The following is a 44,798-nucleotide window of genomic DNA, read 5'->3' as shown; positions in this document are numbered from 1 at the left end:
TGCTGGTCAGGAAGCCGCCTGATGTCCCGCCACCGGTGAACTGGCCAAGATCCAGGGGGCCGCTGGATGCAGACTGAGCCACGCTCGCCGTGGAACTGCCACCAAGCCACGTCGCGTTGTTCGCCGGTTTGCCGATCAAGCCCACCGCTTCGCTGACGGTGCTATTCATGTTGCCCAGCGAGCCCGTCGTCTTCTCCAGCGCAGAGTTGAAGTTGGTCACATACTGGGAGCCGGAAGTCCCGAGCGCATCCACAGCGCTGGAACCAGTGGCCATGGGCCGGCCGGTGAACCAAACACTCGCCGCGTCGTTGGCGTTGCCGTAGCGGGCAAGCGAATTCCCGAACTGCTGATTGAACACGGCATCCTGAGCCCATGGCGAATTCAGGAACTGCTGCGGCGTCATCTGGTAGCCGACGGCGCTCTGCGTCCAAGGGCCGATGTTGTTGCCCATGACCTGATACTTGCCATAGGCGCGATCGCCGCTGGAGAGAACCTGACCAAGGGCGGAATAATTGCCGCTGCTCTCAATCGAGCCGATAGCCTCGCGATAGGCCGCCAGATTGGCAACGCTGCTCGCTGCCGCCGTCGACACGTTGTCGTTCGCCACCGAACCGGCGAGCGTCTTTGACACCGTCGCGGCAACGGACTCGGTGGTGGCGGTGGTCTGGTTGGCGACGCCAAGCGCCGATGCGATCTTAGGACCGATCCACTTGGCCGCCAGATCGACTAGCAGCATGATCACTTCGGAGAGCACGGACTGCCAATCCTTGGTCCGCGCCAAGGCAGAGCCGATCGACGAGGCAACGCGCTCGAATCCTTCCTGCGCCGACTTGGCGAAATCGTCCGTCTTCATCTTCGCCCGGTCGATCTCATCGGCGAGAATGGCCTGATCCGAGGCGAGCTTGATTATGGCCTGGCGCTGCTGCGGCGTGACCTCGCCGTTCTGTGACTGCACCTGATTGAGCAGTTCGAAGGCGCGGCGTAGCGCATCCGCTTCGACCGTCGTGAGCCGTAGTGCCTGGCGCTCCATTTCGAGCTGAGCAGACGCCTCGCGAGCCTTTTTCATCACCTCGTCATAGGCGGAGACATAGCCGAGGCTTTTGCGGGGATCGGGAACTGGAGTTGGCGGCGTGACGGCAACTGCGCTGGTCGATGGAACGAGGATCGGCTCAAGTGCTGCGCTGGCGGGCGTGCTCGTCGTGTTCCGGCGCTTTTCGAGCACACCGAGGATGCGAGACTCCTCCTCGGCAAGGGCTTTCATCTGGTCTTCCAGCGTCGAAATGATCGCGCTGTTATCCGCCCCCCACGCGCCGCCAATGCCTTCCCGGTCCTCCGCCTTCAAGGCGAGGATCTTGTTCTCGATATCGACCCGCTCAGCACCGATGCCGGCGAGGCGATCTTGAAGACGGTTCGTGCCCTGTTCGTCGACGCTTTTGAGGCTCTCAATCAGATCATCAACCGCGCTGACGGCTTCGACGATCGCGCCTTTCATGCCCATTCCGATGGTGGTGGTGATCGCTGTAAATTTCCGGTCGATCTCATCGGCCTTGGCAAGCACCTCGTCGGAGAGAACCGCGCCGACCGCATGCGCTTCGGCCACCGTACGCCGGAGGCCATCGGCGCCTTGGGAGATGAGCTGAACGAACCGTTCGCCGCCTTGGCCGCCGAACAACTCGTCGAAGATGCGGATCTGCGCCGCTTTGTCGAGCTGCTGGACGCGGCCGGTGATTTCTATCAGGAGCGCCGATGGGTCTTTGAGGCGTTCAGCCAAGTCGGACGCGGTGAAGCCAAGGCGCTGAAATGACTCGGCTGCCGAGCCGCCACCGGTCTTGATCCACTCATCGGCGCGGAGCGATAGCTCTTTCATGCCGTCGGCGAGCGCGTCGACCTCGATGCGGTTGACCTTGGCGACGTAGGCGAGTTCCTGAAACGCACGGTTTGACAGGCCTGACATCTTCGCCTTGTCGCCGACTTCAGCCAGCGAGCGCGCAAAGGCCTGAGCGGCGGCAGCGGCGCCGGCAAGGCCGGCTGTTACAGCGGGAACGCCAAACGCGGCGATCCGAGCCGCCGCCATGCTAGCCGATGCAGCGATACGGCCGAACGAAGCAGTCCACGCAACATCGGACGTGGTCGCCGCCCGCTTCATTTTCTGCTCGTACGCAGCGATCTTCATATCAACCGCGCCTAAGCCTGCGGCGAGACCACTAGCATCGGCGTTTAGTTCGAGGAACAGCCCTCCGACGCGTGCAGCCATGATGCGAAATCCTTCTTCGTGAGCGGCGCGCGGCGCCGCCTCAGTGGCCCTGCGGGCCGTTGAGCGGGTTCGCTCGACGTTCCGCGTCGAGATCCTTTCGGGACCGGATTTGTGATTTGATGATTGAAAGAGCCTATAGGCTCTCAAGTGCTTAGCTGGAAAGGCGTTTCAGCCTTGGAACACCGTGAGACAAGTGTGTCCACTCCCATATATTATATACTGAGCGCGGACATACTTGTCTCACGGTGTTCCGCAACAGTCGGTTCAGGCTTGCCAGCCCGATACCAAGACGCCCGTGACATGCCGAGTGCTTCCCATGGTTTTGCCCGGCTGATGCTTCCAGCCTCATAAATGGTCCGTTGCTTCTTGACCGTACCGGCCCGCTCCCGTCGTTTGCGCTCCCGGTCGCGCTGGCGTCGGTCTTCCGCGACGGCCGCAAGTCGTTCCGCCTTGGTCTCGTCGATCGCCATCATGGTGGTAATCGAGCAAGCCCAGCGCTCTTCCGCTGTTAGATGGAGCAGCTTTCCAGCGTTGGGGCCGGTCAGCGGCTGATATCGCCCGCCGACCCGCTCTAGAAACTCTTCCAGCCGGTGGCAGGAGCTAAGTGCGGTCCTCTCGCCGACGATGCCTACGATTCCGGATTGCTGCATCATAGGGAGGTCTGGCGCCATTCCTATCGCTACGAACAGGCTGTTGCACCAAACGTCGGACAAGCCCTGCAAATCGGGCCAAGGCAACCCAAACTCAGCACGGAAGGCTATCAGGCGCTCGATTTCTCCGCGGCGCCGTAGAGCACGCCCCCGGCGCGGCGACAAAACATGAGCACGTTTGACTTTCTGAACACCATGAGGCATATTCTGCACATCCTCGGTGATGTGGGGATGGGTTCATGTCTTCAGGCCGTTCCGGTTGGCGCCGGAGCGGCCTTTTTCTTATCAGTTTGCCGGCCGGGCCGGATCGGCTGTGTTGGCGGCGATGATGGTCGCTTCGTCGACAAACGCACGCCACGCAATATTGGTGAGCTTTGCTACGAACTTACGACCGGCGCCGTCGTCCATCGCGGGCGAACCGACGAGGACGCGAAGGAATCGTCGCAGGCTCTCCCGGTTCGTTTTCAGATGCTCGACGAGATAGACGGGACCGTGTTTCGCGGCGATAGACCGCGCGTGATGGCGCCCGGCTTCCTCGGCCTCGTGTTCGTGATACACAACGCCCGTGAAGGGGAGGTCATCATCCATGATGCATCTCCTCCATCAACTCAACGAACACGGAAAGGTCGATCGTCCGCGCTGTGCCGATCCGCGACGAAATCGGCACTGCACGCATGGATGCGACCACCGCCGATTTGATATCCGGATGGAGCCGTGCCGGCTCAACCTGATAGTGCGCCCTCAGCCCGATGAACGGCGCGACGGCCTCGGCAAGCGTTCCGCCGGCCTCGAGCACCTGCCGCGCTTCGTCGGTCACGGAAAGATTAATCGCTATCGCTGGCGTCGAGAAGCTCAGCACGATGTGGCGCAGCCAAGCCGCACCGGCATCGAACCGGTTGTGCATGGCGTCATCAGCGATGGCGCTGAGCAGATCAAGCGCACTATGGCCGACCGGCAGGGCCGCCATGGAGCGCCACCACATCGGCACGCCGGTAACCGTCGCCAGCCCGTCCGAACCGGCAGAAACCACCCACGGCGATACGCACCGCAAGCCGGCAGCCAAGGGCGCAAGGCGGCGGACGTCGGGCCGGCTGTCGCTGACGAGGCGACCAAGAACAAAGGCGCCAAACTCGCGGGCAGTAAGGGGGGATTGGTTCTTGCCCTTCGCCCGGATGCTCCGCAGACCGGCGCGGCCGATCTCGACCCACGCGACAGTCTGTGTGTGCTTGTCGCATGGCAGCACAGAGGCCGCGGCACGAATAAGATTCGCGGGCGTCATGGGCAATATCTCAGGATGAGAGCATGAAAAAAGCCGCGTGCGTCTGAACGCTGCGGCCCGTCGGTCACATTTATGACCATTAGTCATTTCATGCCTGACGTTTGAGTCTATGTCAAGCGCACGCCCATTTGAGCGTACAAATCTCCGCTCGCGAAGCATTACCATCGCGGTCATGGCGAATCATCCCTTATAATTTGTGACTGTCTTTAGTCTCTTGTCAGCTCACGCAGCAGCTTCGTCGCCTCGATTTGAAATCTTGAAGGCTCTTTCTTTTCGTTTCCAGAATATATGGCATGCGCCGCTTCGGCCGCTCGGAACACGGCCGCAGAAATAGCCGCCGTTGAGCCCCATCCGCGCTTGTGCATCTCGGAGAAACTGACGCCGTGAACCGCCCAGAGAACGAAATACTCAAAATCCTCTTCATGGCACTGGCGCTCAATGAACTCGACAGCCAGTATGGCCGCCGCGTCGTCCTCACGAGCTGCGCGCCAGTCCTCGCCGAAGCGCTGGCTGGCCAGAGCAAACTCCTCTGGCCAGCCATTGCGACGATGGATAGTACTGAACCGCCCGCGGAGCTTCACCGACGTCACCCCTTCCGGCCACCGAGAGCCAGGCGGGCGTCTTCAGCGGCGGACTTGGCGGCCCAAACCTGCCGCTCCAGCCGGTCAATCGCGCTTCGCGAATACCGACCGCTGGCGATGGCAGTGCGGAACCTCTCTTCCACGTCGGCGGCAATCGAGGCGAGGCGCATCGCCTCTGAGGTGCGGGGATCGATCTTCACGCCGTGCCTCCCTGATGCAACTTCGCAATCGCTGTCGTTCGAATAGACGTCCAAAAAGCAAGGCGGAAGTATTTTATCTCCTCGTCATCAGTGATTTCGGGGAACCATTCCATCAATCCATCACCGGCCGCAGCCGACAGATTCTCGACGAAAAGATCAGTCGTTGCCTCAAGATTGACTAAACCCGACTCCATCACGGTTTTGGCTATCAATTCTGCCGTTTTGTTCACGCATTTTTCAAGACCAAACGCGCGGACTACTTCAAACGAAACCGCGACGAGCGAATTATCGATCATGACGCCGCCCTCCCATCCAGAAGAGTGATGAGCAATTCAGCAGCTTCGATCAGATCACGAGGATCAGCCATAGATCCGTGCCGATCCGCAGCGAGTATCGCATTGCCCTCGTCATCGCTCGCGTCGTCCTTCAGCAAAAGCGCCAAGTGCAAGACTGCCTTGAGGTCGGCAAAGGTGAGAACCTTGTCGTTCATTGCACCACCCTCCCCGCCCGAGCGCGTTCCCAAGCTTGTACCTCTGAAGCGTAGAAGTACCTCCGGCGGCGCAAGACAACCGGGCGTGGGAAATCCATGTTGGCATCCTTGAGCCAGCGGTAGAGCGTCATGTCGACGATGCCATAGCGGCGGCACACGTCTTGAGCGCTGATCAATTCGCCTTCAGTTTGCATGAAAGTCACCTCATGTTTTCCTATGAGGTGATGCTGCCCAACAAATATGGACCTGAGAAAATGGGGAATATGTTTTACGTTCGGCCGAATATTTGCCCATTCGTCGCGCGGTACTTCCTGACGAAATCACTCGCCGCCTGAAGCGTCGGCGGATCAGCCGGACACGCCGGGGCCAATGCCGCAACCAAAAAGTTTTCAAGCCGGCCGGTCACGGCGCCCGTGATCGGATCAATCGACCGCGTAACTGGCAAGCCAAGATCATCGCGCCAGAATTCAATCAGCTGGCTCCAGATCATCCGCCGGGCGACCCGAACCGGGCGACCGCGTTTGCGCACGATCGCGGCATTCTTCGCCGCGACATCTGCAAGCTGCTCCAGCCCCTCAATGAGACGATCCGAGGCGCCTTCCTCGGCAGTTCTGATCTCCATAGCAATGCGCCAGAATTCTGGCTGTGCCTTAATCAGATCCAGTAGATAAGCGGACGCCGTTGCGACATCTCTATAATTTTTCTCCTCGGCTGATCGGTCGCGTTGCTCGTTGATTACCTCATATACCAGGACCGAGAAACACGCGGCCTGCATCCAAACGCGAACAGCCTCCACGTCGGGCGGCATTCGGTCCCCGATGATTGCGGCGATCACCGACCATTCATTGTCAGTATAGCCTTCACTCAGGCGACGGCTGAACGCGGCTTGGTCTGTCATGGTGAGGCCCGGAGCTCGACGACGTTCGACGTCTCCCCTTCCTTTGTGAGCGCCAGCACAAAGCGCCCCCAAGCCGCAAGCGCCGACCGCTTTTCTTCCTCGTATTCGAAACGGTTGTAAACGCTAGCGATGCCGGAAATCCGGCCGCTCTTGTGGTTGAGAACCGCCTCGATAACGTGGGGCGCGACACGAAGGCGAGCCATCCCGGTTGCTGCCGTTCGGCGAAGGTCGTGAATGCGCCATTCCGGCAACTTCACCTCCTCAGCATCGTCATCAGCGGTTTCCTTCCTCGCCCGGGCGAGCATGAGCGCGTCTAGGCGCGCCTTCACGCGGCTGAAGCCGCTGATCGGTGTCCGGCCGGTGGTCGTGAAGAGATAGCCGGCGGAACCTGCGATCCGGGGGACCACATCCAGGACAGCCTGCGTTTCCGAGCTGATCGGGACGAGGTTAGCGCGGGCGTTCTTCGTGCGATCGCCAGGGACCATCCACGCCGCGCCATCAACCTCGCTTGCCCTCATGCCGGCAACCTCATCCCGCCTCTGACCAGTGAGCAAAAGAACCCGAAAGAAGCCCCGAAACGGCTCCTCAAGCTCTTCACTCGCAAGCCAGAAAAGCCTGATCTCGGCATCCGATAGCACCCGATCGCGCGCTTGCTCGGCACCGGGAAGCTTCATCCCAGCGCATGGAGAGGCGTTCACGATGCCGCGACTGATCGCCCAGTTGAACAAGCGCCGCACGTGGGCAAAGGTGCGGTTGGCCGCGTATGGTTGCCCCTTGTCCACGAGGCCATCAGTCACTTCGATGACGTCGCGCCGCGTGATCGACTGGATCTTTCGGTCGCCCCACTTCGGCGTGACGTGGTTTTTAAAGATGGCTTCCACCAGATCGTGCGATCGATTCTTCGGCCTGATCTCGCGCTTCAGGAACTCGCCGACGACGGTAGCGAACTGGTCGCGGTCGACGACTGGCTCACCTGCCCTCACGGCGGCCCGCTGAGCGGCCTTCTCGCCAGCCGGGTCGCTTCCCTCAGAAGCCGCCCGAAGCGCCTCGGTGGCCTTCTGGCGCGCTTCGGCGAGCCCTAGCAGCGGATACGGACCCAGAGTGAGCTTGCGCGGCTTGCCGGCATGACGGTAGCGGGCGGCCCATGACATCGCGCCGGACGGTTGTCGGACAAGATAGAGGCCCTTCACGCCTGCGTCGGCGAACTCCTCGCGCGCGTCGGGCGGCTCTTTGCGTTCGAGCCCCAGAAGCCACTTCGCCGTCATCATAACAGAGGTCATGGGGTCGCCCTGTGGAGATCATGTGGTCGAGCGGGGTAACGCAGGGGTAACAGAATCGGTCTGTCTTAGGCCGTTACCCCGCGTTAGCAACACGCTCCAACATACTCCTATATGGCTACATTTTTCAATTGGTTATGTGTTGTTCGGTGATATGATCTGTTTGCCCATGAAATGGCCCTTGGCAAAACTTTTAATCATGGGGTCATGGGTTCGAGTCCCATCGCGCTCACCAATCTCTTCGGCAGGCTTCGGCGATCCAATAAAAAAGGAGGGACGCGCCCTCCTTAGAAGTCGTAAGTGTGACGGACAGTAATCCGTCGGCGCTCCCTGCGAAGCAGGAAGCAGCTCGAAGCGCATCCCTCGCTCCAGGCGCGCGGTACCGGGTGACGGCACCGGATGAACGGACACTTGACGGTGTCCTGTGACAAATCGCTCATGATCCCTTCTTGCCTCTGTCGTCGTTTATCTTGGGCGAGATTATAGCATACGACTTTAGTATTAGTCACCCTCGGGGCGATCACGAAGTCGCGTTCGCTTCCAGGCGGGTGAACGGCAATCACCGGTGCGGCAAAAGCTGAGAATCCGGCGCGGTTTTCTCGCTTGCGACTTTGGTCTAAGAAAGAGCGCATCAGTCTCCGACTCGAGGTGCCTTCATGCCGGTCGCCATTGACACTGCCCTCGACCATGCCGGCATCGGCCCGTTTCAGCGGCGGCTTCTCGGCATATTCGGCCTGGTCTGGGCGGCGGATGCCATGCAGGTACTGGCCGTCGGCTTCACGGCCCCGTCGATCGCCGCAAGCTTCGGTCTGACGGTGCCGGAAGCGCTGCAGACCGGCACCCTGTTCTTCTTCGGCATGATGATCGGTGCGGCGCTGTTCGGCCGGATCGCCGATCGCATCGGCCGCCGGCGGGTGCTGCTGGTCACCGTGGCGTGCGACGGCGTGTTCGGCCTCGCCTCGGTGTTCGCGCCGAACTTCGGGCTGCTGCTCGTCGCCCGCTTTTTCACCGGCGTCGCCGTCGGCGGCACGCTGCCGGTCGACTATGCCATGATGGCCGAGTTTCTGCCGTCGGACCGGCGCGGACGCTGGCTGGTCATGCTGGAAGCCTTCTGGGCGGTCGGCACGGTCGTCGTGGCGCTCGCCGCCTGGGCGGCGGCTTCTGCCGGGATTGCCGATGCCTGGCGCGTCATATTCCTGGTCACCGCCATTCCGGCGCTGATCGGCTTCTGGCTGCGCCTGATGGTGCCGGAGTCGCCGCTCTATCTGTTGCGCAAGGGCCAAGGCGACGAGGCGCGCGCCGTCATCGATCGCGTGCTGGTGGCCAACGGCAAGGCGCCGCTTTCCGAGCCGCTCGCGGCGGGCGCGGCGCCGCAGGCCGTCCGCCTGCTGTCGCCGGCATTGAGAAGCCGGACGCTGCTGATGCTGGCCGTCTGGTTCCTGGTATCGCTTAGTTACTATGGCATCTTCACCTGGATGCCGGCCCGCCTCGCCGGCGAGGGATTCGGCTTCGTGCGCGGCTATGGCTTCCTGGTCATCGTGGCGCTGGCCCAGCTTCCCGGCTACGCGCTGGCCGCCTGGGGCGTCGAGCGGATCGGCCGCAGGCCGACGCTGATCGGCTTCCTGCTGCTGTCGGCGGCCGGCTGCGCGCTGTTCGTTGTTGCCGGCAACGCGGCGCTGGTGGCGACGGCCATCCTGCTGATGAGCTTTGCCTTGCTCGGCACCTGGGGCGCGCTTTACGCCTACACGCCGGAACTCTATCCGACGGCGGCGCGGGCGAGCGGCATGGGCGCCGCCGGCGCCATGGCCCGGCTCGGCGGTCTTCTGGCGCCGTCGCTGCTGTCGCTGTTGATCGCCTGGAGCTTCGGGGCGGCGGTGGCGCTGTTCGCCGTGCTGCTGGTCCTCGCCGCGGCGGCGGCGTCGCGGATCGACGCGGAAACCCGCCGCCAGGCGCTCGACTGAAAAAGACCTGCCGGCCGGGACCTATTCGCAAGACTTTACAACGCAGGCCTGGCCGGGCTTCGTAGGCCTTCTGCTGACGGTCAGCTTTCCTGCAAAATTGTCAAAATCGATCATCTTCAGTCAAAAAATAGGGGTTCGTGCGAGGTTGTGAGCGACCTTGCGAGCCAATAATTTTCAATATGGTTCAGCCCTCGGGCGGCTTTTCGTGTCGGGAAACGATTTCCGCGATGATCGCGCGCACTCCGTGCGTCGGGTCCCGATCCCGGCAAGGTGCCCGGCCGCGTGCGCCGCGACCATCGACATGCCGGGAGAAACCGGCCTCAGGAGGAACAGAGCATGTCCCATCGCATGATTCTCAACGAGACGTCCTATTTCGGCGCCGGCGCCCGTGCCGAGCTGGTGGGCGAGGTGCAGCGCCGCGGCTACAAGAAGGCGCTGGTGGTGACCGACGCCGTGCTGGTCAAAGCCGGCACGGTCGCCAAGGTGACGAGCCTGCTCGACGCCGCCGGCCTGCCTTACGAGCTGTTCGACAAGGTGATGCCCAACCCGACCATCGGCGTCGTCAAGGACGGCGTCGCCGCCTTCGCCGCCGCCAAGGCCGACTATCTCGTGGCCATCGGCGGCGGCTCGCCGCAGGACACCGCCAAGGCGATCGGCATCATCACCAGCAATCCGGAATTTTCCGACGTGCGCAGCCTCGAGGGCGTCGCGCCGACCAAGAAGCCGTCGGTGCCGATCATCGCGCTGGCCACCACCGCCGGCACCGCCGCCGAGGTGACCATCAACTACGTGATCACCGACGAGGAGAAGCGCCGCAAGTTCGTCTGCGTCGACCCGCACGACATTCCGCTGGTCGCCATCATCGACAGCGAGTTGATGGCCACCATGCCGACGCCGCTCAAGGCGGCCACCGGCATGGACGCGCTGACCCACGCCATCGAGGGCTACATCACCAAGGGCGCCTGGGAGCTGACCGACGCGCTGCACATCAAGGCGATCGAGATCATCGGCCGCTCGCTGCGCGCCTCCTGCGCCGGCGATGCCAAGGGCGTCGAGGAGATGGCGCTCGGCCAGTATGTGGCCGGCATGGGCTTCTCCAACGTCGGCCTCGGCCTGGTGCACGGCATGGCCCACCCGCTCGGCGCCTTCTACAACACGCCGCACGGCGTCGCCAACGCGGTGCTGCTGCCGACGCTGATGGCCTACAACGCCGACTTCACCGGCGAGAAGTACCGGCACATCGCCGCGGCGCTGGGCGTTCCGGGCACCGAGGCCATGCCGATCGCCGAGGCGCGCAAGGCGGCGGTGACGGCCGTGCAGAAGCTCTCCACCGATGTCGGCATTCCCGCCAAGCTGTCGGAAGTCGGCGTCAAGGCCGAGGACATTCCGGCGCTCGCCCAGGCGGCGTTCGCCGACGTCTGCACCGGCGGCAACCCGCGCGACACCAACATTCCGGAAATCGAGACGCTCTACCGCTCGATCCTCTGAGGCGGCGGTTCTCCGCCTGGCGTTCGAGAATGAGACTGGCGGCGCCCTTCGGGGCGCCGCCGGCGTTTCCATTACCGGAGTTTGCGGCACAACAACGAGAGCGCGAAGCGGGACGGATAGGTTTCGCCTATCGAATAACGGAGAGCCCACCGATGCCCCTTGATACGACCGCCCCCCTGAGCGTACTCGATGTGCGCCGCCTGCCGTGCGAGCTGCGTCGCGCCACCATCATCGAGAGCTTCGACGCCCTGGAGCCCGGCCAGGCGCTGGAAATCGTCAACAGTTTCGACCCGGTGCCGCTGCGCCAGCATTTCGAGGAACGGACCCTGGTCGGCTTCGGCTGGGACTATCTCGAACAGGGGCCGGACATCTGGCGCATCCGGCTGACCCGGAGATGAGGCCATGAGACAGCAGATCCTTGCCGCCCTCGCCACCGTCGACGATCCCGAACTCGGCATCGACATCGTCTCGCTGGGCCTCGTCCGCCGCCTCGACATCGAGGACCGGACGGTCCATGTCGAGCTGATGATGACGACGCCGACCTGCCCGCTCGGCGGCCTGATCGGCGAGAACGCCCGCGCCGCGGTGGAGAGTGCCGCCGGAGCGGGGTGGACGGTGACCGTCGCCATCGACAAATCGGCCGTCTGGTCGCCGGAGCTCGCCGATCCCGCCGTCCGCTCGCGTTTCGAGCGGCAGCCGTCGCGCTTCGAGGCGGCCGTTTCGAAGTTCGCCGCCGGCCTGTTCGGACGCTGAGGACAGTCGCGTTCAGAATCCATTCGCCTGGCCGCCGTCTCCACCCTTCCGGATTGCACCATGAAGCTCACCCCGTTTCTCCGCATCGCCCTTGCCGTGACCGCGGCGGCATCGCTGGTGGCCGGCCTCACCGGCGGCCTCGCCCGCCTGGGCGTGGTCGCGCCGGTCGGCGACACGGCGGACATGCACGGGGCGATCATGGCCTCGGGCTTTTTCGGCACGCTGATCTCGCTCGAACGGGCGGTGGCGGATGGCCGCCTCGTAGCGCTTCTGGTGCCGGCGGTGTCGGCGGCGGGCGCCGTTCTCCTGCTTTGCGGCTATGCCGAGGCGACCGCGCCGCTGTTCCTCGTCGCCGGTCTCGGACTTACGGCGCTCACGGCTCTGGCCGCCTGGAAGCTGCCGACATTGTTCACCGGATTGATGACGATCGCCGCCGCGCTGTGGCCGCTCGGCACAATTTTCTGGATATCCGGCCAAAGCTTGCCGGAGGTCGGCTATGTCTGGCTCGGCTTCCTGATCCTGACCGTCGTCGCCGAACGGATCGAGCTATCGCGGCTGCTGAGGCCGACGTTGGCCGCCCGCGTCCTGCTGGTCGTTCTGGTCGGCCTTTTCGCTCTGGCGCTCGGGCTCGGGCAGCCATGGCAGGGCTCGGCGCTGTTGTCCCTGTCGCTCGCCGGCATCGCGCTGTGGCTGCTCAGGGAAGACATCGCGCTGCGCACCGTCCGCACGCGCGGGTTTGCCCGCTTCTCCGCCCTGCTGCTGATCTGCGGCTACGGCTGGCTGATCGTCGCCGCCGCAAGCCTCGCGCTGCTGCCGCCGGGCGAAACCGTCTACGGCCACGACGCGGCCATTCACGCCATCGCCGTCGGCTTCATCCTGTCGATGGTCTTCGCCCACGCGCCGATCATCCTGCCGGCCGTCACCGGAGCGCCGGTCCGCTACGTGGCCGTGCTTTATCTGCCGGCGGCGCTGTTGCAGGCGGCGATCGGTCTGCGCATCGCCTTCGACGCCATGGAGGCGACCGAGAAGCTGTACTTCCCGGCATGGCTGACCATCGCCGCCATCGCGATTTACGTCGCGTTGCTGCTCGGCACGATGGCGGTCCGGCCGAAAGCGACCGCCGCCGCCTGAAAACGGAAATGTTTCAGCCGGTCTTGAGCCAATCGTCCACCAACCGGTCGTGCAGCTTCGACGCGACGCGATAGGCGCGGCAGCGGTTGCGGCCGATGCGCTTGGCCTCGGCCAGCGCCGCGCCGGCGGCGGCCATCAGCGCCCCGATGTCGGGGCCGACATCGGCGACGGCCGCCACGCCGGCGCTGGTGGTGAGCGGAATACGCTCGCCGCCGTCGGTCATGAGCTTCAACTCCTCGGTCCGGCGGCAAAGATATTCGGCAATCGACAGGCCGACGTCGAGCCGGATCGACGGCATGAACAGCGCGAACTCCTCGTCGCCGACCCGCGCGACGATGTCGGGCGGCCGCACCTCGCGATGCAGCACCTGGGCGAAGGCTCGTAGCGCCCGGTCACCCTCCTCGCGGCCGAACCGGTCGTTGACGAAGTGGAAATGGTCGAGGTCGAATACCATCAGCACGCCGCGCCCGCCGCCGCCCTGCAGCAGCGCCTCGGCGGCGCGAAAGAAGGCCGCCCGGTTGGGCAGGCTGGTCAGCGCGTCGATATTGGCGGCCTTGCGATGAAAGTGAGCGTCGCGCTGGGCGATCAGCGTCAGCATGGCGACGACCAGGAACAGCGTGAACAGCAGCGCCTCGAACACGCCGGCAATGAACAGCGGCGACTGGTCGAAGGTGGCGCCTAAGCCGAGATCGGGCAGGAGCAGCAGCAACGGCACGCGGAACGCATAGAGCGTGCCGTGGGCGGCGAACAGCACGGCGGTCGGCAACCGAGCCGGCAGCGGCTCGATCCGGCGGCGTTGGACCAGTCTCCAGGCGATGGCCAGCGAATAAAGCGACATCACCAGCGCCGCCAGTGCCGCGTGCAAGGCCGGCTCGTCGCGCAGCAGGGGAATGGCGACGAACGGCAGCCAGGCGACCGCGCCGATCGCCGCCTTCCAAACAACCGGCCGGCAGCCCTCAAAAAGCCGGAAGCCGAGCCAGATCAGGCCATAGGCGAAAGCCAGCACGGCGTTGCCGAACAGCACCGACGTCCAGTCCGGCACCACGGGACGCAACATGTAGAAAGCGCAGGCGGCGGCGCCGAGCCACAACGAGGCGGCCCATACGCCCAAGGCGGGGTTGCGTCGCTCGGTCAGCCAGATAAAGCCGAAGGCCGTGCCGGCCGTCATCCCGCCGAGCACGCCCACCAGCAACAACGTTGAAACGTTGATCAATTCGCTCATGACGACCTCCACGCTTTCCAACCGCGGGGTCACCTCTCCTCAAGAATAGCTACTTCAATACTCGATTGTGTCAGAAACGTGTAGAATTCAGGGCACGAAGCCAAGAATTCCGGCCTTCGGCCGATTCAGCGCCGGCTTTTTCCCTTGAGCGACGTCAGCGACGGGTAGCGTCCCTTGGGCACCGGTGCCGGCGGCGGAGGCGGCGGCGTCGGCTTGAGCTTCAGTTTCTGCGGTTCGATGGGCGCGAGCGCCGTCGAGGCGCCGGATTTGGCGTCCTCGACCATACGGACCAGCTTCAGGAGCACCGCCGCCGTGCCCTTCAGGCGCTGTTCGGCCTCCGGCCAGTCGCGCGTCAGCACGATCTTCTGGTCCGGCCGGATCTTGGCGAGCGATCCCTGCTCGCCGATGTAACGGACCAGCGCGGCCGGGTTTTCGAACTTGCCGTCGCGGAAGGACAGGACGAGCCCCTTCGGCCCGGCGTCGATCTTCTCGATATTGGCCTTGCGGCACAGGCTCTTGATGGTGATGGTCTTCAGGAGATGCTCGACCTCCTCCGGCAGCGGGCCGAAGCGATCGATCATCTCGGCGCCGAAGGCGTCGATCGAGCCGCCGTCTTCGAGTTCGGCGAGACGCCGGTAGAGGCCGAGGCGCAGTTGCAGGTCCGGCACGTAGTGGTCGGGGATCATCACCGGCGTGCCCAGCGTGATCTGCGGCGACCACTGGTCCTCGGCGACCTCGTCGACGATGCCGGCCTTGAGCTGGGCGACCGCCTCTTCCAGCATCTGCTGATAGAGCTCGTAGCCGACCTCGCGGATATGGCCGGACTGCTCCTCGCCGAGGAGGTTGCCGGCGCCGCGCAGGTCGAGGTCGTGGCTCGCCAGCTGGAAGCCGGCGCCGAGCGTGTCGAGCGACTGCAACACCTTGAGCCGGCGCTCGGCCACCACGTTGATCCGGTTCTCCGGCGGTGTCGTGAAGATGGCGTAGGCGCGCGTCTTGGAACGGCCGACGCGGCCCTTGAGCTGGTAGAGCTGGGCGAGGCCGAACATGTCGGCACGGTAGATGATCAGCGTATTGGCTGTGGGTATGTCGAGGCCGGATTCGACGATGGTGGTCGACAGCAGCACGTCGTACTGGCCTTCGTAGAAGGCGTTCATGATGTCCTCGAGCTGCGTCGCCGCCATCTGGCCGTGGGCGACGGCCACCTTCACTTCCGGCACGTGCTTTTCCAGGAACTCCCGCTGGCTGGCGAGATCGGCGACGCGCGGGCAGACGTAGAACACCTGCCCTCCCCGGTATTTCTCCCTGAGGATCGCCTCGCGGACGATCAGCGGGTCGAAGGGGGTGACGAAGGTGCGGACGGCGAGGCGATCGACCGGCGGCGTGGCGATCAGCGACAGCTCGCGGACGCCGGTCAGCGCCAGTTGCAGCGTGCGCGGGATCGGCGTGGCGCTGAGCGTCAGCACGTGCACGTCGGACTTCAGCTCCTTCAGCCGCTCCTTGTGCTTGACGCCGAAGTGCTGCTCCTCGTCGATGATCAACAGGCCGAGGTCCTTGAACTCGATACCCTTGGCGAGCAGCGCGTGCGTGCCGACCACGACGTCGACGGTGCCGTCGGCTATGCCCGCCCTGGTGGCGGCGAGATCCTTCGACGGCACGAGGCGCGAGGCCTGGCGCACCTTGATCGGCAGGCCCTTGAAGCGCTCGTGGAAGGTGCGGAAATGCTGGCGCGACAGCAGCGTCGTCGGCACGACGACCGCCACCTGCTTGCCGCTCATGGCGGCGAGGAAGGCGGCGCGCAGCGCCACTTCCGTCTTGCCGAAGCCGACGTCGCCGCAGACCAGGCGGTCCATCGGCCGGCCGGAGGCGAGATCGCCGGCCACCGCCTCGATGGCGTTGAGCTGGTCCTCGGTCTCGTCATAGGGAAAGCGGGCGGCGAAATCGTCATAGAGGCCTTCGGGCGGCGACAGCACCGGCGCCGTCCTGAGCAGGCGGGCGGCGGCCGTCTTGATCAGCTCGTCGGCGATCTCGCGGATGCGCTTCTTCAGCCTCGCCTTGCGCGCCTGCCAGGCGCCGCCGCCCAGCTTGTCGAGCTGCGCCTCGGCATCGTCGGAGCCGTAGCGGCTCAGGAGCTCGATATTCTCGACCGGCAGGAACAGCTTGTCGCCGCCGGCGTAGACGATCTCCAGGCAGTCGTGCGGCGCGCCGGCCGCCTCGATGGTCTTCAGGCCGACGAAGCGGCCGATGCCGTGATCGACATGGACCACGAGGTCGCCTTCGGCGAGGCTGGTCGCCTCCTTGATGAAGTTCTCGGCCTTCTTGCGGCTCTTGGCGCCGCGCACCAGCCGGTCGCCCAGGACGTCCTGCTCGGCGATCACCACGAAACCGGGCACTTCGAAGCCGGTCTCGATGCCCAGGATGGCGAGCGGCAGCACGCCGGGCGGCGCCTTCAGCGCATGGTCGAGGTGAGGCGCGAGTTCGGTCGCCTGGCCGCCGTGGTCGCGGATCACCTGGGCGAGACGATCGCGCGAGCCTTCCGACCAGCAGGCGAGGATCACCTTGCGCTTTTCCGCGCCGAGCGACGCAATGTATTTGACCAGCGCGTCGAAGATATTGATATCGCCGGCCGCCCGCTCGGCGGCGAAGGAGCGGCCGGTCTTGCCGCCGAAATCGACCACTTTCACCGACGACTGTTCAGGCCGGTTGAACGGTGTCAGGCGGGCGACGGCGCGGCGGCCGAGGAGGCCCTGCAATTCGCTCTCGGCAAGGTAGAGCGTCGTCGGCGGCATCGGCTTGTAGGGCGCGCCGGAACCGCCGGTCTTCAACGCGTCGAGTCGGGCCTCGTAATGGTCGACGATGGTGGTGAGGCGCTCGTTCACCGCCTCGTCGACCAGCGGATCGGCCATGACCGGCGCATCGCCCGTGTAATCGAACAGCGTGCCGAGCTGCTCGTGGAACAGCGGCAGCCAATGCTCGATGCCGGCGTAGCGGCGCCCCTCGCTCACCGCCTCGTACATCGGATCGCCCGAGGTGGCGGCGCCGAAGGCGGCGACATAGCCCTGCCGGAAGCGCTTGATCGAGGCCGGCGTGATCTGCACCTCGCTCATCGGCACGAGGTCCAGGCGTTTCAGTTGCCCGGTCGAGCGCTGGCTCTCCGGGTCGAAGGTGCGGATCGATTCGAGCTGGTCGCCGAAGAAGTCGAGGCGGACCGGTGCGTCCGTGCCCGGCGCGTAGAGATCGAGGATGCCGCCGCGCACGGCATATTCGCCGGTATCGCGCACCGTCGACGAGCGGGAGAATCCAGCGTCCTCCAGCCAGGCCGTCAGCTTGCCCATGTCGGCGACGTTGCCGGGCGCCAGCGCCATCACCTGCCCGGACACCAGGGACGGCGGCACGACGCGCTGCACCAGCGCGTTGACGGTGGTGACGAGCACGAAGGGCCTGCTGTCGCCGGCGTGGGCGGCCAGCTCCGACAGCGTCGTCATGCGCCGGGCGACCACGGCCGGCGTCGGCGACACGCGATCGTAGGGAAGACAGTCCCAGCCGGGGAATTCCAGCACGCCGATCTCCGGCGCGAAGAAGGCGAGCGCCCGCTGGAGCTGTTGCAGCCGCTGGCCGTCGCGGGCGACGTAGACGGCGTCGAGCCCCCGGCGTTTTTCCGAACGCACCAGTTCGGCGAGCGCCAGCGCCTCGGCGCCGTCGGGAACGGCGGCGACCGTGACGGCGGAAAAATCGGACAGCAGGCTGGACCAGGGCGTGGGCATGGCGAATGGATATCTGCTCAGGGAGGAAACGTGACCTTCTAAAACATCCCGGGTGAAAAGGAAACCCCGCGCAAAAACAAAAAATCAAAAAATTCCAATGGCTTAGCAATTTTCCGGCAGGGCCGATCCGGGCGGCGGCCGAGTACGGCCACCCCGGCGGCGCCCTCGCGGAGGCTATGCGAAGCGGCGTGGCGACATGAAGGCTCGGCTGCCGTTCACGCATTCTTCAACAAGGATATTGTTTCTCGTATCCAATCAGTAATCTATTTAGCGATGATTCTATAAAAGGTTGTCGCGAGGCGCCCTCTTCTGCCGGCAGGCGATTTATCGTCGGGCGATACCGAAAAGGATCCCGTCGTGAGCGCGTTTCTGGATGTTCCGTCTCTGCTGATCGCAGCGGCCGTGACCGGCGCCTGCGTTTCGGCCAGCCATCTGCTGATCTGGCGGGCGGTGAGGAACGAGGTCTGCGTCCTTCTCTGGGGTATCGCCTACGGACTCGCCACGCTTTCCATGGTGATGGTCGGGCTGCGCGGCCACATTTCGGCGTTTCTGTCCATCATCGTCGGCAACGTTTTCCTGCTGCTGGCGGTCGGCCTGGTCTGGCTCGGCTATCGGCACTTCATAGGCAAGACCGGCCGGCATGACCTCCTGCTCGCCCTGCTCGGCGGGTTTTGCTGGCTGGTTTTCGCCAGCGATCGGCAACTCTTCGCCGACATCAACCTCAGGGTGCAGGTGGTCTCGGCCGGCCAGTTCATCTACCTCCTGGCCGTCGGCATCGATCTCGTCGAGCATTGGCGGAAGGAGCCTTTGCCCGCCCTGCTGCTGACGGTGGGGGTCATCGTCGTCCAGCAGGTCCTGCTGGTGGCCCGCATCGTCTATCTGATGGTCTCGCCGGTCGATCCGACCACCATCACTATTCCGGACGGCATGCCGATAGCGCTGACGCTGATCGGGTCGACCGGCTTCATCGTCTTCTTCGGGCTGCTGCAACTGGCCCTGGTCGGTCAGCGCTCGGAACGGCGGTTTCGCATCGCAGCGGAAACCGACGGGCTGACGGGGCTCGCCAACCGCCGCCGCCTTCTCGACGACATTCTGCCGCGGCTTGCCACGTCCCCCGGCCGCGGCGCGCTGGTGCTGTTCGACCTCGACCACTTCAAGCACATCAACGATACCCACGGCCATCTGATGGGTGACCGGGCGCTCGTTGAATTTGCCGGCATTCTCGCCAAGGCGGCGCCCCAGCGTGCCATCGCTGCGCGGATCGGTGGCGAAGAGTTCGCGCTGTTCCTGCCGGACGCCGACGCCGAGACGGCGGCGGCCGTTGCCGAGCGTATCCGCCAGTTGACGCAGGCCTTTCACTTGGCTACCGCCCGCGGCGACCTTCGCATCACGGTGAGCGGCGGGGTCGCCGGCGTCGCGGAGGCCGGTTCGGACTACGAGGCGCTGCACGGCGCGGCCGACACCGCGCTCTACAAGGCCAAGAGCGACGGCCGTGACCGTGTCGCCGTCCACCGCCAGTCCGCGCAGGCTTCCCAGCCGGCAGGGCGCGCGACGGCCGCTCCGCCGCTGTCCGAGGGCGGCTTATCCGGCGACTGGATGCTCGCGGGCGAAGGCGAGCACCTTTGAGAACACCGCCTTCGGGGCAGTCTCCGGCACCGGCAACCTGCCGAGAATCCAGCCGAACAATTCCCGGTCGTCGACCTCCAGCAACGCCTCGAACTCGTCGAGCTCGGCGTCCGTCAGCTCGCCGATGGCGCTGTCGGCGAAGCGGCCGAGCAGGAGATCCAGCTCGCGCGTGCCGCGGTGCCAGGCGTGGTAGAGAATTTTCCGGCGTCGCGGCGACAGGTCGTCGGACGATCGGCTGAGCCCGGACATCGGCAGTTCTCCCGAAAATCGGTGAGGGAATTCGGCTCCGTCTGTTAGCCGATTTTCCCGATGAAAGTAAACGATCGCCGGTTGTCCACCATATCGGCGACCGCCGAAGGCTGCTATAGGGAGCACCCTTTTCAAGCATTGCTTCGGCCTTTTCATCATGAGTTCCACTTCCTCCGGCCGCTGGTCCGAGCTCGTCTCGCCGTCCTATCTGGCGGCCTCCCTGACGCTGATGCTCGCCGCCGCGATCTTCGCCTTCAACGCCTTCCTGGTATCGACCGCGATGCCGACGGCGGTGGGCGAATTGCATGGCGAGGCCTACATCTCCTGGACGCTCACCGTCTATATCGTCGCCTCGATCACCGCCGGCGCCTCGGCGCCGCTCCTCAAGGCGCGCTTCGGCGCGCGGCGCTGTCTGTTCGCGGCGAGCGGCGTGTTCGCCGTCGGCACGCTCTTCGCCGCGCTGTCCCCCAATATGGAGCTGGTACTGGTCGGACGCACCGTTCAGGGCGCCGGCGAAGGGCTGGTTGCCGCCGTTGCCTTCGCGCTGATTCCGCAGCTCTTTCCGTCGCGGCTGGTCGCCAAGCTGTTCGGCGCCGAGGCGATCGTCTGGGCCATCGCCGCCTTCGGCGGACCGGTGCTGGCCGGCGTCATCACCGAAATGGTGAGCTGGCGCGCCGCCTTCCTGATCAACCTGCCGATCGTCGCCGTATTCCTGACGCTGGTCCACCTGGCGGTGCCGCAGGAAGCGCGCAACCACGACGCCGGCATCTTCCCCGGCCTGCGGCTCGGTCTCGTGGCGCTGGCCATGATGGCGATCTCGGTTGCCGGTGTCGCGCTCGAACAAACCTGGCAGGCGGCCATCGTGGTGGCGGGGGCGGCTCTCTGCCTCACCGCGGCCGTGCGCATCGACCTTTCCGCCCGCGTGTCGATCCTGCCGCGGAGCGCCTTCGGCCTTTCCAGCGTGCCGGGGCTCGGTCTCTGGGCGGTCTTCTTCCTGCCGCTCGCCCAAGCGGTGACCGGCGTGTTCCTAGTCTACGCCGTGCAGCATCTCTGGGGATACGGGCCGGCGGTGGCCGGCGGCATCGGCGCCATTCTGGCCGTCGCCTGGAGCGGCGGCGCGGTGACGGTCGCCAATTACGACGGCATGGCAAGACGGCTGGCATTCGTGGCGCTGGGCGCGTCGGTGGTGGTGGCCGGGCTCATTGTCGGCCTCGTCGCCATGGCCCAGCATCTGCTGGCATTGGTCATGCTCAGCCAGTTGGTGATCGGCCTCGGCATGGGTATCGCCTGGGGCAGCCTCTGCCAGGTGGTGATGGAAAGCCATCCCGAGCGCGAGCGCGACAAGGCGTCGGCGCTGCTGCCGACGCTGCAATCGGCCGGCTACGCGGCGGGCTCGGCAATCTTCGGTCTGGTCGCCAACCTGGCCGGCTTCGCGACCGACCGCTCGCCGGAAGGTCTGCGTTTCGCGATGATCGTCGTCTTCGCGGCCGCCGCGCTCCTGGCGCTGCCGCCGCTCATCTTCGCGCTCCGCATGGGCCGGCTCCATCGGGCCGGCCCGCACGGGTGAGCGTCAGATAGTCACGTCGGCGCCCGGTACGATGCCGATCTCCTGCAGGTGAGCGACGACCTGCTCGGCCAGCAGGTCGGCGGCCGCCGAGGTGGTGTCGAGATGTATCTCGGGGCGGTCCGGCGCCTCGTAGGGCGAGGAAATGCCGGTGAAGCGGGCAATCTCGCCGGCTCGCGCCTTGGCATAGAGGCCCTTGGGGTCGCGAGCCTCGGCAACGTCGAGCGGCGTGTCGACGAATACCTCGACGAACTCGCCCTCCTCCACCAGCTCGCGGGCCAGTTGCCGCTCCGCGCGGAACGGCGAGATGAACGACACCAGCACGATCAGGCCGGCGTCGACGAACAATTTGGCCGTCTCCGCGACGCGCCGGATGTTCTCGACGCGGTCGGCGTCGGAAAAGCCGAGGTCGCGGTTGAGGCCGTGGCGGACGTTGTCGCCGTCGAGGATATAGGCGTGGCGGCCGAGCGCCGTCAGCTTCTTCTCGACCAGGTTGGCGATGGTCGACTTGCCGGCGCCGGACAGGCCGGTGAACCAGACGACGGCCGGCTTCTGGCCCTTGGCGAGCGCCCGCGCCCGCTTGTCGACGTCGAGCGCCTGCCAATGGATGTTGCCCGCCCGGCGAAGGCCATGGTCGATCATGCCGGCGCCAACGGTGAGGTTGGAAAGCCGGTCGATGACGATGAAGGCGCCGGTCTCGCGGTTGACGGCGTAGGGGTCGAAGGCGACCGGCTCGGACAGCGACAGGTTGGCGATGCCGACCTCGTTGAGGGCGAGGCTCTTGGCCGGCAGCTCGCCGCCGGTATTGACGTCGATCTTGTGGCGGATCGCCGTCACCTGGGCGGTCACCTGGCGCGCGCCGATTTTGAGGAGATAGGGCCGGCCGGGCAGCAGCGGCTCGTCGGCCATCCAGATCAGATGGGCGACGAACTGGTCGGACACCTCCGGCCGGTCGGCGGCGGCCGACAGCACGTCGCCGCGCGAGATGTCGATCTCGTCGGCGAGCGTCAGCGTCACCGCCTCGCCGGCCGAGGCGGCGTCGAGCTCGCCGTCGAAGGTGACGATGGACTTCACCGTCGAGGTGCGGCCGGATTTCGCCACCACGATGGCGTCGCCGCGCCGCACGATGCCGGAGGCGATGGTGCCCGAGAAGCCGCGGAAATCGAGGTTGGGCCGGTTGACCCACTGCACCGGCAGGCGAAACGGCCTGTCGGCGGCGACGTCGTCGACGATCACGTCCTCGAGATGCTCGACCAGCGTCGGGCCGGCATACCAGGGCAGGCGGGCGCTCCTTTCGAGCACGTTGTCGCCGTAGCGGGCGCTGAGCGGAATGGCCGTCAGCGTCTCGAAGCCGAGATCGGCGGCAAAGGCGCGGTACTCGGCGACGATCTCGCCGAACACGGCTTCGGAGAAGTCGACCAGGTCGATCTTGTTGACCGCCAGCACCACGTGACGGATGCCGACCAGCGACACGATGAACGAGTGGCGGCGCGTCTGGGTCAGCACGCCGCGCCGCGCGTCGATCAGGATCACCGCCAGGTTGGAGGTGGAGGCGCCGGTCGCCATGTTGCGCGTATACTGTTCGTGGCCAGGGGTGTCGGCGACGATGAACTTGCGCTTGTCGGTCGAAAAGAAGCGGTAGGCGACGTCGATGGTAATGCCCTGCTCGCGTTCGGCCTCGAGGCCGTCGACGAGCAGCGCCAGATCGATGTCGTCGCCGACCGTGCCGTGCTTGCGCGAATCCTTCTCGAGGCTGAGCAACTGGTCCTCGAACAGCAGCTTGGAATCGTAAAGCAGGCGGCCGATCAGCGTCGACTTGCCATCGTCGACCGAACCGCAGGTAAGGAAGCGCAGGAGGCTCTTTCGCTCGTGCCGCCCGAGATAGTCGGTAAAGGTGGAAGCGTCGGTCGCAGCGGCCGGGTCGAGGACGGTCATCAGAAATAGCCTTCCCGCTTCTTCTTTTCCATGGAGGCGGCATCGTCGTGATCGATCAGGCGGCCCGAGCGCTCGGAGGTGCGGGCGATCAGCATCTCGCGGACGATTTCCGGCAGGGTCGCGGCGTCGCTCTCGACGGCGGCGGTCAGCGGGTAGCAGCCGAGCGTGCGGAAGCGGACGCGGCGCAGTTCCGGCGTCTCGCCCGGCTCGAGCGGCAGGCGATCGTCGTCGACCATGATCCATTGGCCGCCGCGGTTGACCACCGGCCGCTCGGCGGAGAAGTAGAGCGGCACGATGGGGATCTTCTCGAGCAGGATGTATTGCCAGATGTCGAGTTCGGTCCAGTTAGACAGCGGAAACACGCGAATGCTCTCGCCCGGCCGGACGCGGGAATTGTAGAGGCGCCACAGCTCCGGACGCTGGTTCTTGGGATCCCAGGCGTGGGTATCGGTGCGGAAGGAGAAGACGCGCTCCTTCGCCCTGCTCTTTTCCTCGTCGCGGCGGGCGCCGCCGAAGGCCGCGTCGAAGCCATGGGCGGTCAGCGCCTGCTTCAGCGCCTCGGTCTTCATGACGTTGGTATAGGTCGACGAGCCGTGGCTGAACGGCGTGATGCCGGCGGCTACGCCGTCCCGGTTGGTGTGGACGATCAGGTCGAGCCCTTCCCGCCGCACGGTCGCGTCGCGGAAGGCGATCATCTCGCGGAATTTCCAGGTGGTGTCGACGTGCAGCAGCGGGAACGGCAGCTTGCCCGGATAGAAGGCCTTGAGCGCCAGGCGCAGCATCACCGACGAGTCCTTGCCGATCGAATAGAGCATCACGGGATTGCGGAATTCGGCGGCGACTTCGCGGATGACGTGGATGGATTCCGCTTCGAGACGCTTCAAATGGGTCAGACGATCCTGGGACACCTGAACTCACCTCGTGCGCGACGGCCGTCGCGCTTTCTTCTGCCGGTCCCCTGACCGGAGATGCTGACGAAGCGGTACCAAGCTCCCCCCGCGCTCTCAAGAAAGCGCACACTCCGGCAAAAGGAGAAAAGAGAAAATCTTTCCGTCGGGAGCGTTTTGCTTTCGCGGAGCGGCGAATGCGGTTGATAATATCTATTATCTACTGATTTTGTATTCTAATTGCACCCCGTTACACCTTTCAAGGCGCATCTCGCCTCAGACCTTTTCCGGGGCAGCCGCCGTCGACCCGCGGACGATCAGTTGCACCGGCCAGACCTCGGCCACCGCGCCGGGTTTCTGCCCGGCGACGCGCGCCAGCGCCATCTCGGCGACGCGGGCGCCGGCGGCGCGGATCGAAGACCGGGTGGTCGTCAGCTGGGGATGGAACTGCTCGGCGGGAAAGGCGGGCATCTCGTCGTCGTGGGCGACGATCGAAAGGTCACGCGGCACTTCGAGGCCGAGTTCGGCGGCGGCCCGCAGCACGCCGAGCGCCACCAGGATGGAGCCGCACAGGATGGCCGTCGGCCGCGCGTCGCTCTCCAGGGCCTGGCGGGCGCAGCGATAGGCGTTTTCGGCCGTCATCGACATGAAATGCTCGTCGAGCAGATCGTTCGGCAAACCGGCGGCAGCGAAGGCGATGGCGGCGCCGCGAGAACGGTCCTGCGCGAACGTGAAGTGCTCCTCGCCGTTGATCAGCGTGATGCGGCGGTGGCCGAGCTGAATGAGGAAGCTGGTCGCCTGCTGGAAGGCGCCGAAATTGTCGATGTCGATATAGGAGATGCCGGCCGGCGCCGGTGGCCGGCCATGGACGACGAAGGGGAATTTCAGCTCGCTGAGCAGGGCGATGCGCGCGTCGGTGACCTGGGGCGCCGACAGGATGACCACATCGACCGTGCCGTCGCGGGCCAGGCGGCCGAAGCTGACGATCTCGTCGCGCGGCGTCGACGGACTGATCAGGATGTCGAAGCCCTCCTTGGCGCTGGTCTCGGCGACGCCGGCGAGATATTCGACGAAAAGCGGATCCATGAATGCGTTTCGCTCGGCATTGAACACGACGCCCAAAGCGTGGGCACGGCCGGTGGCGAGGCGACGGGCGGCCGGACTGGGGCGGTATCCGAAACGTTGCGCAGCGGCCAGCACGATTTCGCGCGTCTTTTCGCTGACCTCGGGATATCCGTTGAGCGCGCGGCTGACGGTCGTCTGCGAAAGATGCAGCTCGGCGGCCAATTCCTTAAGATTCATTATCATTTTCCGTCGTCATCGGAAGCCGCCTCGTTGTTCCCCCGCAAACCGGCAGCCGTCGCCGATGCGCGAGCCTTACCATTTGCAGCGATACTGTTACACCCATTGTCCACCTTGCTCAAAGGATCAGCACGGCCCGCAGCGGGGCGCGCGAGCCCCGGATCCGTCCTGCAAACGGTTACATTGACCAGTTGACAGGGCCACGGCTTTCAAGGATGATCCGAGCGTTCAAAGCGCTTTGGAAGTTTCGGGCGCTTCGCACCCCATTGCGGCATTCGGGAGAAGTGCCGCATTCAAGGGAGGACTTGATGCTTCATTCAGCCCTGCGTGCCGGTCTTTTCGCCGGCGCGGCTTTCTGCGCATCCGCCGCGATGGCCGCCGAATTGGCGATCGTATCCGGCGACACCGGCAACGGACTGGCTTTCCTGCAGAGCCAGCTCGACAAATTCGAGGCCGCCACCGGCAACACGGTCAAGATCGTGCCGATGCCGTCGTCGACCTCCGACCAGTTCGGCCAATACCGGCTGTGGCTCGCCGCCGGCAACGCCGACATCGACGTCTACCAGACCGACGTCATCTGGGCGCCGCAGTTGTCCGACCAGTTCCTCGACCTGACGGAGGCCGCCAAGGACGTTATCAAGGACCACTTCCCGTCGATCATCGAATCGCAGACGGCCAACGGCAAGCTGGTCGCCATTCCGGCCTTCACCGACGCGCCGGCCCTGTTCTACCGCAAGGACCTGCTCGAGAAATACGGCAAGCCGGTTCCCAAGACCTGGGACGAGATGGCCGCCACGGCCAAGGAAATCCAGGACAAGGAGCGCGAGGCCGGCGCCAAGGATCTCTGGGGCCTCGTCTTCCAGGGCAACGCCTACGAGGGCCTGACCTGCAACGCCCTCGAATGGGTGAAGTCGTTCGGCGGCGGCCAGATCGTCGAGGCCAACGGCGACATTTCCATCAACAACGAGCATGCCGCCAAGGCCCTCGATACGGTCAAGGGCTGGGTCGGCACCATTTCGCCCCCGGGCGTGCTCGCCTATCAGGAAGAGGAAGCCCGCGGCGTCTGGCAGACCGGCAACGCGGTGTTCATGCGCAACTGGCCCTATGCCTACGCGCTCGGCAACGGCGACGACAGCGCGGTGAAGGACAAGTTCGGCGTGTCGCCGCTGCCGGCCGCGACGGCGGACGACAAGCCGGCTGCGACGCTCGGCGGCTGGAATTTCGCGGTGTCGAAATATTCCCGGCATCCGGAAGAGGCGATCAAGCTCGCCCTGTTCCTCGGCTCGACGGAAAGCCAGAAGGACCGCGCCATCAACCAGACCAACCTGCCGTCGATCATTTCGCTCTATGACGATCCCGACGTGGCCAAGGCCGCGCCGATCATCCCGCAATGGAAAGAGGTGTTTATGAACGCGGTGCCGCGTCCGTCGGCGCCGACCAAGGTCAAGTATAACGAGGTATCGTCGCTGTTCTGGTCGGCCGTCCACGACACGCTGTCGGGCAACGGCACCGCCGCCGACAACCTCGAACTGCTCGAAGCCAAGCTGACGGAGCTCAAGGGTTCCGGCTGGTAAGTCCTCTCTGCGCGTCGATCGCCCGGCATCCCTCGACGCCGGGCGGTCGGTTCCCTCCGGAGCGGTTCGGTCCGTTCCACCTGCCCGCCCGGACTTGTTTTCGGGCTGACCACTGTCAGCTTGTCCGGGTGGCTCGGCACGCAAGACGGCTGCCGGAGACTTTTTCGTTTCCGGGCTGCGCACGACGTTACCGCCCCTCGCGGACCGATGCCCCGCACTCGATCGCAGGAATTGCCATGGCCTCCACACAATCGACGATCCGGATCGCGCCGACCGGCCCGGGGCACCCCAAACGGGTCAAGTCCGAACTGATGCGCCAGCGCCTCAGGGCCGCCGGCTGGTTCCTGGTGCCGATGCTGGTTGCGCTCGCCATCGTCGCCGGATGGCCGCTTCTCAGGACGATCTATTTCTCGTTCACCAACGCCTCGCTGACCAACCTCTACGGCGCCGAGCTGATCGGTTTCAAAAACTATCTCAACTGGACGGTGCTGAAGAGCGGCCGCATCGTCTGGTCGGGCCTGCTCGCCGATCCCGTCTGGTGGAACGCCGTCTGGAACACGGTCCGCTTCTCGGTGCTGTCGGTCACGCTCGAAACCATCCTCGGCACCATCGTGGCGCTGGTGCTCAACGCCGAATTCAAGGGGCGCGGCATCGTGCGCGCCGCCATCCTCATTCCCTGGGCGATCCCCACCATCGTCTCCGCCCGCATGTGGGGCTGGATGCTGAACGACCAGTTCGGCATCATCAACGACGTGCTGATGACGTTCGGCCTGATCGACCACAAGATCGCCTGGACCGCCTCGGCCGATACGGCGATGATCGCCGTGCTGATCGTCGACGTCTGGAAGACGACGCCCTTCATGGCGCTCCTCATCCTCGCCGGCCTGCAGATGATCCCGCGCGACATCTACGAGGCGGCGGCCATCGACGGCGTCCACCCGGTCAAGACCTTCTGGAAGGTGACGCTGCCGCTGGTGCGGCCGGCGCTGATGGTGGCGGTGATCTTCCGCCTGCTCGACGCCATGCGCATCTTCGACCTGATCTACGTGCTGACGCCCAACAGCTCCCAGACCAAGACCATCTCGGTGCTGGCGCGCGAGAACCTGATCGACTTCGACAAGTTCGCCTACGGCTCGGCGCAGTCGACCATGCTGTTCCTGATCATCGCGCTGATGACCATCCTCTACATCTGGCTCGGCAAGGTGCGCTTCGACGGGGGAGACCGGTGATGCTCTGGCGTTATACCAAGACAGCCGCCTTCTACCTGCTGGTGGCGGTCATCGTCCTCGTCTCGGTCTTCCCGTTCTATTACGCGATCCTGACGAGCTTCAAATCCGGCACGGCGTTGTTCGAGATCAACTATCTGCCGCACCATTTCAGCCTCGACAACTACGTCTCGGTGCTGACCACCGGCGTGTTCGTCCGCAACCTCGGCAATTCCATCCTGGTGGCGACGTCGGTGGTGGTGCTGGCGCTGTTCCTGGCGGTGACCGCCGCCTTCGCGCTGGCCCGCGTCAGCTTCCGCGGCCGCGGCCTGCTGCTGATGACCATCCTGGCCGTGTCGATGTTCCCGCAGATCGCCGTGCTGGCCGGCCTGTTCGAGCTGGTGCGCGGCTTCGGGCTGTTCAACACGCCCTTCGCGCTGATCTTCTCCTATACGATCTTCACCCTGCCCTTCACCGTGTGGGTGCTCACCACCTTCATGCGCGACCTGCCGATGGAGATCGAGGAGGCGGCGATCGTCGACGGCGCCAGCCCCTGGGTGATCATCACCAAGGTGTTCATGCCGCTGATGTGGCCGGCGCTGGTGACGACGGGCCTTCTCGCCTTCATCGCCGCCTGGAACGAGTTCCTGTTCGCGCTGACCTTCACCTCCTCCAACGAGACGCGCACCGTGCCGGTGGCGATCGCCCTGCTCTCCGGCGCCAGCCAGTACGAGATCCCCTGGGGCCGCATCATGGCGGCGTCGGTGATCGTCACCGTTCCGCTCGTCGGTCTCGTGCTGATTTTCCAGCGCAAGATCGTGCAGGGGCTGACGGCCGGCGGCGTCAAGGGCTAAGAAGGGACGCGGCCTCTCGAAACGATACAAAGCGATGCGATACGCTTTGCGCGCCCAGCGCCGCCCGAACAGCACGGACCCTGCCGACGCCCTCCCCGCCGGCATCGATGAAGAGAAAGACCAAGTGACGATGACGACCCTTGAAAAAGCCGCTGCCAGCGCCGACCGAGCCGCCGATCCCGACTGGTGGCGCGGCGCGGTGATCTACCAGATCTATCCGCGTTCGTTCCAGGACTCCAACGGCGACGGCATCGGCGACCTTCCCGGCATCACCGCCCGCCTCGGCTACCTCGAGGATCTCGGCGTCGACGCCATATGGCTGTCGCCCTTCTTCAAGTCGCCGATGAAGGACTTCGGCTACGACGTTTCCGACTATTGCGACATCGACCCCATCTTCGGCACGCTCGACGACTTCCGCAAGATGGTCGCCGCGGCGCACCGGCGCGGCATCAAGGTGATCATCGACCAGGTGCTGAGCCACACGTCCGACCTGCATCCCTGGTTTTCGGAAAGCCGGCACGACCAGATCAACCCCAAGGCGGACTGGTACGTCTGGGCCGACGCCCAGCCGGACGGCACGCCGCCCAACAACTGGCTGTCGGTATTCGGCGGTTCGGCCTGGGAATGGGACACCCGCCGCTGCCAGTATTATCTGCACAACTTCCTGGCCAGCCAGCCCGACCTCAACTTCCACACCCCGGCGGTGCAGGACGCGCTGCTCGACGTGCTGAAATTCTGGCTCGATCTCGGCGTCGACGGCTTTCGGCTGGACACGGCGAACTTCTATTTTCACGACAAGGAGCTGCGCTCCAACCCGCCGCAGACGCGGCCGGTCGACGCCATCGATGCGCCGCGGGTCAATCCCTATCTCCGGCAGGACCACCTCTACGACAAGAGCCAGCCGGAGAACCTCGAGTTCCTGAAGCGGATGCGCAAGCTGCTCGACCAGTATCCCGGCTCCACCACGGTGGGCGAGATCGGCGACGGCGACCGGTCGCTCAAGACCATGATCGCCTACACCTCGGGCGGCGACAAGCTGCACATGAGCTACACCTTCGATCTTCTGGGCGGCGAGCCGTCGCGCGCCTATATCGAAAAGACGCTGAAGACCTTCGAGGCCGGCGCCGGCGATGCCTGGCCCTGCTGGGCGCTGTCCAATCACGACGTCATGCGCCACGCCACGCGTCACCTGCCGTTTGCCCACGACCCGGCGCAGCAGGGCAAGCTGATGGCCGCCCTTCACCTCAGCCTGCGCGGCTCGATCTGCATCTACGAGGGCGACGAGCTCGGCCTCACCGAGGCGGATCTCGCCTTCGAGGATCTGGTCGATCCCTACGGCATCCGCTTCTGGCCGGAGTTCAAGGGGCGCGACGGCTGCCGCACGCCGATGGTGTGGGAGGCTGAGGCCGCGAACGCCGGCTTCTCCACCGGCAAGCCCTGGCTGCCGGTGCCGCAGACCCATCTCGCCAAGGCGACCGACCGGCAGGTCGGCCAGGCGGGAAGCCAGTACGAGCTCTACAAGGCGATGATCGCCTGGCGCAAGACCAGCCGGGCGCTGACCAAGGGATCGGTGCGCTTCCTCGCGTCGGACGGCGATATCCTCGCCTTCCTGCGCGAGGCGGACGGCGAGACGGTGCTCTGCGTCTTCAACTTCGGGCCGATGGGCGCGGGTTTCCCGGTGCCGCCGGGCCTTTCCGTGGCGGCGGTGGCCGATGTCGGTTTCGCGTCGCGGGTCGTCGAGGGCATGGTGACGTTGCCGGCCGAAAGCGCCTTCATCGCCAAGATGAAATGATCAGAAAGCCCGGTCGGCCCTGGCGGGCCGGCCGGGTTCCGGGAACCGGGTTGGGAGACCCCTTCGGAATTTGCGGGAGGAATGCGCATGTCAGCCGGACTGAAGCTCAAGCAAGTCAAGAAGGCCTATGGTTCCGTGCAGGTGCTGCACGGCATCGACCTCGACATCAAGTCCGGCGAGTTCGTCGTGTTCGTCGGCCCGTCCGGCTGCGGCAAGTCGACGCTCTTGCGGCTGATCGCCGGCCTCGAGGACATCACCGAGGGGACGCTGGAGATCGGCGACACCGTCGTCAACACGCTGCCGCCCTCCAAGCGCGGCATCGCCATGGTGTTCCAGAGCTACGCGCTCTACCCGCACATGACCGTCTACGAGAACATGGCCTTCGGCCTGAAGCTCGCCAAGGCGGCGCCGGGTGAGCAGGACCGGCGGGTGCGGGAAGCCGCCGAGATGCTGCAGATCACCCCCTATCTCGACCGTCTCCCCAAGCAGCTTTCCGGCGGCCAGCGGCAGCGCGTCGCCATCGGCCGGGCCATCGTCCGCGACCCCAAGGTGTTCCTGTTCGACGAGCCGCTCAGCAATCTCGACGCGGCGCTGCGGGTCGCCACGCGCCTCGAGATCGCCAAGCTGCACGAACGCATGTCCGACACCACCATGATCTACGTGACGCACGACCAGGTGGAGGCGATGACGCTGGCCGACCGCATCGTGGTGCTCAATTACGGCGTGGTCGAGCAGGTCGGCACGCCGATGGAGCTCTACCACCGGCCGGACAACCTGTTCGTCGCCCGCTTCATCGGCTCTCCGGCGATGAACATCGTGTCGGCCACCATTACCGGCACCGGCGCGCCGGCAACGGTGCAGCCGGAAACCGGCAGCCCGGTCACCATCAACGCCGAGGTCGCCGCCAGCTATCTCGACGCCAAGGCCACCTTCGGCGTGCGACCGGAGGATCTGACGCCGACGGACGGGCCCGGCCTCTTCACCGGCACCGTGTCGATCGTCGAAAAGCTCGGCGAGGTGACCCTGGTCTATCTCGATACCGGCCTTGCCGAGCCGATCACCGTCAAGATCGACGGCGACGTGGAGATCGCCAAGGGCGAGACGCTGACCGTGACGGCGCCGACCGAACGGCTGCATCTCTTCGACGAGAATGGCGTGGCTTTCCCGCGCGTCAGCCTCTCCAGGGCCGCCGAATGACGACATCCGGCCGTCTTCTCCGTTCCTTCAGAGAATGCCGACCCTCTTCAGGAACCACCAGGCGCCCCACACCGACAGTCCGCCGAGCAGGAATGCCAACAGCGTTCCGAAATGCTCGCCGGCGAAGGGCAATCCGCCGGTGTTCATGCCGAAGAAGCCGGTGACCAGCGTCGGCGGCAGCAGGAAGGCCGTCATGATGGACAATATGTAGAGATGCCGGTTGGTTTCCGAGGATATCTTGGAGTCGATCTCTTCGTGCAGCAGGCGCGCCCGGTCCTGCAGGCCCTGCATTTCCTGCGACGCCGAACCGAGCAGGTCGGCGAGCGTTTCGGCCATCTCGACCGTGCCGGTCGGCAAGGGATCCGGCTCGTCCCAGCGCTGGTAGCGGCGGAACAGCGCCACCGAGGCCCTGAGCTGGCGGTTCAGCCGGACGACGGTGCGCCGGACCGGACCGAGGCGGCGACGCTCGTCGCGCGGCGCCGTCTCGAACACGTAGTCCTCGATGCGGTCGAGCTCGTCGCTCATCTCGACGATGAGGGCATCCACCACCTTCTCGAACTCGGTGACGACGGCGGCGAACACGCCGACCGTCTCGTGAATGGCGAGGCCGCGGTCGACGGCCAGCCGCGTCGCCTCGACGCAGCGCAAAGGATGCAGCCTGGCGGTGACGATCAGCCGCTCCGACGCGGCGAAGCGGAACCAGCCGATATCGTTGGTCTCGTAGTCGAAGGCGCGCTCGATATCGGTGAACACGCCGTGCAGCACGCCGTCGTCGGAGGCGAGCACCACGTGATTGTCGCGGTCGGTCAGCGTGGCCCGCGCCGCGTCGGGCAGATCGGCCAAGCCCTCGAGGAACTTCGGCACGCGGGCGTCGCTGAGGGCAAGGTGCAGCCAGACGAAGCCCTCTTCGACGATCAGATCGTCGCGCGGCGTGGTCGGCGGCAGCGGCCGGCCGGCGCCGGTGACGGCGTCGAAACGATAGGCCCAGACGAAACCGGGAATCTCGGTGTTGAGCAAGAGCCAGGCACTCCAGACAGGCGCGGCGAACCGCCGTTTTCCTGATAACATGCGGGAGTGGCGGTCTTCCACTCCGGCCGCTGCCTGCCGAAACGGTCGCCGGCGGGCGAGGCTTCGGCAGGCTGGCCTGGCCGGATCGCCGGATCAATCCGGCAGGGCGGCGGTGATGATGAACTCCACCTTGTATTCCGAGCCGGCCAGCTTGGCCTCGCCCGTGGCGCGGGCCGGCGCGTTGCCCGGCGACACCCAGGATTCCCACACTTCGTTCATGGCGGCGAAGTCGGCCATGTCGGCCAGCCAGACGATGGCCTGCAGCACGCGCGTCTTGTCGGTGCCGGCGGCGGCCAGCAGGCGATCGACCTCGGCCAGCGCCTCGATGGCCTGCGACTTGACGTCGCCCTTGGGCGAGCCGATCTGACCGGCGAGATAGACGGTCTTGTTGTGGACGACGGCATTGCTCATGCGCTTGCCGGGCTCGATGCGGGTGATCGCCATGGCGGACCTCTCCGATTGCGGCAGGCGGCCCATCCGCCCACCGGTCTGTCCGTTGCCTATCTTCTCGGCAGATGGCCCGCAACAGGAAAACATGCGCCAGTCCGGCCGGACCGATGGACGCCGGGAACGGCTGGATCGATTAGGGTCGTTCGATCCGGCTGCATGAGCGCTGCCACGGATGGTCGGCCGGAACCTTGACCCGTACAAGCTGTTGTAACGGTCGGCCTGCCCTCCCCGTGCGACCGCACACGCGAAAGTTCTTCATGTCCTTCTTTGGTCCCTATGGCCCGCTCGACGCCGACGACATCGCGGCGATCAACACCGTCGCCCGCTTCCTGGCGTTCGACGATCTCGGCGGCCGGGACACGCACAACGCACCGGCCTTCGATCTGGTGGTGCTGGCCGGCAACGCGCTGCTGTGGACGCTGGAAGGCGCAGTGAAAAAGGCCCGGACGGCCAATGTGCCGCTGCTGATTTCCGGCGGCATCGGCCATTCGACCCGGTTGCTGGCCGCCGCCGTCGACGCCCATCCGGTCTACCGCAAGGCGCTGGCCAGCCAGACCTCGGAAGCCCGGCTGCTCGGCGACATCGCGGCCATGTTCCTCGGCCTCGATCAATCGCTGCTGCTGCTGGAAGACGCTTCCACCAACTGCGGCGAGAACGGCCTGTTCAGCCGGCGCGTCCTCGACGACATCGGCCTTGCGCCGACGGCGATGCTGCTCGTTCAGGATCCGCTGATGCAGCGGCGCACCGACGCCTCGTTCCGGCAAGCCTGGACGAACGCGACGTGTCCGGCAATCGTCAACTGGCCGGTACAGGTGCCGCGCATCGGCTATCGCGACGACCGCATCGACTATCTCCAGAGCCCCAACAGCCGCAAGTGGACGCCCGAACGCTTCCTGTCCCTGCTGACCGGGGAAATCCAGCGTCTCACCGACGACGAAAACGGTTACGGCCCGCGCGGCAAGGGTTTCCTGCCGCATGTCGACATTCCCGACGACGTGCAGGCGGCGTGGCGCAGCATTATGCGGTCGGGCAAGTTCGACACCGCAGCGCTGGGGCGTCCGGCCGGCGGCTAGAGCATCGGACCGAAAAGTGGACTCCGGTTTTCGGAAAATCCGATGCAACGACAAAGGACTAGATCGTCATCTTGCGTCCGTTAGGACGCACGACGATCTAGGTCCGCTCGTGTCGTTTTCGCAAGGAGCAATTCGCGTTCCGGTCAACGCGAAGCGGCGCGCTATTTCCTTGGCAGGGCATCGTTTTTTCGAAAGCCGCTCCATTTCCCGCGCGATGCTCCATCCGCATCGTTTGTAGACTAAAGATTCCGCCATAGGTATCTTCACGCATAACTCCCGCATACGTAGTATTACGCCTCGTTCCCGAGTCTGGGTGGAGCCGCCGGTCGCCTTCGACCGCCGGACGGACCGGGACGAAGCATCATCTTCTGGGAGGAATTCCGATGACAGCAGTCACCGTCGACCCGACGAAGACGCCTGGTTCGACCACGATGACGAAAGAGGAGCGGCGCGTCATCTTCGCCTCGTCGCTCGGTACCGTCTTCGAATGGTATGATTTCTATCTCTACGGTTCCCTGTCGGCGGTGATTGCCGCTCAGTTCTTCTCCGGCGTCAACCCGACCGCCGCCTTCATCTTCGCCCTGCTCGCCTTTGCCGCCGGCTTTGCGGTGCGGCCGTTCGGCGCGCTGGTATTCGGCCGGCTCGGCGACATGATCGGCCGCAAATATACCTTTCTCGTCACCATCCTGATCATGGGCGCCTCGACCTTCGTCGTCGGTATCCTGCCCAACTACGCGGCCATCGGCATGGCGGCGCCGGTCATCCTGATCGTGCTCCGCCTTTTGCAGGGTCTGGCGCTCGGCGGCGAATACGGCGGTGCGGCGACCTATGTCGCCGAGCACGCGCCCGACCATCGCCGCGGCGCCTACACCGCCTGGATCCAGACCACGGCGACGCTCGGCCTGTTCATGTCGCTCCTGATCATCCTCGGCTGCCGCGCTGTGATGTCGGCCGACGATTTCAATTCCTGGGGCTGGCGCATTCCCTTCCTGGTGTCGATCCTGCTGCTGGCGATCTCCGTCTGGATCCGCCTGAAGCTCAACGAGAGCCCGGCCTTCCGCCGCATGCAGGAAGAGGGCAAGACCTCCAAGGCGCCGCTTACCGAGGCATTCGGCCGCTGGAAGAACCTCAAGGTCGTGCTGCTCGCCCTGTTCGGCCTGGTCGCCGGCCAGGCCGTGGTCTGGTATACGGGCCAGTTCTATTCGTTGTTCTTCCTGACGCAGACGCTGAAGGTGGAAGCCCAGACGGCCAACCTGCTGATCGCCGCGTCGCTGCTGCTCGCCACGCCCTTCTTCGTGGTGTTCGGCACGCTTTCGGACCGGATCGGCCGCAAGCCGATCATCATGGCCGGCCTGCTGCTCGCCTGCCTCACCTATTTTCCGATCTTCAAGGGCATCACCCACTACGCCAATCCCGCGCTCGAGCACGCGGTCGCCAGCGCGCCGGTGACCGTCATTGCCGATCCGAGCGAGTGCTCGTTCCAGTTCAACCCGGTGGGGACGTCCAAGTTCACCACCTCCTGCGACGTCGCCAAGTCGGCGCTGGTCAAGGCGGGCGTGCCTTACGAGAACGAGACGGCGCCGGCCGGCACGCCGGCTGTCGTCAAGATCGGCGCCACCTCGATCGCCTTCGGCAGCGAGGCAAGCGCCGACGGCGCGACGCCGGCCCAGGCGTTCACCACGTCGCTGACCGATGCCATCACCGCCGCCGGCTATCCGGCCAAGGCCGATCCGAAACAGATCAACATCGTCATGGTGACGCTGCTGCTGTTCGTGCTGGTGCTCTACGTCACCATGGTCTACGGCCCGATCGCCGCCATCCTGGTGGAAATGTTCCCGACGCGTATTCGCTACAGCTCGATGTCGCTGCCCTACCACATCGGCAACGGCTGGTTCGGCGGCTTCCTGCCGACCACGGCCTTCGCCATGGTGGCGGCCACCGGCGACATCTACTACGGCCTGTGGTACCCGATCGTCGTGGCGGCGGCCACGCTGGTGATCGGCATGCTGTTCGTCCGGGAGACCAAGGACAACGACATCCACGCCGACTACTGACCGCTCGCCAGCGGATCCGAATGCAAGGCCCGGCCAACCTCGAGGCCGGGCCTTTTCATTGCGGTTTCAGGCGCGGCCGGCGAACTGGTCCAGCGTCTTCGCCGGGGTCACCGCCTGCGGGTCGAGGAAGCAATGGACGATCGCCGGCTTGCCGGAGGCCATTGCCCGCTCGAAGGCCGGCGCGAATTCGGCGGTGGTGCGCACCGTCTCGCCATGGCCGCCATAGGCGCGGGCCAGCGCCGCGAAATCCGGATTGCTCAGCGACGTCGCCGAGACGCGGCCGGGATATTCGCGCTCCTGATGCATGCGGATGGTGCCGTACATGGCATTGTCGACGACGATCACCACGACGGCAATGTCGTATTGCACGGCGGTGGCGAACTCCTGGCCGTTCATCAGGAAGCAGCCGTCGCCGGCAAACACCACCACCGGCCGGTCGGGAAACTGCCGCTTGGCCATGACGCCGGCCGGCACCGAATAGCCGACCGATCCCGAGGTCGGCGCCAACTGGCCGGTGAAGCTGCTGTAGCGCCAATAGCGATGCACCCAGATGGCGTAGTTGCCGGCGCCGTTGGCGACGATCGTCTCGGGCGGCAGATGATCGCGCAGCCAGACCATGGCCTCGCCATACTGGAAGTCGCCCGGCAGCACGGTGGGCTTGTCGGTCCAGGCGAGGAAATCGGCGCGGGCCGCCCTGGTCTCGGCCGACCAGGGGATTTCGACCGGCGGATGCACGGTGGACAGCGCCGAGGCGAAGGCGTGCGGGCTGGCGACGATGCCGAGCGCCGGCTGATAGACGCGGCCGATCTCCTCCGGGTCGGCATAGACGTGGATCAGCGTCTGCTTCGGCCGGGGTATGTCGATGAGCGTGTAGGAGGACGACGGCGATTCCGACAGGCGGCCGCCGATGACCAGCAGCACGTCCGCCTCGCGGACGCGGGCGGCCAGCTTGGGGTTGGGGCCAAGGCCGAGGTCGCCGGCATAATTCGGATGGTCGGCCGGGAACAGCGAGGCGCGGCGGAAGCTGGTCGCCACCGGCAGGTCGAAGCGTTCGGCGAAGCGGATCACCTCGCGCCGCGCCCGCTCGCTCCAGCGCGAGCCGCCGAGGATCACCAGCGGCCGCCTTGCCTCCCAGACGAGCTTTTGCAACCGGGCGAGGTCGGCGAGCCCCGGCCAGATCTCCACCGGCTCGACCAGCGGCGCGTCGGCCACTTCGGCCGTCTCGGTCAGCATGTCCTCGGGCAGCGATACCACTACCGGTCCCGGACGGCCCTGCATGGCGACGCGGAAGGCGCGGGCGATCAGCTCCGGGATGCGGGCAGGATCGTCGATCTCCACCACCCACTTGGCGATCGAGCCGAACACCGCCTTGTAATCCATTTCCTGGAAGCAACCGCGCTCCAGCACGCCGCGTTCGGCCTGGCCGACGAACAGGATCAGCGGCGTCGAATCGTGCTCGGCGATGTGCAGCCCCGGCGCGGCGTTGGTAGCGCCGGGCGCCCGCGTCACGAAGCAGACGCCGGGCTTGCCGGTGAGCTTGCCGTAGGCTTCGGCCATCATGGTGGCGCCGGCCTCGTTGCGGCAGACCAGCACATCGATCGGGCTGTCATGCAGCGCGTCGAGGGCGGCGAGATAGGATTCGCCCGGCACGCAGGTGAGCCGCTCGACGCCTTGCCGGACGAGCTGGTCGATCAATATCCGGCCGCCGGTGCGGGAAGCGATGGACGGGGACAAGATGGGAACTCCGAGCATAGGCCACCGGGGCCGACAATCATCAAGCGAGGAAGGGATTGATCAAAGCAATATCGAGGTCAGCGACATCGGATGTATTGCGGGTAACCAGCGTCAGAGCGTGGATTCGGGCCGTCGCGGCGAGCAGACCGTCGATCACCGGCAAGGAGCGACGCATACCGAGGCGGCCCCACTCCTCGGCAACGGTGGCGTCGATATCGAGGATTCGCCCCTCGAACGCCAGCTTGACGTCGGCAAGCCAATGATCGATGGCCTCGAACCGTCGAAGGTCCCGCTCCCGCAGCATCTCGGCGCCACGACGAATTTCTCCGATGACGAGAACGCTCAGAAACAGCGAGCCGCTGTCCACCGCGCGGAACCAGCGCATGACGTTGGCATCGCAGCGCTCCTGCTTGCGGATTTCCGAGATGATGTTGGTATCGAGCAGGAATCTCATAGATCGATCGGCCGCCCGAAATCGCGCGGCCGATCGAATTCCAGATCGCCGAACGGCGCGTGAAGAAGCAGCTCCTTGGCATCGGGAACGGCCTGCTCGCCAAAGCGCTCGGCAAGCGCCCGCCGGCTTTCGGCGGAGGTCGCTGGATCAGCCAGCGCCTTGGCGATGCGCCGCAGCAGAGCGACATCATCGCTGGGAACCTGGAGTTCCACGCGGGCCAATCCCTCGGTCCGCTTGCGCGCCCGGTAACGATCGACCGCAGTCTGCCTGGCCTTGAGCATAACAACTCTCCTATTTCCGGATATGTTACCGGAAATTACGATGGGGCACAACGAAGTTCACTCGATCAGCAGGTCCAGTCCGCGCCGCAGTCCCGCCTGCTCCCGCACCCGCCGCACGGCGAGCAGCGTGCCGGCGACATAGGGCGTGGCGTCGGAGCCGGCGTCGTGGCGGATGAGGAGCCGTTCGCCCGGCGCGCCGAATTGCGCCTCGCAGGACAGGACATATCCCGGCAGGCGCAGCGAATGCACCTGCACGGCGCCGACGGCGCCACCGCGCGTCTCGCGGATGCCGGCGAGTTCGCTCACCGGCTTCGAGGTGGCCGGCTGGCGCAGGTCGGAAAGCCGTTCGGCCAGCTCGCGCGCCGTGCCGGACGGCGTATCGGCCTTGCCGGCCGAGGCGTAGTCGATCACTTCGACGTCGGCGACGTATTTCGCCGCCGTCAGCGCGAACTTGGTCATCAGCGTGGCGGTGATCGAATAGTTGCCGGCGGCGAACACGCCGACGTCGTTCGCCCGTGCCGCTGCGTCGATCTCCGCGTAATCGTCGACTGAGAGGCCCGACGTGCCGATCACCACGGCGACGCCGGCGGAGACCGCCTGGAGCGTATTGGCCTTCACCGCCTGCGGCGCTGTGTAGTCGACGAGCACGTCGGCGCCGGCTTTCAGCGCTTCCGCGACGGTGGCGACCACGGTGATGCCGGCGGCCGCCTCGCCCAGAACCTCGCCGATATCGCGGCCGGCGGCCGACCGGGCGACGGCGCCGGCAAGCGTGAGATCTTCGGCGGCGCGCACTCCCTTCGCCACGGCGCTGCCGGTCCAGCCGGTCGCACCGGCGACGATGACGCGGATCGTCATGGCTTTACTCCACGTCGAAGCTGACGCCCTGCGCCAGCGGCAGGTCGCGGCCGTAATTGATGGTGTTGGTGGCCCGCCGCATATAGGCCTTCCAGGCGTCGGAGCCGGCCTCGCGGCCGCCGCCGGTCTCCTTCTCGCCACCGAAGGCGCCGCCGATCTCGGCGCCGGACGGGCCGATGTTGACGTTGACGATGCCGCAATCCGAGCCCCTGGCCGACAGGAAGGTCTCGGCTTCGCGCAGGTCGTTGGTGAAGATCGACGAGGAAAGCCCCTGCGGCACGGCATTGTGCGCCTCGAGCGCCGCGTCGAAGTCGGTATAGCGCATGACGTAGAGGATCGGCGCGAAGGTCTCGGTCCTGACCACCTCGGTTTGGGCCGGCATCTCGGCCAGCGCCGGCCGGACATAGAAGGCGTTGCCGCCGAGATCCTCGCGGGCGCGTTCTCCACCGTGCACGGTGGCGCCGTCGGCCCGCGCCTTCTGCAACGCCGCTTGCATGCGATCGTAGGCGGCCTTGTCGATCAGCGGGCCGACCAGCGTGCCGGCCTCGCGCGGATCGCCGATCGTCACCGAGGCATAGGCCTTCCGGAGGCGCGGCAGCAGGCTGTCGTAGACGCTGTCGTGGACGAACAGGCGCCTCAGCGTGGTGCAGCGCTGGCCCGCCGTGCCGATCGCCGCGAAGGCGACGCCGCGCACCACCAGGTCGAGGTCGGCGCTGGGGGCGATGATGGCGCCGTTGTTGCCGCCGAGCTCCAGGATGGCGCGGGCGAAACGGCTGGCAAGGCGCGGCGCCACGGCGCGGCCCATGGCCGTCGAGCCGGTGGCCGACACGGCGGCGACCCTGACATCGTCGACCAGCGCCTCGCCGATCGCCCGGCCGCCGACGACCACGGCGGAAAGGCCGGCCGGCGCTCCCGCCTTGGCCGCCGCCTTTTCGAACAGCGCCTGCGTGGCGAGCGCGGTGAGCGGCGTCTTCTCCGACGGCTTCCAGACGACGGTGTCGCCGCAGACCAGCGCGATGGCGGCGTTCCACGACCAGACGGCGACCGGGAAGTTGAAGGCCGAGATGACGCCGACGACGCCCAGCGGATGCCAGGTCTCCATCATGCGGTGGCTCGGCCGCTCGGTGGCGACCGTCAGGCCGTAGAGCTGGCGGGAAAGGCCGACCGCGAAATCGCAGATGTCGATCATCTCCTGCACTTCGCCGAGCCCCTCGGAGACGATCTTGCCGGCCTCGATGGTGACGAGCCGGCCGAGATCGGCCTTGGCCGCCCTCAGTTCAAGGCCGAACAGGCGGATCAGCTCGCCGCGCTTCGGCGCCGGCACCAGGCGCCAGGTCCGGAAGGCGGCTTCCGCGGCGGCGATGGCGGCATCGCAGCCGGCCGCGTCGGTTTCGCGCACCTCGGCGATGCGCTCGCCGGTGATCGGCGAGGTGACGGCGAGGCTGCCGCCCGCATGGGCGCTGTCGGCGACGCCGAGGCGGGCGAGAAGATCGGCGGTTTCCCTGGCAAGGCTCGAAGCGGACATTGGACACTTTCGTCGGCGATGCCGGCCAATGGCGCGGCGTTGCATGAGGCGGACTTCCGGTAAGTTATTGTCCCGAGCCCCCTACCCTGCAAACGATGATTTCTGGTAGGGTCATGAGGAAAACTCATGACCGGATATGCCGATGGCCCGTGATCTCCTGCCGTCGATCGGCGCGCTCGTCGCCTTCGAGAGCGCGGCGCGTCATCTCAGTTTCTCGCGCGCCGCCGCCGAACTGCACCTGACGCAAGGCGCCATCAGCCGGCAGGTGCGGGAGCTGGAAACGCGGCTCGGCCTGCCGCTGTTCGAGCGCATCAACCAGCGCGTTTTTCTCACCGATGCCGGCGAGGCCTATCGGCTGGAGGTGGCGCGCATCCTTGCCGGCCTTTCCGCGGCGACCGAGCGCACCATGGCCAGCGCCGGCGGCGCCGAGGTGCTGAATCTGGCCGTGCTGCCCACCTTCGCGGCGCGCTGGCTGGTGCCGCGCCTGCCGAAGTTTCTTGCCGGCCATCCGCAGGCCAGCGTCAACTTCGCGGTGCGCAACGAGCCGTTCTCCTTCACCGACGTCCCGCTCGACGCCGCCATCCATTTCGGCGAACCGACCTGGCCGGGGGCGGTCTGTGAATTTCTCTGCATCGAGGAGGTCTATCCGGTGGCGGCGCCCATGGTGCGCGACCGCTTCGGCCTGACCAACGTCGCGGCCATCCCCCGCGCGCCGCTCCTTCACCAATCGAGCCGTCCGACCGCCTGGGCCGACTGGTTTGCCGCCGAAGGCCTGCCGACCGCCGGCGCCTATCGCGGGTCGCGCTTCGACCAGTTTTCGATGATCGCCGAAGCCGCCGTGGCCGGCCTGGGCGTGGCGCTGATGCCGCGCTTCATGATCGAGGGGGAACTCGCGTCCGGACACCTCGCGCTGCTCACCGAGCGGCCGCTCGACGCCGGCAAGGCCTACTGGTTCGTCTATCCCGAGGCCAGGGTCCGCTCGCGGATCGTTCGCTCGTTCGGCGACTGGCTGAGGGTCGAGGCGGCGGTCCCCGCCTCGCCGCCCGCCGGCGTCTGACCCTCGCCGTTCCGGGCATCGCCAGGCTCCGCCGGAAAATCGAGCCATCGGTGGCATCCAAGTTACCACCAGACGGAACCTTTTTCGCTTCCGGACGCTTATTAGCCATGGTCCGTCCGCCGCCGCGAAGATCGGTCGCTCCGAGACGCCGGCCTCGGCGCGATCGGCGACCGAAGCGGCCGAACTTGCGGCACGGGACCGTTCATCGATGTGGGCACTCTGCCGCCTGCGACAGGAGAACATCATGGCTTCCACCGTTCTTGCTCCCGACAATACGCCGCCTGTCGAATCCTCTTCGTCGGCGATCAGTTGGAGCGCAATCATTGCCGGCGCCTTCTCGGCAGCCACCCTTACATTTGTCCTGATACTGCTCGGCTCGGGCCTCGGCCTGACGATGATTTCGCCGTGGACGAACCAGGGCGCCAGCGTCACGACCTTCGCCGTTTCCGCCGCCATCTGGATGATCGTGGTGCAATGGCTGTCGTCCGCCCTCGGCGGCTACATGACCGGCCGGCTGCGGGTGAAGTGGGTCGGCATCCATACCGACGAGACCTTCTTTCGCGACACGGCGCACGGCTTTCTCGCCTGGGCGCTGGCCACGCTGCTGGTGATCTGCGTTGCAAGCTCGGGCCTGACCTCGGCGGTCGGAACCGGTGTGCAGGCGGCATCCAACGTCGCTTCCGGCGCCGCCATGGGAGCTTCGGCCGGCGCCGCCTCCAACGCCGACGAAGGCAGCGGCAGCGCCGCCACCTCGTATTTCGTCGATAATCTTTTCCGGCCCAACGATCCCACCCGTCTCGCCGCTCCCGGCGCCGAGGGCGATGCCGCCGCCGCCGCGCAGGCGTCGCGCATCCTGATCGCCAGCGCCGCCGCCGGCGAGATCTCGCCCGCCGACAAGACCTATCTCGGACAGTTGGTGGCCGCCCGCACCGGCCTGTCGGAAGCCGACGCCACCGCGCGGGTCGACGCCGTCCTGGCGCAGGCCGAACAGGCCAAGACCAAGGCGCAGGAGGCCGCCGACACCGCCCGCAAGGCCGGGGCCGCCTTTGCCCTGATGGCCGCGCTGTCGCTGGTGATCGGCGCCTTCATCGCCAGCGCCGCCGCGGCGCTGGGCGGCAGGCTGCGCGACGAGTAAGCTGAGGTAGGTCGTTTCCCCAGAGCTCGACGGCGATCGCATGGTCGCCGTCGAGTCGTATTTGGGGAGCACACGTTATCGCCGGGTGTCTCGAGCTTCCAAAGGAGCACTGCGATGTCGGACTATGATCTCTACTACTGGTCCGTTCCCTTCCGGGGCCAGTTCGTGCGGGCGGTTCTCGCTTATGCCGGAAAAACCTGGACCGAGGGCGGCGATGCGGCGATATCGGATCTGATGGGCGGACCGGTGGGAAAGATGCCGGTGCCGTTCATGGGGCCGCCCTTGCTCGTCGACAAGAAGGCCGGCTTCGCCATCGCCGAAATGCCGGCCATCGTCCTTTATCTGGGCGAGACGCTCAATCTCCTGCCCGGGACCGCGGCGCTCCGCGCCATGACCATGAAGGTCGTCAACGACGCCAACGACGTGATCGACGACATCACGCTGGACGGCGGTCGGGAGATGTGGACGGACAAGAGCTGGCAAGGCTTCGTGCCGCGCCTCGAAAAGTGGATGTCGCTTTGGGAGGAGACCGGCGCACGCCATGGCCTGAAAGCCGATTCCGGCTTCCTGCTCGGCGGCGGGCAACCGGGCATCGCCGACGTGGTGACCGCCACCCTGTGGTCGACCATGGGCGACCGCTTCGGCAGGATCGAGGCGATCCTCAGGGAGGCCGCGCCGATGACGGCGGCGCTGACCCGGCGGATTGCCGACTTGCCGCCTCTCAAGGCACTGGCCGCCAAGGCCCGGCAGGATTATGGCGATGCCTATTGCGGCGGCCAGATCGAAGCGTCGCTCCGCAGGGTGTTGCACGCCTAAAGCATTTCCGGCGAAAACAGGTTCCACCGTACACGACTCGTCATATTTTGGGTCTGGCTTGAGGTTGATTTGGCGCGTTGTGTAACCAAGCGTCAGCGGCATTTTCCGGAGCGTTGCTGATCCAATTTCTGAGAGCGTCGAGACCGATGCGGAACCAGGATTTTTC

General features: G+C 65.7%; 41 protein-coding genes. 17 read left to right on the top strand and 24 right to left on the bottom strand.

Going from position 1 to position 44,798, the window contains the following annotated elements; genetic code table 11:
* The 11 genes from CJ014_RS24840 to CJ014_RS24795 all read right to left on the bottom strand — a co-directional run.
* Positions 1–2,254, bottom strand: a 2,254-nt coding sequence (locus tag CJ014_RS24840; RefSeq protein WP_100083197.1) for a hypothetical protein, incomplete at its 3' end; no start/stop codon positions are given.
* Between the two features lie 212 nt (positions 2,255–2,466).
* Positions 2,467–3,108: a hypothetical protein gene (locus CJ014_RS27965; protein WP_165790980.1), complete on the bottom strand. Its 642-nt coding sequence runs from the start codon at positions 3,106–3,108 to the stop codon at positions 2,467–2,469.
* A gap of 81 nt (positions 3,109–3,189) precedes the next feature.
* Complete coding sequence (locus CJ014_RS24835; RefSeq protein WP_100083196.1) at positions 3,190–3,492, bottom strand: hypothetical protein; 303 nt, start codon at positions 3,490–3,492, stop codon at positions 3,190–3,192.
* The gene (locus CJ014_RS24830) at positions 3,485–4,183 is read right to left on the bottom strand and encodes a hypothetical protein (protein WP_100083195.1); all 699 of its coding nucleotides are present in this window, start codon (positions 4,181–4,183) and stop codon (positions 3,485–3,487) included. Before CJ014_RS24830 ends, CJ014_RS24835 begins: the two co-directional genes overlap by 8 nt.
* Positions 4,184–4,389: 206 nt before the next feature.
* Positions 4,390–4,764 carry a hypothetical protein gene (locus tag CJ014_RS24825; protein ID WP_133121942.1) on the bottom strand — a complete coding sequence of 125 codons (375 nt, stop codon included), beginning with the start codon at positions 4,762–4,764 and terminating at the stop codon, positions 4,390–4,392.
* A 5-nt stretch (positions 4,765–4,769) separates the two neighbouring features.
* Positions 4,770–4,964, bottom strand: a complete 195-nt coding sequence (locus CJ014_RS24820; RefSeq protein WP_100083193.1) for a hypothetical protein — start codon at positions 4,962–4,964, stop codon at positions 4,770–4,772.
* Positions 4,961–5,260 (bottom strand): hypothetical protein, encoded by a 300-nt coding sequence (locus tag CJ014_RS24815; protein ID WP_100083192.1) that lies wholly within the window; start codon positions 5,258–5,260, stop codon positions 4,961–4,963. The genes CJ014_RS24820 and CJ014_RS24815 overlap by 4 nt, the downstream gene beginning before the upstream one ends.
* Complete coding sequence (locus tag CJ014_RS24810) at positions 5,257–5,454, bottom strand: hypothetical protein (RefSeq protein ID WP_100083191.1); 198 nt, start codon at positions 5,452–5,454, stop codon at positions 5,257–5,259. The genes CJ014_RS24815 and CJ014_RS24810 overlap by 4 nt, the downstream gene beginning before the upstream one ends.
* Positions 5,451–5,648 carry an AlpA family phage regulatory protein gene (locus CJ014_RS24805; protein ID WP_100083203.1) on the bottom strand — a complete coding sequence of 66 codons (198 nt, stop codon included), beginning with the start codon at positions 5,646–5,648 and terminating at the stop codon, positions 5,451–5,453. Before CJ014_RS24805 ends, CJ014_RS24810 begins: the two co-directional genes overlap by 4 nt.
* Positions 5,649–5,722: 74 nt before the next feature.
* Positions 5,723–6,352: a hypothetical protein gene (locus CJ014_RS24800; RefSeq protein WP_100083190.1), complete on the bottom strand. Its 630-nt coding sequence runs from the start codon at positions 6,350–6,352 to the stop codon at positions 5,723–5,725.
* On the bottom strand, positions 6,349–7,632 hold the full coding sequence (locus CJ014_RS24795) for a tyrosine-type recombinase/integrase (RefSeq protein ID WP_100083189.1): 1,284 nt from the start codon (positions 7,630–7,632) through the stop codon (positions 6,349–6,351). Before CJ014_RS24795 ends, CJ014_RS24800 begins: the two co-directional genes overlap by 4 nt.
* A 653-nt stretch (positions 7,633–8,285) precedes the next feature.
* Here CJ014_RS24795 and CJ014_RS24790 point away from each other — a divergent pair.
* The 5 genes from CJ014_RS24790 to CJ014_RS24770 all read left to right on the top strand — a co-directional run bounded on the left by CJ014_RS24790 (position 8,286) and on the right by CJ014_RS24770 (position 12,962).
* Entirely contained in the window at positions 8,286–9,590 is a 1,305-nt protein-coding gene (locus CJ014_RS24790) for an MFS transporter (RefSeq protein ID WP_100083188.1), read from the top strand.
* A gap of 336 nt (positions 9,591–9,926) precedes the next feature.
* Positions 9,927–11,078 carry a lactaldehyde reductase gene (gene fucO, locus CJ014_RS24785; RefSeq protein WP_100083187.1) on the top strand — a complete coding sequence of 384 codons (1,152 nt, stop codon included), beginning with the start codon at positions 9,927–9,929 and terminating at the stop codon, positions 11,076–11,078.
* Positions 11,079–11,230: 152 nt separating this feature from the next.
* Positions 11,231–11,476, top strand: a complete 246-nt coding sequence (locus CJ014_RS24780) for a DUF2249 domain-containing protein (RefSeq protein ID WP_100083186.1) — start codon at positions 11,231–11,233, stop codon at positions 11,474–11,476.
* A gap of 4 nt (positions 11,477–11,480) precedes the next feature.
* Positions 11,481–11,831, top strand: a complete 351-nt coding sequence (locus CJ014_RS24775) for a metal-sulfur cluster assembly factor (RefSeq protein WP_100083185.1) — start codon at positions 11,481–11,483, stop codon at positions 11,829–11,831.
* Between the two features lie 60 nt (positions 11,832–11,891).
* Positions 11,892–12,962, top strand: coding sequence for a hypothetical protein (locus tag CJ014_RS24770; protein WP_100083184.1), 1,071 nt, complete (start codon positions 11,892–11,894; stop codon positions 12,960–12,962).
* A 13-nt stretch (positions 12,963–12,975) separates the two neighbouring features.
* Here the strand turns inward: CJ014_RS24770 and CJ014_RS24765 are convergent, their stop codons facing one another.
* Both CJ014_RS24765 and mfd read right to left on the bottom strand, forming a co-directional pair.
* Positions 12,976–14,184, bottom strand: a complete 1,209-nt coding sequence (locus CJ014_RS24765; protein WP_133121941.1) for a GGDEF domain-containing protein — start codon at positions 14,182–14,184, stop codon at positions 12,976–12,978.
* Positions 14,185–14,309: 125 nt separating this feature from the next.
* A complete protein-coding gene (mfd, locus tag CJ014_RS24760) occupies positions 14,310–17,945 on the bottom strand; it encodes a transcription-repair coupling factor (RefSeq protein ID WP_100083182.1) in 3,636 nt (1,211 codons plus the stop codon).
* 357 nt (positions 17,946–18,302) lie between these two features.
* On the opposite strand from mfd, the gene CJ014_RS24755 reads away from it, so the two are divergent.
* Positions 18,303–19,571, top strand: a complete 1,269-nt coding sequence (locus CJ014_RS24755; protein ID WP_100083181.1) for a GGDEF domain-containing protein — start codon at positions 18,303–18,305, stop codon at positions 19,569–19,571.
* Here CJ014_RS24755 and CJ014_RS24750 read toward each other — a convergent pair.
* Positions 19,527–19,820 carry an FAD assembly factor SdhE gene (locus CJ014_RS24750; RefSeq protein ID WP_100083180.1) on the bottom strand — a complete coding sequence of 98 codons (294 nt, stop codon included), beginning with the start codon at positions 19,818–19,820 and terminating at the stop codon, positions 19,527–19,529. The two genes, CJ014_RS24755 and CJ014_RS24750, sit on opposite strands and share 45 nt — an antisense overlap.
* Positions 19,821–19,977: 157 nt before the next feature.
* On the opposite strand from CJ014_RS24750, the gene CJ014_RS24745 reads away from it, so the two are divergent.
* Positions 19,978–21,387 carry an MFS transporter gene (locus CJ014_RS24745; RefSeq protein ID WP_100083179.1) on the top strand — a complete coding sequence of 470 codons (1,410 nt, stop codon included), beginning with the start codon at positions 19,978–19,980 and terminating at the stop codon, positions 21,385–21,387.
* Positions 21,388–21,390: 3 nt separating this feature from the next.
* Here CJ014_RS24745 and cysN read toward each other — a convergent pair whose 3' ends face one another.
* The 3 genes from cysN to CJ014_RS24730 form a co-directional block, all read right to left on the bottom strand.
* Positions 21,391–23,319: a sulfate adenylyltransferase subunit CysN gene (cysN, locus tag CJ014_RS24740; protein WP_100083178.1), complete on the bottom strand. Its 1,929-nt coding sequence runs from the start codon at positions 23,317–23,319 to the stop codon at positions 21,391–21,393.
* Positions 23,319–24,227, bottom strand: a complete 909-nt coding sequence (gene cysD, locus CJ014_RS24735) for a sulfate adenylyltransferase subunit CysD (RefSeq protein WP_207765858.1) — start codon at positions 24,225–24,227, stop codon at positions 23,319–23,321. The genes cysN and cysD overlap by 1 nt, the downstream gene beginning before the upstream one ends.
* A gap of 255 nt (positions 24,228–24,482) precedes the next feature.
* Complete coding sequence (locus tag CJ014_RS24730) at positions 24,483–25,508, bottom strand: LacI family DNA-binding transcriptional regulator (protein WP_100083177.1); 1,026 nt, start codon at positions 25,506–25,508, stop codon at positions 24,483–24,485.
* A gap of 308 nt (positions 25,509–25,816) precedes the next feature.
* Here CJ014_RS24730 and CJ014_RS24725 point away from each other — a divergent pair, with 308 nt between their 5' ends.
* The 5 genes from CJ014_RS24725 (at position 25,817) to CJ014_RS24705 (ending at position 32,130) form a co-directional block, all read left to right on the top strand.
* Positions 25,817–27,082 (top strand): ABC transporter substrate-binding protein, encoded by a 1,266-nt coding sequence (locus CJ014_RS24725; RefSeq protein WP_100083176.1) that lies wholly within the window; start codon positions 25,817–25,819, stop codon positions 27,080–27,082.
* A 236-nt stretch (positions 27,083–27,318) separates the two neighbouring features.
* Entirely contained in the window at positions 27,319–28,311 is a 993-nt protein-coding gene (locus CJ014_RS24720; protein WP_100083175.1) for a carbohydrate ABC transporter permease, read from the top strand.
* Entirely contained in the window at positions 28,311–29,141 is an 831-nt protein-coding gene (locus CJ014_RS24715; protein ID WP_100083174.1) for a carbohydrate ABC transporter permease, read from the top strand. The genes CJ014_RS24720 and CJ014_RS24715 overlap by 1 nt, the downstream gene beginning before the upstream one ends.
* A 130-nt stretch (positions 29,142–29,271) precedes the next feature.
* Entirely contained in the window at positions 29,272–30,933 is a 1,662-nt protein-coding gene (locus CJ014_RS24710; RefSeq protein WP_100083201.1) for an alpha-glucosidase family protein, read from the top strand.
* Positions 30,934–31,020: 87 nt separating this feature from the next.
* Positions 31,021–32,130, top strand: coding sequence for an ABC transporter ATP-binding protein (locus tag CJ014_RS24705; protein ID WP_100083173.1), 1,110 nt, complete (start codon positions 31,021–31,023; stop codon positions 32,128–32,130).
* A 27-nt stretch (positions 32,131–32,157) separates the two neighbouring features.
* Here CJ014_RS24705 and CJ014_RS24700 read toward each other — a convergent pair whose 3' ends face one another.
* Positions 32,158–33,198, bottom strand: a complete 1,041-nt coding sequence (locus CJ014_RS24700) for a transporter (protein ID WP_100083172.1) — start codon at positions 33,196–33,198, stop codon at positions 32,158–32,160.
* 93 nt (positions 33,199–33,291) lie between these two features.
* Positions 33,292–33,642 carry a RidA family protein gene (locus tag CJ014_RS24695; protein WP_100083200.1) on the bottom strand — a complete coding sequence of 117 codons (351 nt, stop codon included), beginning with the start codon at positions 33,640–33,642 and terminating at the stop codon, positions 33,292–33,294.
* A 263-nt stretch (positions 33,643–33,905) separates the two neighbouring features.
* Here CJ014_RS24695 and CJ014_RS24690 point away from each other — a divergent pair, with 263 nt between their 5' ends.
* Together CJ014_RS24690 and CJ014_RS24685 are read left to right on the top strand one after the other, a co-directional pair.
* Positions 33,906–34,721: an ElyC/SanA/YdcF family protein gene (locus CJ014_RS24690; protein ID WP_100083171.1), complete on the top strand. Its 816-nt coding sequence runs from the start codon at positions 33,906–33,908 to the stop codon at positions 34,719–34,721.
* A gap of 383 nt (positions 34,722–35,104) precedes the next feature.
* Positions 35,105–36,775 (top strand): MFS transporter, encoded by a 1,671-nt coding sequence (locus CJ014_RS24685; protein ID WP_425351956.1) that lies wholly within the window; start codon positions 35,105–35,107, stop codon positions 36,773–36,775.
* A gap of 66 nt (positions 36,776–36,841) precedes the next feature.
* On the opposite strand, the gene CJ014_RS24680 is transcribed toward CJ014_RS24685, so the two are convergent.
* The 5 genes from CJ014_RS24680 to amaB are packed head-to-tail and all read right to left on the bottom strand — an operon-like array spanning position 36,842 to position 41,624.
* Entirely contained in the window at positions 36,842–38,509 is a 1,668-nt protein-coding gene (locus CJ014_RS24680; RefSeq protein WP_245427625.1) for a thiamine pyrophosphate-binding protein, read from the bottom strand.
* A 40-nt stretch (positions 38,510–38,549) separates the two neighbouring features.
* Positions 38,550–38,963, bottom strand: coding sequence for a type II toxin-antitoxin system VapC family toxin (locus CJ014_RS24675; RefSeq protein ID WP_100083169.1), 414 nt, complete (start codon positions 38,961–38,963; stop codon positions 38,550–38,552).
* Complete coding sequence (locus CJ014_RS24670; protein ID WP_100083168.1) at positions 38,960–39,244, bottom strand: hypothetical protein; 285 nt, start codon at positions 39,242–39,244, stop codon at positions 38,960–38,962. The genes CJ014_RS24675 and CJ014_RS24670 overlap by 4 nt, the downstream gene beginning before the upstream one ends.
* A gap of 57 nt (positions 39,245–39,301) precedes the next feature.
* The gene (dapB, locus tag CJ014_RS24665; protein ID WP_100083167.1) at positions 39,302–40,099 is read right to left on the bottom strand and encodes a 4-hydroxy-tetrahydrodipicolinate reductase; all 798 of its coding nucleotides are present in this window, start codon (positions 40,097–40,099) and stop codon (positions 39,302–39,304) included.
* A 4-nt stretch (positions 40,100–40,103) separates the two neighbouring features.
* Positions 40,104–41,624, bottom strand: a complete 1,521-nt coding sequence (gene amaB / locus CJ014_RS24660) for an L-piperidine-6-carboxylate dehydrogenase (RefSeq protein ID WP_100083166.1) — start codon at positions 41,622–41,624, stop codon at positions 40,104–40,106.
* 142 nt (positions 41,625–41,766) lie between these two features.
* On the opposite strand from amaB, the gene CJ014_RS24655 reads away from it, so the two are divergent.
* The 3 genes from CJ014_RS24655 to CJ014_RS24645 all read left to right on the top strand — a co-directional run bounded on the left by CJ014_RS24655 (position 41,767) and on the right by CJ014_RS24645 (position 44,632).
* Complete coding sequence (locus CJ014_RS24655) at positions 41,767–42,681, top strand: LysR family transcriptional regulator (protein WP_100083198.1); 915 nt, start codon at positions 41,767–41,769, stop codon at positions 42,679–42,681.
* A gap of 244 nt (positions 42,682–42,925) precedes the next feature.
* Positions 42,926–43,816: a hypothetical protein gene (locus tag CJ014_RS24650; RefSeq protein WP_100083165.1), complete on the top strand. Its 891-nt coding sequence runs from the start codon at positions 42,926–42,928 to the stop codon at positions 43,814–43,816.
* A gap of 114 nt (positions 43,817–43,930) precedes the next feature.
* The gene (locus tag CJ014_RS24645) at positions 43,931–44,632 is read left to right on the top strand and encodes a glutathione S-transferase (RefSeq protein WP_100083164.1); all 702 of its coding nucleotides are present in this window, start codon (positions 43,931–43,933) and stop codon (positions 44,630–44,632) included.
* The last annotated feature ends 166 nt before the right edge of the window (positions 44,633–44,798 follow it).

This window comes from Pleomorphomonas carboxyditropha (assembly GCF_002770725.1).
Lineage (GTDB): Bacteria > Pseudomonadota > Alphaproteobacteria > Rhizobiales > Pleomorphomonadaceae > Pleomorphomonas > Pleomorphomonas carboxyditropha.
The sequence above is the reverse complement of the archived record's forward strand: the minus strand, read 5'-3'. Positions and strand labels throughout refer to the sequence as shown.

Excerpts from the sequence above, each read along its gene's own strand:
- CJ014_RS27965 (WP_165790980.1), bottom strand. The coding sequence starts at position 3,108 with ATGCCTCATGGTGTTCAGAAAGTCAAACGTGCTCATGTTTTGTCGCCG.
- CJ014_RS24835 (WP_100083196.1), bottom strand. The coding sequence starts at position 3,492 with ATGGATGATGACCTCCCCTTCACGGGCGTTGTGTATCACGAACACGAG.
- CJ014_RS24830 (WP_100083195.1), bottom strand. The coding sequence starts at position 4,183 with ATGACGCCCGCGAATCTTATTCGTGCCGCGGCCTCTGTGCTGCCATGC.
- CJ014_RS24815 (WP_100083192.1), bottom strand. The coding sequence starts at position 5,260 with ATGATCGATAATTCGCTCGTCGCGGTTTCGTTTGAAGTAGTCCGCGCG.
- CJ014_RS24810 (WP_100083191.1), bottom strand. The coding sequence starts at position 5,454 with ATGAACGACAAGGTTCTCACCTTTGCCGACCTCAAGGCAGTCTTGCAC.
- CJ014_RS24805 (WP_100083203.1), bottom strand. The coding sequence starts at position 5,648 with ATGCAAACTGAAGGCGAATTGATCAGCGCTCAAGACGTGTGCCGCCGC.
- CJ014_RS24800 (WP_100083190.1), bottom strand. The coding sequence starts at position 6,352 with ATGACAGACCAAGCCGCGTTCAGCCGTCGCCTGAGTGAAGGCTATACT.
- CJ014_RS24795 (WP_100083189.1), bottom strand. The coding sequence starts at position 7,632 with ATGACCTCTGTTATGATGACGGCGAAGTGGCTTCTGGGGCTCGAACGC.
- CJ014_RS24790 (WP_100083188.1), top strand. The coding sequence starts at position 8,286 with ATGCCGGTCGCCATTGACACTGCCCTCGACCATGCCGGCATCGGCCCG.
- fucO (WP_100083187.1), top strand. The coding sequence starts at position 9,927 with ATGTCCCATCGCATGATTCTCAACGAGACGTCCTATTTCGGCGCCGGC.
- CJ014_RS24780 (WP_100083186.1), top strand. The coding sequence starts at position 11,231 with ATGCCCCTTGATACGACCGCCCCCCTGAGCGTACTCGATGTGCGCCGC.
- CJ014_RS24775 (WP_100083185.1), top strand. The coding sequence starts at position 11,481 with ATGAGACAGCAGATCCTTGCCGCCCTCGCCACCGTCGACGATCCCGAA.
- CJ014_RS24770 (WP_100083184.1), top strand. The coding sequence starts at position 11,892 with ATGAAGCTCACCCCGTTTCTCCGCATCGCCCTTGCCGTGACCGCGGCG.
- CJ014_RS24765 (WP_133121941.1), bottom strand. The coding sequence starts at position 14,184 with ATGAGCGAATTGATCAACGTTTCAACGTTGTTGCTGGTGGGCGTGCTC.
- mfd (WP_100083182.1), bottom strand. The coding sequence starts at position 17,945 with ATGCCCACGCCCTGGTCCAGCCTGCTGTCCGATTTTTCCGCCGTCACG.
- CJ014_RS24750 (WP_100083180.1), bottom strand. The coding sequence starts at position 19,820 with ATGTCCGGGCTCAGCCGATCGTCCGACGACCTGTCGCCGCGACGCCGG.
- CJ014_RS24745 (WP_100083179.1), top strand. The coding sequence starts at position 19,978 with ATGAGTTCCACTTCCTCCGGCCGCTGGTCCGAGCTCGTCTCGCCGTCC.
- cysN (WP_100083178.1), bottom strand. The coding sequence starts at position 23,319 with ATGACCGTCCTCGACCCGGCCGCTGCGACCGACGCTTCCACCTTTACC.
- CJ014_RS24730 (WP_100083177.1), bottom strand. The coding sequence starts at position 25,508 with ATGAATCTTAAGGAATTGGCCGCCGAGCTGCATCTTTCGCAGACGACC.
- CJ014_RS24725 (WP_100083176.1), top strand. The coding sequence starts at position 25,817 with ATGCTTCATTCAGCCCTGCGTGCCGGTCTTTTCGCCGGCGCGGCTTTC.
- CJ014_RS24720 (WP_100083175.1), top strand. The coding sequence starts at position 27,319 with ATGGCCTCCACACAATCGACGATCCGGATCGCGCCGACCGGCCCGGGG.
- CJ014_RS24715 (WP_100083174.1), top strand. The coding sequence starts at position 28,311 with ATGCTCTGGCGTTATACCAAGACAGCCGCCTTCTACCTGCTGGTGGCG.
- CJ014_RS24710 (WP_100083201.1), top strand. The coding sequence starts at position 29,272 with ATGACGACCCTTGAAAAAGCCGCTGCCAGCGCCGACCGAGCCGCCGAT.
- CJ014_RS24705 (WP_100083173.1), top strand. The coding sequence starts at position 31,021 with ATGTCAGCCGGACTGAAGCTCAAGCAAGTCAAGAAGGCCTATGGTTCC.
- CJ014_RS24700 (WP_100083172.1), bottom strand. The coding sequence starts at position 33,198 with ATGTTATCAGGAAAACGGCGGTTCGCCGCGCCTGTCTGGAGTGCCTGG.
- CJ014_RS24695 (WP_100083200.1), bottom strand. The coding sequence starts at position 33,642 with ATGGCGATCACCCGCATCGAGCCCGGCAAGCGCATGAGCAATGCCGTC.
- CJ014_RS24690 (WP_100083171.1), top strand. The coding sequence starts at position 33,906 with ATGTCCTTCTTTGGTCCCTATGGCCCGCTCGACGCCGACGACATCGCG.
- CJ014_RS24685 (WP_425351956.1), top strand. The coding sequence starts at position 35,105 with ATGACAGCAGTCACCGTCGACCCGACGAAGACGCCTGGTTCGACCACG.
- CJ014_RS24675 (WP_100083169.1), bottom strand. The coding sequence starts at position 38,963 with ATGAGATTCCTGCTCGATACCAACATCATCTCGGAAATCCGCAAGCAG.
- CJ014_RS24670 (WP_100083168.1), bottom strand. The coding sequence starts at position 39,244 with ATGCTCAAGGCCAGGCAGACTGCGGTCGATCGTTACCGGGCGCGCAAG.
- dapB (WP_100083167.1), bottom strand. The coding sequence starts at position 40,099 with ATGACGATCCGCGTCATCGTCGCCGGTGCGACCGGCTGGACCGGCAGC.
- amaB (WP_100083166.1), bottom strand. The coding sequence starts at position 41,624 with ATGTCCGCTTCGAGCCTTGCCAGGGAAACCGCCGATCTTCTCGCCCGC.
- CJ014_RS24655 (WP_100083198.1), top strand. The coding sequence starts at position 41,767 with ATGGCCCGTGATCTCCTGCCGTCGATCGGCGCGCTCGTCGCCTTCGAG.
- CJ014_RS24650 (WP_100083165.1), top strand. The coding sequence starts at position 42,926 with ATGGCTTCCACCGTTCTTGCTCCCGACAATACGCCGCCTGTCGAATCC.
- CJ014_RS24645 (WP_100083164.1), top strand. The coding sequence starts at position 43,931 with ATGTCGGACTATGATCTCTACTACTGGTCCGTTCCCTTCCGGGGCCAG.